This window comes from Streptomyces sp. NPDC020983, assembly GCF_044333485.1.
In the GTDB taxonomy this organism is placed as follows: domain Bacteria; phylum Actinomycetota; class Actinomycetes; order Streptomycetales; family Streptomycetaceae; genus Actinacidiphila.
The window spans coordinates 249054-306724 of sequence record NZ_JBIRRA010000003.1 but is presented as its reverse complement, the minus strand read 5'-3'; the positions used below and the strand labels follow the sequence as shown (position 1 = coordinate 306724).

Sequence of the window (57671 nt, the reverse complement as noted above, 5' to 3'; positions counted from 1 at the left end):
TGGTGTACGACAGGTAGAAGTAGTCGAAGAAGGCCGGCTCCCAGTGCTCCGGCGCCATCTCCGGCACCTGCATCTGGACGAAGAGGAAGTCCGGCACGTCCCGCTCGCCCTGCGCACGGGCGGCGGGGCCGCCGCGGTCCAGCTCCCAGTACAGCAGCCCGAAGATCACCGTGTTGATCAGCCAGATCGCGCCGCCGGTCAGCAGCAGCGGGCCCGCGGAACCGCCCTCCGTGCCCCGTACGAGGCCTGCGACCAGCCGCGCCGCCCCGTAGGCGTTCGCGCCGCCGATCGCGAGCGTGAGGGCCAGCTCCAGGGCGCGGTACGTGCGCGAGGCGCGCTCGATGCGGTGCGGGTTGCCGGCGACCAGTGCGACCAGCAGCGCCAGCTCCACGGCCGGCATCAGCCACCGCGGCTGCACCGTGAGCCGCGCGGGCAGGGCGAACTGGATCACCACCACGGCCAGCACCGTCGAGGTCGAGGCCCACCGCGGCTCGCCGCGGGTCACCCGGCGCCAGGCCGGCCGCCGGACGGCCGGTGGCCCGTCCGCGGCCGCCGCGGCCCGTGCGGCCGGGGTGGCGGGGGCGTGCGCGGGCTGCGGCTCCGGCTGCGGGCCGGGCGGGGTGTTCGTCACGTCGCACATCGTCGCGGCGCGCGGTGCCGGCGTCCAACCCGGCCCGGGGCCCCGACCCGGCCTTTACCTGCTCTTTGGCACACTTGAGCTATGACGTCGAGTTCTTCGCGCCCCGTCCGCCCGCAGCCCGGACGGCAGCAGCCGCAGCCTCAGCCGCGGCGGCGTTCGCGCGCCCGGACCGTGGTGCCGCTGACGGTCGCCGCCTGGGTGGTGCTGGAGATCTGGCTCATGACGGTGATCGCCTCGGCCACCAGCGGCCTCGTCGTGCTGCTGTGCGTCGTCGCGGGCTTCGTCCTGGGCGCCGCCGCGGTCAAGCGCGCCGGGCGCAGCGCCTGGCGGAACCTGACCGCCTCCGTCCAGGTGCCCGGGGGCGAGACCCCGGTGCCGCCGCCCGCGGGCGGCGGGCGCACGGGTCTGCACATGCTCGGCGGCCTGCTGCTGATGATCCCCGGCTTCCTCTCCGACGCCGTGGGCCTGCTGCTGCTCCTCCCGCCGACCCGCAGGCTCGCCGGGTCGCTGGCCGAACGGCTGGCCCGCCGCTCGCTGCGGCGCCACCCGGACGCCGGACCCGGCTCGATCGGCGACCTCTTCCAGCAGGCGCAGCAGGCGGGCGAGCAGGCCCGTATGCACCGCCCGGACGGCAAGGTCATCCAGGGCGAGGTCATCGACCACCGGGACCGCTGACGCGGCGCGGCCGCCCCGCGGCGGTGCCCGGGGCGGTGAGAGCCCCCGGGCGGCCTCGCGGCCCGCACGTCCGCGGGAGGCTCCGTGGGCCCTCCGCGCGCGCCCGTGCGCGGACGCACGGCCGCCCGGCCGGGGGACGCGGCATCGCGTCCCGCGCCGGGCGGGGAGTCCGGAGGCGGCGCCCCGGGTTTCCCCAGGGCATCGGATCGGTCAGGCGGTCTTGCGGTTGTCTCGCGGGTGCACCGCGATGTTCATGGCGCCGGAGCGCAGCACGGCCAGCCTTTCGGCCAGCACTTCCTCCAGCTCCTCGAGCGTGCGCCGCTCCATGAGCATGTCCCAGTGCGTGCGCGCGGGCTTGGTCGTCTTTTCTTCCGGGCCTTCGCCGTCCACCAGCAGTGCGGTCTGGCCGCAGGCACGGCACTCCCACTCCGGCGGAATCTCGGCCTCGACCGAGAACGGCATCTCGAATCGATGGCCGTTCCGGCATGCGTACTCAACGGTCTGGCGCGGGGCCAGATCGATGCCGCGGTCGGTCTCGTAGCTGGTGGCCCCGAGTCGCGTGCCGCGGAGAGCTCGCTCACTCATGAATCGTGCCTCCCGGGCTTGGTCGCCCACAGGACAGGTGTCGCTGTCGTCGTCATCCGGTCAACGTCCGGTCGGCGGTGAAGATTCCCGAAGTGGGAGATGCGTCGCCCGTCGTGTCGCCCCTGTTTCTACCCACCGATGCCCGTTTTGTCACATCCGGGACGGGATGTCACCCGGCCTTGTCATATCTTTTGTGTGCAGTAACGGTCAAGCCGGAGGGCCAACCGCGTACACTACCGGTCCGGGCGGCCGGAGGCTAAATCGTGTCCGCCATCAAGCGTTCCCGCGCGGCGGGACCGGCCGCTGCGGCGGAGGGTTCCGTACCCTGCTCCAGGCCGCCGAAAACGCGCAGGAAGAACTGTGCCAGGGGTCCTATCGCCAGCGCGTAGAGCACCGTCCCGACGCCCACGCCGCCGCCCAGGGCGAAGCCGACCGCGAGCACCGTCAGCTCTATGGCGGTCCTGATCAGCCGCAGTGAGCGGCCCGTCCTGCGGTGCAGCCCGGTCATGAGGCCGTCGCGCGGGCCGGGGCCGAAGCGGGCGGCGATGTAGAGGCCGGTCGCGGCGCCGTTGCCGGTCACCGCGGCCACCAGCAGGGGGATCCGCCCGCTCAGTGCCTCGATGTGCGGCAGCAGCGCGAGGGTCACGTCGATCGCGCCGCCGACCAGGAAGACGTTGGAGACCGTGCCGAGGCCCGGCCGCTGCCGGAGCGGCCACCACAGCAGCAGCACCAGCGCGCCGACCAGGATGGAGACGTTCCCGATGGCGATCCCGGTGTAGCGGGACAGGCCCTGGTGGAAGACGTCCCACGGGTCCAGGCCGAGGTCCGCGCGGATCAGCATCCCGTCCGTCACGCCGTAGAGCAGCAGCCCGGTGTACAGCTTGGTCAGGCGGCCCGCCGGCAGCGGGCCCCGGCCCGCCACGAGCCGCGTGAGCCGGGACGGAGGAAACAGGCGTACAGGTGACAAGGGAGCCCCCCGGGTGGTGGTCATACTGCTGTGGGTGACACTCTGTGGCTCGTAACGGAAGCTCCTCCAGGGCCAATCCGCGGAAGGTGGACTGAATTCCATGTCGCAGTGGACCGCGTCGGTGAGTGCCGCGCACCTGGCCAGGCTGATGTCGCCCGGACCGCAGGCCGCCGCGGGCAGCCGCCGCCTGCCCGCCTACCGCGCCCTCGCGGACGGCGTGCGGCTGCTCGTCCTGGAAGGCCGCGTCCCGGTCAGCGCCCGGCTGCCCGCCGAACGCGAGCTGGCCCTCGCGCTCGGCGTCAGCCGGACCACCGTCGCCGCCGCCTACGAGGCGCTGCGGGCCGAGGGCTTCGCGCGCTCCCGGCGCGGCGCCGGCAGCTGGACCGCGATCCCGGACGGGCACATGCTGCCCACCCGCAGCCTCGAACCCCTCCCGCCCGACGCCGCCGGCTCCGTCATCGACCTCGGCTGCGCCGCCCTGCCCGCGCCCGAGCCGTGGCTCACCCAGGCGATGGAGGGGGCCCTCGCCGAGCTGCCCGCCTACGCCGCCACCCACGGCGACTTCCCGGCCGGCCTGCCCGTGCTGCGCGAGGCCATCGCCGACCGCTACACCGCGCGCGGGGTGCCGACCATGCCCGAGCAGATCATGGTCACCACCGGGGCGATGGGCGCGATCGGCGCGACCGCCCGGCGCGTCGCCGGGCACGGCGAGCGGGTCGCCGTGGAGGCGCCGAGCTACGCCAACGTCCTGGAGCTCTTCCGCGAGACGGGCGCCCGGCTCGTCCCCGTGGCCCTGCGCGAGGGGCTCGCCGGCTGGGACATGGGCGCGTGGCGCCGTGTCCTGCGGGACGCCGCGCCGCGGATGGCCTACGTCATGCCCGACTACCACAACCCCACCGGCACGCTCGTCGGCGACGACGAGCGGCGCGCGCTCGTGGAGGCCGCCCGCGCCGCCGGAACGGTCGTGGTGGCCGACGAGACCATGGCCGAACTGACCCTGGACGGCGACGAGCCCGGCGTGCGCCCGATGGCCGCCTTCGACCGCGGCGGCACCGTCATGACCGTCGGCTCGGCCAGCAAGGCGGTGTGGGCGGGCCTGCGCATCGGCTGGGTCCGCTCCACCCCCGACGTCGTCCGGCGGCTGGTGTCCGCGCGCGCCTACCTCGACCTCGGCTCGCCGGTGGTCGACCAGCTCGCCGTCGCCTGGCTGCTGCGCGGGGGCGGCTGGGACCAGGCACTCGCCACCCGCCGGCTGCGCGCCCGCGAGTGCCGCGACGACCTCGCGGCGGCGCTCCGCGAGCACACGCCGGACTGGGACTTCACCGTGCCGCGCGGCGGGATGACGATGTGGGTGCGTACGGGTGACGTGTCCGGCTCCCGGCTGGCCGTCGCCGGTGAGCGGCTCGGTGTGCGCGTCCCGTCCGGGCCGCGCTTCGGCGTGGACGGGGCGTTCGAGTCGTACGTCCGCATCCCCTTCACCGTGAGCGGCCCCACCGCGCAGGAGGCCGCCGCCCGGCTCGCCGCCGCGGCCACCGTCGTCCGCTCGGGGGGCGCCCCGGACGCGGATCCCACGGGGCTGTTCGTGGCCTGACCCCACGCGCTGCCGCGCCGGGCGCCCGGAGCGCGGCGCTCCCCGGAGCTCCGCCCGGGACGCGGGCCGGGCGGAAGCGGCGCGCGGTTCCCCCGCGCGTCCCTGCGGGGCGTCCCGCGGCGGGGCCGCCCCCTACGTCAGGTCCGCGACGGTGCGGATGACGTCCTTGCGGAGGGACGCGGCCGCGGGCTGCGGGTCCGGGCAGGCCTCCGGGGCGGGGGCGCCAGGGAGGAGGGCGAGGACGGCTTCGCGGTGCGCGGCGGAGCTCTCCTCGTCGTAGGGGTCGGGTGCCGCCGGCACCTGGAGGCGCAGGACGGGCCCGGTCCCGAGCCTGGCGTACCCCCGTCCGGGCGGGACGTCGGCGGCGGGCGTGCTGTCCGGCGCCGCACCGAGCACCGCCTCGACGTGCTCCGGTGCCAGCCGCCCGAGGACGACGCGGGCGCGGGTGTGGGCGACGACGACGGGCGCGAGCCCCTCCGTCGCGTCGAGCTGGTCGGCGACGGCCACCGCGACGTTCGCGGCGCGCCCGTGCCGCAGCGGCACGTCGAGCAGCAGCTGCGGGTCCGGGCGGCCCTCGGCGAGGGCGAGCTGGCTGAGGGCGGTGGGCCGGTCGACGAGGATCCACAGCGGGCGCCGGGCGTCGTCCTCGACCGGGCGTCCCTCCTGCCGGGCGCGGTTGACGGCGACGAGCCGGCGCTCGGTCTCGTGCGCGGCCCATTCGAGGGTCGCCGAGGCGCCGAGGACGCCGTCCTCGACGGCGAGCACGCCGGGCCGCCCGGTCAGGCACGCGTACTCGCCGGCGCCGCCGCCGTCCACGATGACGACGTCGCCGCCGGCCAGCGCCTGGAGGGCGACGCAGCGCAGCAGGCCGGTGGTGCCGGTGCCGGGCTGTCCGAGGGCGAGCAGGTGCGGCTCGGTGGAGCGGGCGCCGGTGCGCCACAGCACGGGGGGCACGTCGCGCGGCCCGGGGCTGTCGCCGCCGGTGACCGGCAGCGTGCGGGCGACGGCGTCCGGGTCGGTGAAGCCGAGCACCGTCTCGCCGGGGGCGGTGACGAACCGCTGCACGGCGATGTCGGTGGCGAGCGGCGGGAGGGCGGTCAGGACGAGGCGGTTGTCCTCCTCGTTCCAGTCGAAGCGGTACTCGCGGCCCCGTCCGGCCTTGGCGTGCAGCAGCTGCTCGATGCGGGCCCGCGCCTCGGCCTCGCCGTCCGTGAAGTACGCGGGGTAGCGCAGTTCGAGCCGGACGAGCCGGCCGTCCTCGAAGTCGTAGGAGCCGAAGGCCTTCTCCCAGCCGCCGTCGTGGGTGTAGAGCGGTGCGGGGTCGGCGGGGTCGGACAGGTACGGCACCAGGGCGTCGTACAGCGCGCGCAGCCGGGCGGTCTCGGCCTCGCCGGGCCCCGCGGGGGCGCCCGCGGCCCGGTCGCGGCCCATCCAGGCGGCCGAGGCGAGCACCGCGGCCAGTGCGAGCAGCGGGCCGTACGGCATCATCACCAGGACCACGAGGCCCCCGGCGGCGAGCAGCAGCGCGGGGCCGCGCCGGTCCTTGGGGGTGCGGCCCCACCAGCCGCCGGCCCAGGCGGCCTGGCGGCGCATGCCGCGGCCGATGGTGATGACCGGGTGCAGGACGTCCGAGGCGCCGTCAGCGGCGGTGCGCGCCAGGTCGCGGCCGCGGACGAGCGCGGGACGGCTGGTCAGGATGCTGGGAAGGGGACGCCTGGGCACGGTTGCTCCATGGGTGGCGGGGATGTGCTGCGGGGCGCGGCGGGGGAGGGGCCGCGAGCGACCCGGGAGCGGGGGCGCTCCCGGGTCCCGGGGGGTGACGTGGTGCCGGCACGCCCTAGATCTTGATCCCGCCCAGCAGACTGGCCAGGCTCGCGCCGCCCGCCGTGATGCTCGGGGCGATGGCGGTGCTGGCGAGGTAGAAGCCGAAGAGAGCGCTGACGATGCCGTGCGAGGGCTTGAGCCCGTCCTTGCGGAAGAACAGGAAGACGATGATGCCGAGCAGGACGACACCGGACATGGACAGGATCATGGGCTTTCTCCTGGGTGAGGGGGACGGTCACCATGAGTTCCTCCAGGGTCACAAAAAGTCATGGATCCCGCTCGGCGGCATATGGGTGATGTGGAGAGGAATTCGCCCATCGGGGTGGGTCGGGGCCCGCCGGAGCCCGCGCGTGGCGCCGGACGGCCCGGCGGCCGTCCCGCCGATCGGGTGAGCCGGGCCTGCCCGTCCGCACCGCCGCGGGCTCCGGCAGGATGAGCACGTGCAGTTCACGCCGATCAGCCGGCCCCGGCTCGCCGCGGCCCTCGCCGAGAAGATCGCCGGGCAGGCCCCGCCCGCGGGGCCGTGGTGGAGGGTCGCCGTGGACGGGGCGCCCGCCGCGGGCACCGCGGACCTCGCCGACGACCTGGCCGCCGCGCTGCCCCCGCTCGGCCACCCGGTGCTGCGGGTGCGCGCGGCGGACTTCTGGCGGCCCGCGTCGCTGCGGCTGGAATACGGGCACGAGGACGCCGACGCGTACTACCAGCTGTGGCTGGACACCGGCGCGCTGCGCCGCGAGGTCCTCGACCCGCTCGGCCCCGGCGGCAGCGGCCGCGCCCTGCCGTCGCTGCGCGACCCGGTCACCGACCGCGCCACCCGCGCGGAGTACGTCGAACTGCCGCCCGGCGGCGTCCTGGTGCTGGACGGCCCGCTGCTGCTCGGGCAGGGCCTGCCGCTGGACCTGACGGTGCATCTGCGGCTGTCGCCGGCCGCACTCGCCCGCCGTACGGGCGAGGCCGAGCGCTGGACGCTGCCGGCCTTCGCGCGCTACGCCGACGAGGTGCTGCCGGAAGAGGCCGCCGACGTCACCGTGCGCGCCGACGACCCCCGGCACCCGGCGTGGACGGGCGGGCAGCCCGGGTGAGCGCCGTGACCAGGCTGCGCCTTGCCCTCGGCGGTCGCGCCCCGCTAGCGTCCTCGAACACCATGACTGTCGCCACCGCGCCGCTGACTCCCGAGCACATACCCCTGGCCGTACAGCGTTACGACCGCTGGTTCGCCCGCGCGCGGCGCCCGCCCTCGCAGCGGTCCTGGCTGGCCGACGGACCCGTGCGCGGCGAGGACCTGGTCGGCCGGCTGCACGCGGTGCCGGGCCTGGAGGCCTGCCGGGCGCTCGACGGCGACGGCAACATGATCGGCTACCTCGCCGCCCAGCCCGTCACGCTCGCCCCCGACGACCCGGCGGGCCTGCGCACCCACCCGCGCTCCGCGCTCGTCCCGTACGGCGGCCACGCGCTGCCCGGCGGGCGGGAGGCCGAGGTGCTGCGCTCGCTGTACGCGCGGATCGCCGAGCGGCTGGTCGCCGACCGCCGCCTGGTGCACTACGTGCAGGTGCCCGCGGGGGAGGTGGCCACCGCGCCCTGGGCCGATCTGGGCTTCGGCCGCGAGCTGGTGCACGGGCTGATGGCGGTCAAGGCCCGCGGCCGGCAGCCCCGCGGGGTCGAGGGCCTGGCCATCCGCCGCGCCGGGCCGGGCGACCTGCCGCAGATCGGGCGGATGGCCGCCGAGTCCTCCCGGCGGCAGCGCGGTACGGCGGTCTTCCAGCCGCAGCCCGAGGCCGCGCTCGCCGCGCTCCGGCTGCGCTACGCCGACGCGCTCGCCGACCCGCGCTGCGGTGCCTGGATCGCCTCCCGGCGCGGCGAGGAGATCGCCATGGTCGTCCTCGTCCCGGCGACCCCCGACCCGGTGATACCCGAGTCGTGCGTGGAGCTGGCCGAGGCGTACGTGGAGCCGGCCGCGCGCGGCGAGGGCATCAGCCGGGTGCTGCTGGCCACCGCGCTGGCCTGGGCCTACGACGAGGGGCACCGCTACATGTCGGCCCGCTGGCACTCGGCCTCGCCGCTGGCGGCGGGCCACTGGCCCGCGGTCGGCTTCCGCCCCGTCGGCTACCGGATGAGCAGGACGCTGGACGCGCGGATCGGCGGGTCGCCGGGGACATTCTGAGACCCCGTCAAGAACAAAGCTCGCAAAGGTCACATAGCCTTCTATTTCGGACATTTCATGGTGATGCCGGTCACAGCGGGCGAATTGTGTGGCCGGTGTCACCCGCCGAACACGGTGTGCCCGTGCTGGTGCACCCGCTGTCGCCGGCGCCGGCCCGATGTCGCGTTGGGTGCGCCCCCGCTCCGCGGACGGTCACCGGACCGGCTACGCGGCGGATCGCCCGGATGGCGCGCCGTGACCGCCGGTAAGGGCGGAATGGGGCGGCATGCCGGGTTTGCTTGCCCGGTGCTCGCGGGGTCGTCTAGCTTCGCCGTTACCGCGGACCGGACGTCCGCGACAGCCGCCGGGCGGAACGCCGAATCCTGCCGCCGCCCGGGCGCAGCACCATCCGAGCTGCCAGGGCAGGAGCGGGGGACCCACAGGTAGGCCGCCGTCCGGGACACCTCCCGGACGGCTCGGGGTGAAGCCGTGCCGCCGTGCCGCCGCGCACCTGAACGGAGCGCGCGCCACCCGGCCGCGGCCGGGCATCTCCAGCCCGAACCCGACAGCTCACCTCGCAGGCGCAGGAGAGGAATCCCCATGCCCGCACAGGGTCAGCACCGCAAGCCCCGCTCGCTCAGCCGCCTCACCCGCGCCTGCGTCGTCGCCGGCGTGGGCGCCGCCGCGGTGGCGGTCCCGCTCGTCGGCGTCGCCCAGTCCGCGTCCGCCGCCGAGCCCGCCAAGGCCCCCGCCGCGGCGACCGCCAAGGCGCAGGACTACACCGTGGTCCGCGGCGACACGCTCGCCAAGATCGCCGCCGCGCACCACGTCAAGGGCGGCTGGAAGGCGCTCTACGACGCCAACAGGAAGGTCGTCGGCGCCGACCCGGGCATCATCCACCCCGGTCAGCACCTCACGCTGAACACCGCGCCGAAGGCCGTGAAGGCCCCCGCCCCGGCGAAGAAGGCCGCCCCGGCCGCCGTCAGGAAGGCCGACACCGGCTGGACCAGGCCGGTCGGCGACGCCGGCATCGGCACCGGCTACAAGTCCAGCGGCTCGCTGTGGTCCTCCGGTCACCACACCGGCGTGGACTTCCTGGTCTGGAGCGGCACCCCGGTCCACTCCGTGGCCGCCGGCACCGTCGTCCAGGCCGGTGCGGACGGCGCCTACGGCAACGACGTGATCATCAAGCACGCCGACGGCAAATACACCCTCTACGGGCACCTGACGCGCCCGGTGGTCTCGGTCGGCCAGACCGTCACCGAGGGCCAGGAGATCGGCATCTCCGGCGCCACCGGCAACGTCACCGGCCCGCACCTGCACTTCGAGGTGCGCACCACGCCGTCCTACGGCTCCGACATCGACCCGGTCGCCTACCTGGCGTCCCACGGCGTCACCGTCTGAGCGGCACGGCCCCCGGGTGCCCGTCCGGTCCGCGTGACCGGGCGGGCGCCCGCCGTCCCTACCCGAAGAGCGCGGCCAGCTCGCCGCGGGAGGCCACACCGAGCTTCGGGTAGGCCTTGTACAGGTGGTAGCCGACCGTCCGCGGGCTCAGGAACAGCCGGGCGGCGATGTCCTTGTTCGACAGGCCCTCCGCCGCCAGCCGGACGATCTGCGACTCCTGCGGCGTCAGGCCCGCCTCCGCGTCCACCGGCGCCGCCTCCCGGCCGGCCTCCGGCAGCGTTCCGCCCGCCGCGCCCAGCTCGCCGCGCGCCCGCTCCGCCCACGGGGCCGCGCCGAGCCGCTCGAAGACGTCCAGCGCGGTGCGCAGCCGTACCCGTGCCTCGTTCTTGCGGCGCGCCCGGCGCAGCCACTCCCCGTACAGCAGGCTGGTGCGGGCCGAGTCCATCGCCCGCCGGTGCGGGTCGTGCGCGTCGAGCGCGGCCAGGTAGTACGCCTCCGCGTCCGCCTCCGGCGCGCGCAGCGCCCGGCAGCGTGCCACCAGCGCCGCCGCCCAGCCCTGCCCGGACCGCTCCGCCCACGCCTCGAACCGGGCGAAGGACGCGTCCGCGCGCTCCGGCACACCCAGCCGTACCGCCGCCTCCACCAGGTCGGGGACGCTGCGGGTGGCCGATATGTGGTGCCGCACCGACTCCTCGCCGAGCAGCGCCAGCTGCTCCAGCGCCGCCTGCGCCCGGCCGAGGCCCAGCTCCAGCAGGCCCTGCGACCAGTACGCCCACGGCGCGCCCGGCGCCATCGCCGTGCCCGAGCCGCCCGCGAGCGCCGCGTCCACCAGCCGGCGGCACTCGTCACTGTCGCCGCGCACCGCCGCGACGTACGCGAGCGCGCTGCTGAGCTGGCTCACCCACTGCCGCTGGCCGGTGTCCGCCGCGATCCGCAGCGCTCCCCGGGCGGTCGCCGCCGCGTCGTCGAAGCGCGCGTCGAAGATCTCCGCCTCGGCGCGGAAGAACAGGATCGTCGTCAGCCGCCCGACCCCGCCGCTCTCCCGGCCCTCCGCCGCGAGCGCCGTGGACAGCTCGTGCGCCTGCACGTCCTGACCCAGTGTCAGGCCCACCCCGCACAGCATCAGCAGATGCCCCGGGTCGGCCCGCCCGCCGTGCGCCGCCCGCGCCGCCGCCGCTGCCGTGCCGAGGTCCGGCGGTACGCGCCCGGCCGAGCCCGGGCCCAGCGCGGCGACCAGGAAGTCGGCGACCGGCCGTACGGGCGCCTCCGGCGGCAGCCGCAGCGCGTCCAGCCGCGCCAGGGTGTCGGCGACCTCGTCGCCGCCGAGGTACCAGGCGGTGTGCGAGGCCTGCACCAGCATGCGGGCCGCGCGCGGCGGATCGGCCTCGGCGGCGAGCGCCGCCCCCTCGATCAGCAGCCGGTGGGCGCCGGGGAAGTCCCCCTCCAGGAAGTCCGCGAGCCCGCGCACGTGCAGCGTCCGCGCCACGGCCAGCCGTCCGTCCGTGCCGTCGGCGCCGCCGGGCACCGCGGCCGGCCGGGCGGCCAGCCGGGCGGCCTCGTCGGCGAAGGTGCGGGCGCGGGGTATCTCGCCGGCCTCCGAGGCGGATTCCGCGGCGAGCAGCAGGCGGCGCAGGCGGGCCGGCGGGTCGGTGCTCAGCCGGGCCGCGCGGTCGTACGCGGCCGCGGCCGCGGTGTGGCCGCTGCGCTCGCGGGCGCGGCCCGCGGTGCGTTCCAGCGCGGCCGCCGCCGCCTCGTCGGGGCCGGTCGCGGCGGCCGCGAGGTGCCAGGCGCGGTGGTCGGGGTCGCGCTCGGGGTCCGCCGCGGCGGCCAGGGCGCGGTGCGCGGCGAGCCGCTCGGGAAGGGCTGCCCGCTGGTGGATCGCGGCCCGTACGAGCGGGTGCCGGAAGCGCAGCAGCGTGTCGTCCACGGTGACGAGCCCGGCCTCCTGCGCCGGCGGCAGATCGCTCAGGCCCGCGCCCAGCTCGCCCGCCGCGCGCAGCACCGTGCCCAGCTCGCCGGTGTGGTCCGCGGCGGCCACCAGCAGCAGCGTCTGGGTGGCCCGCGGCAGATGGCTGACGCGCCCGTGGAAGGCCAGCTGGAGCCGGCTCGTCAGGGGCAGTGCGCCGGGCCCTCCCACCGCGCCGCCCGCGTCCCGCAGCGCCGCGGGCAGCTCCAGCAGCGCCAGCGGGTTGCCCCGCGCCTCGGCGAGCACCCGGTGGCGCAGCACGTCCGCCATCGGCTCCTGCCGCCCGGAGCGCTCGGCGAGCAGCGCCAGCGCCGCCTCGTCGTCCAGCGGGGCCGGCCGCAGCTCCGGCAGGCCCGGTGCGGGGAAGGCGCCCTCGCCGTCGCGCGCCGCGAAGAGCATCGCGACGCCCTCGGCGTCGAGCCGCCGTGCCGCGAAGAGCAGCGCGTCCGCGGACGCCCGGTCCAGCCACTGGGCGTCGTCCACGACGCACAGCAGCGGGCCCTCGCCCGCGTGCTCCGACAGCAGCGACAGCACCGCGAGGCCGACGAACATCGGCTCGGCCGTGCCGCCCTCCGCCCCGCCGAGCCCGAACGCCGCCCGCAGGGCCCGGCGTTGCGGCTCCGGCAGCGCGCCGTCCGCGCCCATCGCCGTCCGCAGCAGCAACTGCAGGCCCGCGTAGGGGAGTTCCGCCTCGAATTCGACTCCCGAGCCGCGTACCACCGTCATGTCCGCGGCCTGGCCGACCGCGTGCTCCAGCAGCGCGGTCTTGCCGATACCCGCTTCGCCGCGCAGCACCAGCACCCCGCTGCGCCCGCTCCGTGCCCCGTCCAGCAGGCCGCGCAGTGCCGCGGCCTCCCCGTCCCGTCCGTACAGCATGGCCCTGACGCTAGCCGACGTCCGCGGTTCCCAGCGCGCGGCGTATCGCCGTCTCCACCGGTGAATACACCCCGTCCGCCCGCTCCAGCTCCAGCGGCACCGCGCAGTACAGCGGCGGCTGGGCCAGGAACCGGGGCGCCGCGCCGTGGTTCGGCTGCGCGGCGTGCACGAGGAACGGGTGGCAGAGGAAGACGTCGCCCGCCCGTCCGGTGGCGAGCGCCACCGGACGGTGGCCGGAGGCGGCGACCATCGCCGGGGCGGCCCGCAGCGTCGAGGCCCCCGCCTCGCCGTAGGGGGCGAGTACGCGCGGGACGTCGAGGTGGGAGCCGACCCGGATCCGGGTCGGCGCGTTGTCCTCGGTGACGTCGGTGAAGAGGAAGAGCATCAGCAGCGCCCGGTCCCGCGAGCGGACGTTCACGAAAGGCCACGACTCGCCCTCGGGCAGATAGCTGCCGTCGATGTGCCAGCCCGCGTCGTCCGGCTCCTCCTCGTGCGGGAAGCGCAGCGGGAAGGCGCCCAGCGAGTCGCGGCGCGCCCACCTTCCGGGCCCCACCAGGAGGTCGAACGCGGCATGCAGGACGGGGGCGTTGGCCGCGGCGGCGAAGGGCGGCTGCGCCATCCCGCCCACCCAGTGCACCGGCTTCGTCCACGTCGCGGGATCGGCCGGGTCGCAGCCCGTCTCCTGCCACAGCAGGTCGGCGCACGCCCGGACGACGGGCCCCTCGACGGCGCCCTCGATCTTCACGAAACCGTCCCGCAGGAAGGCCTCCACCAGCGCCGTACCCCCGGCCACGGGGCCACTCGTGTCCATGCTCCCGATCATCACGGAGGCCTGCCGCGCGGTCCAGCGGATTTCGCCCCGGCCGCGCGGGACCGCCGTCAGGCCTGGCGCGGGACGGTGCCCTGCACCTGCCGCAGGAAGGACGCGTTGTCGGGCGTGTGCCGCATGCGCTCCAGCAGCACGTCCAGCGCGGAGTGCGGGTCGCGCCCCTGGAGTGCCTGCCGCAGACCGTGCACGACCGGCAACTCCCGTGGAGGCAGCAGGAGTTCCTCACGCCGGGTGCCGGACGCCAGGACGTCGACGGCGGGGAAGACCCGCCGCTCGGCGAGGGAGCGGTCAAGACACAGCTCCATGTTGCCCGTGCCCTTCAACTCCTCGTAGAAGAAGGTGTCCGCCCGCGAACCGGTCTCCACCAGCGCGGTGGCGAGGATCGTCAGCGACCCGGCCTCCTCGGTCCGCCGCGCGGCGCCGAAGAGCCGCTTCGGCCCGTGCAGCGCGGCCGCGTCCACCCCGCCGCTCAGCGTACGGCCGCTGTGCGCGGCGGCGTTGTTGTGCGCCCGGCACAGCCGGGTCAGCGAATCGAGCAGGATCACCACGTCCTGCCCCAGTTCCACCAGCCGCTTGGCCCGCTCCACCGCCAGCTCGGCGAGTGCGATGTGCTCCTTCGGCGGCCGGTCGAAGGTGGACGACAGCACCTCGCCGCGCACCCCGCGCCGCATGTCGGTGACCTCCTCGGGCCGCTCGTCCAGCAGCACCACCATCAGGGTGCACTCGGGGTGGTTGGCGGCGATCGCGGCCGCGACGCTCTGCAGCAGGACGGTCTTGCCCGCCTTCGGCTGCGCCACGATCAGCCCGCGCTGGCCCTTGCCGACCGGCGCGAAAAGGTCCATGAGCCGCCCGGACAGCGCTCCCGAGCCGCGCAGCAACGGGCTCTCCAGGCGCAGCCGTTCGTGCGGGTGCAGGGGTGTCAGCTCGGCGAAGTGCGGCCGCGGCGCGCCCGCGGGGCGTCCGTTGACGAGCAGGACGTCGGCGAGGGCGCCCGGCCGGCCGGGCAACCCCGTCACTAGGTCGCCGCGGCGCAGTCCGGCCGCGCGGATGCGGTCGGCGGGGACGTGGAGGTCGCCGGGAGCGGGGTGCAGCCCGGGGGAGCGGAGGCGGCCCTGGCCGCCCTGGATGTCGAGGACGCCCGTCACGGGGGCGGCCACCTCGGGCCGGACGTCCGGCCGTTCGAGAGTTCGGGTCATGTACGTCGTCCTTTCGCGGACGGAGGCGGGAAGCGGGGAGGTGCGGCGCGAGCGGGGTCGTCACGCTCCGCGGACCGCGGAGATCACCCGGTGGCCCGTGCCGGTGCCTGTGGCCGGGCGTCGAGGGGCGAACCGGGGCGGACGCGTCCTGCGCGACCGCGGAAGGGGGACCACCGGACCGGACGGACTGACCGCCGGACGGGATCGGAAAACGGAACCAGCACCGGCGCCGCGAAGAGGGCGGCGCAGAAAAGTGCTGTCTGCACAATAGCACACGGGTCAGCGGCCGGGCGCCGCCGCGGCGCCCGGGCTGTGCGGTCCCCGCCTACGGGGCGTCACCGGCCGCGTCCGCCGCCCGCCTTGCGGCGCAGCAGCAGGACGGAGCCGGCCGCCAGCACGGCCAGGCCGCCGCCGACGTACCAGGCCCGCGTGGAGGTGTTGCCGTGCGCGGAGGAAGGGTGCCCGGCCGGAGCGGGGCGGGGCGCCTGCCGGGCCGGCACCGGGGCCTGCGCCGCCACGCTCTTGAGGTGGTAGGCGGTCGGCGCGGCGTTGAGGGTGCCGACCGAGGCCGCGTGCCCGGCCGCGGCGAAGCCCCAGTCCAGCAGCTTGCCGGCCTCGGTGTAGACCGCCTGCGGCAGGCCCGACTGCGGGTTCATGACGGTCACGATGAGTGTGCGGCCGCCCCGCCTGGCCGCGGCGACGAGCGTGTTGCCCGCGTTGGTGGTGTAGCCGTTCTTCACACCGATCAGCCCGGGATAGGGATGCACCCCCTGGGCGCCGGTCAGCAGGCGGTTGGTGTTCTGGATCCCGAACGACCTGACGTACGCGCCCTGCGCGTCGTGGCCGCCGGGGAACTCCGCGGTCGCCGTCGAGGCGTAGGACGCGAAGTCGTGGTTCGCCAGCCCCGCGCGGGCGAAGAGCGCCAGGTCGTAGGCGGAGGAGACCTGGCCCGGGTTGTCGTAGCCGTCCGGCGAGACGACGTGCGTGTCGTCCGCGCCCAGCATCCGGGCCTTGGCCTGCATCTGGGCGACCGTCCGCGACACGGAGCCGTTCATGTGCGCCAGGACGTGCACGGCGTCGTTGCCCGACGCGAGGAAGACCCCGCGCCACAGGTCGGCCACGGTGTACGTCTGCCCCGGCTGCACCCCCACCAGGCTGCTGCCCTCGCCGATGCCCAGCAGGTCGTCGTCGGTGACCTTGTGCCTCTCGGTCGCCGGGAAGCGGGGGAGCACCGTCAGCGCGAACAGCGTCTTCAGCGTCGAGGCCGGGGGCAGCTCACGGTGCGCGTCCTTGGCCGCGAGCACCTGGCCGGTACGGGCGTCGGAGACCGTCCACGACAGCGCGGAGATGCCGTCCGGCAGCTCCGGGGCGCCGTCCTGGAGGTCCACGTGCACACCGGGCTCGGCCAGCAGCGGGCCGCCCACCAGCTGGCTCGGGCTGCCGTCGCCCGTCCCGCCGGCCGCGGCGCCGGCGGGGGCGGCGGGGGCCGCGAACACGGCGAGGCAGCAGCCCGCGCCGAGCGCGGCGGCGACGCGGTGGGGGATACGGGAGGCTGCGCGGCGGTTGCTCATACGTTCACCGTATGAACGCCAATGCCCTCGCCGTGCGATGACCAGGCCCGAACCCCACCCCGAGGGGTGGCCTCCCTACGCCACCCGGCCCACCGCCCCACGGGACGCACCCCGCACCCCGCGCCCTGCCCCGGCGCCGCTGGGCGCGGGCCAGGAGGGCTAGGAGGAGAGGAGCGCGGCGAGGGCGCGGTGGGACTCCGCGAGCCGGCGGCGGTCGTAGGTGCTGGTCGTCACGAGGTACTCGTCGGCCGCCGAGCGCGTGAGGAGGCGGGTGAGGGCGGCGGCCACCTCGTCCGGAGGCCCGGCGACGTGGCCGGTGAGGGCGGCCTCGAAACGGTCCCGCTCGGCGGGGGTCATCGCGCGGGACTCCACCGCCTCCGGCGGCGGGAGCGGGGGGAAGACGCCGTGCGTGCGGGAGTAGGCGGTGGACCAGGCCTCGGGGAGGAGGAGGCGGCGGGCCTCCTCCGGGGTGGGGGCGACCACGACCGTGCCGGAGAGCGTGACGTGCGGGGCGGCGGCCCAGCGCGACGGCCGGAAGGCGGCGCGGTAGCGGTCGACCGCCCGCAGCATCGTGTCCTCGCCGCGTATCCCGCCGATGACCAGCGGCAGCCCGAGCCGGGCGGCGAGGTCCGCGCCGCTCCCGGTGGCCAGGACGAAGGGTGCCGGCCGCAGGCCCTCGGCGGGCCACGCGTGCACACCCGGGTGGGCGGTCTGCTCGCCGGTGAACCATCCGAGCAGCTCGGCGACCTGCCCGTCGAAGTCCTCCGCCGCGTCCCTGCCGTGCCCCAGCGCCTTGCGCACGCCACCGGTGAAGCCCACGGAGCGGCCGAGCCCCATGTCGATCCGCCCGGGGAAGAGGGCTTCGAGCACCCCGAACTGCTCGGCGACGACCAGCGGCCGGTGGTTGGGCAGCATCACGCCGCCCGTGCCGACCCGGATCCGCGAGGTCGCGGCGGCGACGGCCGCGGCCAGCACGGTGGGCGCCGAGCCCGCGACGCCCGGCACGGAATGGTGCTCGGAGACCCAGAAGCGGTGGTAGCCCAGCGCCTCGGCCTCCCGGGCCAGCGCCACCGTGTCCCGCAGCGCCCGCGGGCCGTCCTCGCCCTCCCGGACCCGGGAGCGGTCCAGTATCGAGAAGGGGGTGTCACGCAGTACGGAGCTCACCCTCGTTCCAACGCCCACGTCCCCCGGTCATTCCCGCGCTCCTGCGGGCGGGGGCGCGCACGCCCCCGCGCGTCATGCGCCCTTGTGGCGCGCCCGGGGCGGGCCTACTCTGTGCCCGCCCGGCAATTCGGGCGTATGGCAGCCCGGCGTCACGGCGGCGGGCCGGTCCGGAGAGGACGCCTTCCATGGCCTTACGCGGGCGCCACCGCCGTTACCGTCCGAGCCGGGTCTCGCAGGCCTCGCTGACCGTCACCGCGGGCGGTGCCGGTCTGGCGCTGCCGCTCATCGGCCTGAGCACGGCCCACGCCGAGTCCACCGGGGTGTGGGACAAGGTGGCCAACTGCGAGTCGTCGGGGAACTGGCACGTCAACACCGGGAACGGCTACTACGGCGGGCTCCAGTTCACGTCCTCCACCTGGAAGTCCTTCGGCGGCACCGCGTACGCCCCGCGCGCCGACCTGGCCACCAGGAACGAGCAGATCGCGGTCGCCGAGCGGGTGCTGCGCAGCCAGGGCCCCGGCGCCTGGCCGGTGTGCTCCCGGCACGCCGGGCTCACCCGCGAGGTGGCCACCGCGTCGCACACCGTGCGCGTACCGGCGGCGAAGACCCGCCCGGCGGCCGCGCACACCACGGCGAAGACGGCGGCCGAGCACACCACGGCGAAGACGGCGGCCGAGCCGCCGGCGAAGGCGCAGCCACGGTCCACCGCGAGGAAGCCGGCGGGGCAGGAGCACTACACGGTCGTCCGGGGCGACACCCTCTCCGGGATCGCCGCCGAGCAGCACGTCGCGGGCGGCTGGCCGCGTCTCTACGCCGGCAACCGCGCGGTCGTCGGCGACGACCCCGACCTGATCCTCCCCGGCCAGCGGCTCGCCCTGGACGCCCCGCCCGCGAAGGCGAAGCCCGGGCCGAAGCCGCAGGCCGGACCCGGGGCGAAGCCCGCCGTGAAACCGGCCGCGAAGCCCGCGGTGAAACCGGCCGTGAAACCCGCCGCGAAGCCCGCGGCGAAACCGGCCGCCAAGCCCGCCGCGAAGCCCGCGCGGAAGAAGACCGCCGCATCCGCCCCGGTCGAGCACACCGCGCACTACACCCTGCCGGTGCACGCCGCGCTCGGCACGGGCTACCGCACCTCCGGCAGCCACTGGGCCAGCGGCCACCACACCGGCCAGGACTTCCTGGTCCCGACCGGCACCGCCGTGCACGCGGTGGCCGCGGGCAAGGTCGTCACCGCCGGGTGGGGCGGCTCGTACGGCTACCAGGTCGTCATCCGGCACGCGGACGGGCACTACAGCCAGTACGGCCACCTGTCGCAGATATCCGTCAAGGTCGGCCAGCAGGTCGCCGAGGGCCAGCGCATCGCCCGCTCGGGCTCGACGGGCAACGCGACCGGCCCGCACCTGCACTTCGAGATACGCACCGGCCCGTCGTACGGCGACGACCTCGACCCGCTGCACTTCCTGCGCGCCCACGGTGTGAAGGTCTGACCGGCGCCCTCCGGGCCCCCGTGGGGCCCGGAGCGACGTACCGTGCGGGCCCCGGGAGGTCAGGGCCGCTTCGTGGGAACGTTCTCGTGCACCTTGAGCGGGTCGGTCTCCGCGACCGGCGCGAGGATCGACTCGATCCGCTCCATCACCTCGGCGTCCAGGCGCACGCCCGCCGCCTTCGCGTTCTCGCCCACCTGCTCGGGGCGCGACGCGCCCACGATCGCGGCGGAAACGTTCTCGTTCTGCAGCACCCACGCGACCGCGAGCTGCGCGAGGCTGAGGCCCGCCTCCGCCGCGACGGGCTTCAGCTCCTGGACCCGGGCGAGCACGTCGTCCCGCATCCAGCGGCTGATCATGTTCGCGCCGCCCTTGTCGTCGGTCGCGCGCGAGCCGGCCGGGGGCTGCTCGCCGGGCAGGTACTTGCCCGTCAGGACGCCCTGGGCGATGGGGGAGAAGACGACCTGGCCGATGCCCAGCTCCTGCGACGTCGGTACGACCTCGCCCTCGATGACACGCCACAGCGCCGAGTACTGCGGCTGGTTGCTCACCAGCGGGATCCGCAGCTCGCGCGCCAGCGCGTGGGCGCGGCGGATCTGGTCGGCGGTCCACTCCGACACGCCGATGTAGTGCGCCTTTCCGGAGTGCACGACGTCGGCGAAAGCCTCCATCGTCTCCTCCAGCGGGGTGAAGCGGTCGTAGCGGTGCGCCTGGTAGAGGTCGACGTAGTCCGTCTGCAGGCGGCGCAGGGAGTTGTCGACGGACTCCATGATGTGCTTGCGGGACAGGCCGCGGTCGTTGTGGCCGGGGCCGGTGGGCCAGAAGACCTTGGTGAAGATCTCCAGGCCCTCGCGCCGCTCGCCCTTCAGCGCGCGGCCGAGCACGGACTCGGCGCGGGTGCCCGCGTAGACGTCCGCGGTGTCGAAGGTGGTGATGCCGACGTCCAGGGCCGCGCGCACGCACGCGGTGGCGGCGTCCTCCTCCACCTGGGAGCCGTGGGTGAGCCAGTTGCCGTAGGCGATCTCGCTGATGATCAGGCCGCTGCGGCCGAGGTGACGGTATTCCATGGTCAACGACCTTAATCCGGGTCCCCGCCGCCGGTGAAGGCGGCCGGGCGGGGAGGTGCGGGAGGGCCGGCCCGGCTCAGCGGGCGCGGCTGGGGGAGACCAGCAGGAAGGGCTCGCCCTCGCGCGTGCGGTGCTCGGTGCACTGCCAGCCGTACCGTCCGAGCAGTTCCGCGCAGCGGGCGAGCGCCCGTATCGCCGCCGTCCCGTCCGGGGCGCCGCGCCAGCCGATCCGCGGCTCGCCCTCGCGCTCCCCGGCGGCCGTCACCGTGTAGCCGGGGGAGCCGGGCCGGGCAGCCGGGCAGCCCGCGGCTTCGAGGGCCAGCGCGACGGCGTGCACGGGGCGGTCCCGCTCCCAGGGCGCGGGTGCGCCGGTGGCCCCGTCGAGCAGCAGGGACCTGATGCGCAGCAGGCCCTCCCACGCGGTCGCCACCTCGGCGGCGCGCCGCGGGCCGCCGGGCGGTGCCGTCCCCGTGCCGTCGTCGGCGGCGAAGGTGTCGGCCGCGGGCGCCGGGCGGCCGGGCGGCGGGACGTCGGGCCGGGCCGCCGTCAGGTCGGCGCGCAGCCGCAGGCCCTCGGGCGTGAGGTAGTAGCCGTGGTGCCCGCTGCGCCCGTGGCGTACGGCGAGCCCGTGGGCGGCGAGCGCCGCGCACACGTCGGCGCGCGCGGCGAGCCGTCCGGTCACCGGATCCGAGCCGGTGACGGCGCGCCGCTGCGCCGCGGTCAGCGTGCCCTTCATGCGCCTTTCCTCCCGCCTCGTCACATCCTTTCCCGCACCGTACCGCGGGGCACCGACAGCGCCCGCCGGCGGCCGGTCCCGACGCCGCCGGCACGCCCGCGCCGCCGGCACGCCCGCGCCGCCGGCACGCCCGCGCCGCCGGCACGCCCGCGCCGCCGGCACGCCCGCGCCGCCGGTTCGTGCGCGGCCGGCGGCAGACGCGCCGTGCGGGGAGTCCGGCCGCCCCTCCGGCCGGACACGCGCGTCGGCCGCATCCGTACCCGTACCCGTCCCGGGGGAACGGGATCGCCGCGTGGGGAGCGAACGGCCGGAAGCGGCACGGTGCGCCGGGCAGCGCGGCACCCTCGCGGGCCGCCGTGCCCCCGCCCCGCCGCGGACGGCCACCGCCAGTCTGCCTGCCTGCCTGCCTGCCTGCCATGGCCTGCCCCGGCCTGCCACGTCCAGTCCCGGCCCGGAGCGGCGACGGCCCGGCCGGCCCGTCCGGCCCGGAGCGGCGACGGCCCGGCTGGCCCGGCCTGTCCTGGCCCGGCCCGGCCTGTCCCGGCCGGGGCGGTCGCGGACACCGCGTGGCGGGAGGCCCACCTTGTGAAATGCCGGGGAAAGCCGCGCCCCGTCCACGGCCTGCGCATCCTCCCCGCCTAGGATCGTGGGATGGATCTCCGATGGCCGCGGCGCAGGCGGTGGTTGGCCGGCGCGGGGGCGCTCGCGGTGCTCGTGGCGGGCGGTGCGGTGGTCGGTACCGCCGCCGCGGCCGGCGGCGGCCCCGCGGTGCACCGCTCCGACGCGATGCTCACCGGCGCGGGCGGCGTACGCCTGGACACCTCCTACTTCACCGCGGGCGGCGGCGGCCGCAGGCCCGCGGTGCTGCTCGGCCACGGCTTCGGCGGCAGCAAGGACGAGGTGCGCGGCCAGGCCGAGTCGCTGGCCCGGCACGGCTACGCGGTTCTGACGTGGTCGGCGCGCGGCTTCGGCGCGTCCGGCGGGCAGATCGGGCTCAACGCGCCGGACGCCGAGGTCGCCGACGTCAGCCGGCTCGTCGACTGGCTCGCCGCCCGGCCCGAGGTCCGGCTCGACGCGCCGGGCGACCCGCGGGTCGGGGTCACGGGCGTGTCGTACGGCGGCGCCGTCTCGCTGCTGGCCGCCGGGTACGACCACCGCGTCGACGCGATCGCGCCCCGCGAGACGTACTGGAACCTCGCGGACGCGCTTTTCCCGGACGGCGTCTACAAGAAACTCTGGGCCGGCATCTTCTTCTCCTCCGGCGCCGCCGAACCGATCACCGCCGCGGACCGGGGCAGGGCCCCGACCGCGGCGCAGGCCAGGGCGCTGGCGGCCGCGGCGGCGGCGAGCGACCCGGTGTGCGGCCGCTTCACGCCGGCGATCTGCGCCCTCTACCAGCGGGTCGCGCAGGCCGGCCGCCCCGACGCCGCCGCCACCGCGCAGCTCGCGGCGCTGAGCCCCTCCGCCGTCGCCTCCCGGATCAAGGTGCCCGCGCTGATCGTGCAGGGGCAGACCGACTCGCTCTTCACGCTCGCGCAGTCCGACGCGGCGGCCGCCGCTCTGCGGGCCAACGGCGCTCCGGTGGCCGTCGACTGGATCGCCGGCGGGCACGACGGCGGCGACACCGAGGACGCCCGGATCGACCGCCGGGTCACCGCGTGGTTCGACCGCTACCTCAAGGGCGACAAGGGGACGGACACCGGCCCGGCCTTCCGCGTCACCCGCACCGGCGGCCTCGACTCCACCGACGGCAGTGTCGTGCTGCGCGGCGCCACGGCCTCCTCCTACCCGGGCCTGGAGGGCACCTCCGCCCGCCGGTTCACGCTGAACGGCGGCGCGCAGCGCGTCCTCAGCCCCGCCGGCGGCTCCCCGCCGGCGATCTCCGCGGTGCCCGGCGCCGGCTCGCTCAGCGCCCTGTCGTCACTCGGGGCGAGCCTGTCCACGGACATGCCCGGGCAGTTCGCGCACTTCGACTCGGCGCCGCTCGCCGCCCACACCCATCTGACCGGCGCGTCCACCGTGACCCTGCGGGTGGCCACGAAGGCCGCCGACGTGGTGCTCTTCGGCAAGCTCTACGACGTCACCCCCGGCGGCAAGGAGACGCTGCCCGCCGGGCTCGCGACGCCGGTGCGCGTCGCCGGTTCGCCCGGTGGCACCCTCGTGACGCTGCAACTGCCCGCCGTGGACCACGACTTCGCCGCCGGGCACCGGCTGCGGCTGGTGCTGGCCACGACCGACCTGGGCTACGCCTCGCCCGCGGCCGCCGCGTCGGTGACGGTGTCGCTGGCCGGGCCGCAGCTGACCGTGCCGGTCGTCACCGACCTCTCCGACGCCGCCGGGCCGCTGCCGTGGTGGACGTGGGCGCTGCCGCCCGCCGCGCTGCTGGCCGCCGCGGCCCTGCTGCTGACCGGACGGCGCCGGGTGCGGCCGCGTCCCGCCGACCCGGCACTCGCCGCGGTGCCGCTGCAGATCACCGGGCTGAGCAAGCGCTACGCGAAATCCGCCGACCGCTACGCCGTGCGCGACCTGTCCTTCCGCGTGGAGCCCGGCCAGGTGCTGGGCCTGCTCGGGCCCAACGGTGCGGGCAAGACCACCACGCTGCGGATGCTGATGGGGCTGATCCACCCGGACGAGGGCGAGATCCGGGTCTTCGGCGAGGCGGTGCGGCCCGGCGCGCCGGTGCTGTCGCGGCTCGGCGCCTTCGTCGAGGGCGCCGGCTTCCTGCCGCACCTGACCGGCCGCGCCAACCTGGAGCTGTACTGGCAGGCCACCGGCCGCCCGCCGGGTGACGCGCACATGGCCGAGGCACTGGAGATCGCGGGCCTCGGCGACGCGCTGGAGCGCGCGGTGCGCACGTACTCGCAGGGCATGCGGCAGCGCCTCGCGATCGCCCAGGCGATGCTGGGCCTGCCGGACCTGCTGATCCTCGACGAGCCGACCAACGGCCTGGACCCGCCGCAAATCCGCGAGATGCGCGAGGTGATGATCCGCTACGCGGCGGGCGGGCGCACCGTCATCGTCTCCAGCCACCTGCTGGCCGAGGTCGAGCAGAGCTGCACGCACCTGGTGGTCATGGACCGCGGCCGGCTGGTGACCGCGGGGCCCGTCGCGGAGATCGTCGGCTCGGCGGACACCGTACTGGTCGGCGTGGACGGCGAGATGCCGGCGGACGTCGTCGACAAGGTCGCCGGGCTGCCCGGGGTGGCCACCGCCGTACGTGCCGAGGACGGCCTGCTGGCGGTGCTGGACGGGCTGTCGCAGGCGCAGTTCGTGGCCGAACTCGTCCGCCTCGACGTGCCGGTGGCCCGTGTCGGGCCGCACCGCCGGCTGGAGGACGCCTTCCTGACCCTGATCGGAGGCTCGGCATGAGCGCCGTCCCGCACGCACCCGTACCCGCCCCCGCGCCGCCGCCCGCCGCGGCGGCGCGCCGGGAGACCGCGGAGGGCTACCGGCCCGGCCGTACGCTGCGGCTGCGTGTCGAGGCCCGGCGGCAGCTGCGGCGGCGGCGCACGACGGTGGTGTTCGGGCTGCTGGCCGCGCTGCCCTTCGTCCTGATCGTCGCCTTCGCGATCGGCGGCACCCCCAAGGAGGGCCGCAACGGCCCGACGCTGATCGACACCGCGACCGCCTCGGGCGGCAACTTCGCGGCGACGTGCCTGTTCGTGTCGGCCGGCTTCGTGCTGGTGGTGCCGGTCGCGCTGTTCTGCGGTGACACCGTCGCCTCGGAGGCGGGCTGGTCGAGCCTGCGCTACCTGCTCGCCGCGCCCGTGCCGCGGACCCGGCTGCTGGGCGTGAAGTTCGCGGTGGCGCTCGGCTTCAGCGCGGCGGCCGTCGTGCTGCTGCCGGCGGTGGCGCTCGCGGCGGGCACGGTCGCGTACGGCTGGGGCGATCTCGAACTGCCCACCGGCGGGGCGCTCCCGGCGGGCGACGCGCTGCCGAGGGCGGCGATCGCGGTGGCGTACATCTTCGTGAGCGAACTGGTCACCGCGGCGCTGGCGTTCTGGCTCTCGACGAGGACCGACGCGCCGCTCGGCGCGGTCGGCGGCGCGGTCGGGCTCACGATCGTCGGCAACGTGCTGGACGCGGTGACCGCGCTCGGCTCGTGGCGGGACGTGCTGCCCGCGCACTGGCAGTTCTCCTGGGCGGACGCGCTCCAGCCGGACCTGGAGTGGGGCAGCATGCTGCAGGGCATGTCGGTGTCGGTGTCGTACGCCGTGGTGCTGGTCGCGCTCGCTTTCCGGGGCTTCCGCACGAAGGACGTCGTGTCCTGACGGCACGCCGGCCGGCCGCTCCGTCCGGCGGTCCGTCATGCCGAGGTCAAGGGGCGGCAAAAGGAGGGCCATCCGGGTAAAGCGAGCTGCCGGAATCCCCGGGACACTCTTGTCCTGGGCATGATCTCTCCGATGTGATCAGTCATCCGTCTCGTGCGGTCGTCCTCCACCCAGGGAGAGTCCATGCGCAGATTCCGCCCGCGCTCCGCAGCGGTCGCCGCGGCCGGGGCCACCGCCCTCACCGCCGCCGTGCTGACAGCCGTTCCGGCCGGCGGTGCCACCGCCGCCCCGGCGCCGCACGCGCCCGCCGCCAGGGCGGTGCCCGCGGTCGCCGGCCACCGGCTGGTGCACGGCGTCAGCAGCCCGCTGACCCTCGCGCAGTGCCAGGCGAAGTGGGGCATCAACTGCTACACCCCGCTGCAGTACCGGCAGGCGTACGACCTGAACCCGCTCTACCGCGCGGGCGTCACGGGCAAGGGCCGCACGATCGTCGTCGTCGACTCCTTCGGCTCGCCGACGATCCAGCACGACCTGGACGTCTACAGTGCCCAGTTCGGCATCAGGAGCAGCAAGGTGGAGGTCGTCAAGTGGGGCGACGTGCCGCCCTTCGACCCGGCCAACCCCGACCACACCGGCTGGGCCGGCGAGTCCACGCTCGACGTGGAGATGGCGCACGCCGTCGCGCCCGACGCGAAGATCGTGCTGGTCGAGACCGGTGTCGCCGAGACCGAGGGCGTCGTCGGCCTGCCGGAGATGATGGACGCCGAGAAGTACCTCATCGACCACAACGTGGGCGATGTCATCACCCAGAGCTTCGGGGCGACCGAGAACACCTTCCCCGGCTTCGACAAGGGGGACTTCTCCAGCATCCAGGGCCTGCGCTACGCCTTCCAGGACGCCGCCCGGCACGGCGTGACCGTCCTGGCGTCCTCGGGTGACGGCGGCGCCACCGACGCGGTGGAGGACGGCTCGTCCAACTACCCGTACCCGGTGAACTCCTGGCCCTCCGCCGACCCGCTGGTCACCTCCGTCGGCGGCACCCAGCTGCACCTGGACGCGGCGGGCAACCGCACGGCGCCGGACAGCGTGTACAACGACTACGGGGCGGGCGGCGGCGGCCAGTCGCACGTCTTCGCCCGGCCGTCGTACCAGAACGGCGTGAAGAAGACCGTGGGCACGCGGCGCGGCACCCCGGACATCTCGATGGCGGCGGCGGTCGACGGCGGAGCCTGGGTCTACTCCAGCTACGACCCCACCGCCACGGGGTGGGACGTCTACGGCGGCACGAGCGAGGCCAGCCCGCTGTTCTCGGGCATCGTCGCGCTGGCCGACCAGTTCGGCGGCCACCGGGTGGGCGACATCCACCAGGCGCTGTACACGCTCGCCAAGGGCAGCCCGAAGTTCAGCGGCGTCGTGGACGTCGCGGACGGGACGAACAACAGCTACGACGGCGTGACCGGCTACACCGCGGTGGAGGGCTACGACATGGCCACCGGTGTCGGCACGGTCGACGCGCTGCGGTTCGTGCCCGCGCTGGCGCTCACCAGCTGGGGGCGCTGAACCCCCGCACCGCACGGCACGACCGGTCACCGCCGCGCCCGGCACCCGGGCGCGGCGGTGACCGCTGTCCGGGGGGCGCCGGAAAGGCCGCGAACGCCGGAATCGCGCAACCGGGTGGTTCAACTCGTTTATCTGTTAGGACTCTTGACAGTTGAGTGGTCTGGACCAACAGTATTGGTCCAGACCAGCAGGCTGCCGTCTGCTGATCCCCCCACCTGGAAGGAGCGCGGTCCATGACCGGACCCGTCCGCAGAGGACGAGTACGCGCACTGCTCACCGGACTCGCCACCGCGGCCGCCGCCGCAGGGCTGACCCTGGCCGGCGGCGGCGCCGCACACGCGGCCACCCCCCTGCCCCAGCACCTCTCGGCTCCGTACTTCGAGGCCTGGAACGGCGACAGCCTCTCCGGCCTGGCCGCCGCCTCGGGCAACAAGTACCTGACGATGGCCTTCATCCAGACCGCGTCGGCCGGCTCCTGCACGCCGTACTGGAACGGCGACAGCTCGATGCCGATCGGCCAGGCCCAGTTCGGCGCCGACATCGACACCGTCCAGGCCGGCGGCGGCGACGTCATCCCGTCCTTCGGCGGCTACACGGCCGACAACACCGGCACCGAGATCGCCGACAGCTGCACCGACGTCGCGTCGATCGCCGCCGCCTACGAGAAGGTCGTCAGCACCTACGACGTCAGCCGGCTCGACATGGACATCGAGGACAACTCGCTGACCAAGGCCGCCGGTATCGACCGCCGCAACAAGGCGCTCAAGCTGACGCAGGACTGGGCCGCCGCCAACGGGCGCACCCTGCAGATCTCCTACACCCTGCCGACCACCACCCACGGTCCGACCACCGGGAGCGCCGGTGACGGCTCGGGCCTGCCGGTGATCCAGAACGCCATCTCCAACGGCGTGAAGGTCGACGTCGTGAACCTCATGACGTTCGACTACTACGACAACGCCGCCCACCAGATGGCGAACGACACCCAGACGGCCACCCAGGGCCTCCACGACCAGCTGGCCAGGCTCTACCCGTCGAAGACCGACGCGCAGGTCTGGAACATGGTCGGCATCATCGAGATGCCCGGCATCGACGACTTCGGCCCCGCCGAGACGTTCACCACCGCCGACGCCACCCAGGTCTACAACTGGGCGGTGAGCAAGGGCGTCAACACGCTGTCCTTCTGGGCGCTGCAGCGCGACAACGGCGGCTGCCCCGGTCAGGGCGGCTCCGACAGCTGCTCCGGCATCGCGCAGGACACCTGGCAGTTCAGCCACACCTTCGAGGCGTTCAACAGCGGCGGCACCACCCCGCCGCCCGCCAACGACTTCTCGGTGTCGCTGACCCCGGCCTCCGCCACCGTCGCGGCCGGCGGCTCCACCACCTCCAGCGTGCACACCGCCGTCACCGCGGGCAGCGCGCAGCCGGTCAGCCTGAGCGTGAGCGGCGCGCCCGCCGGCGTCACCGCCACCGTCAGCCCCGCCTCGGTCACCGCCGGCGGCAACGCGACGCTGAGCGTCTCCACGACCTCCGCCGCCGTCTCCGGCACCTACACCCTTACCGTCACGGGCACCGCGTCCGGCGCCGCGCACAACGCGGCGTTCACGCTGACGGTCACCGGTGGCACGACCGCCTGCACCGCGGCCCCGTGGAGCAGGTCGGCGGTCTACGTGGGCGGCAACACCGTCTCGTACAAGGGCCACACCTGGAAGGCCAAGTGGTGGACGACGGGTGAGGAGCCCGGCACCACCGGCGAGTGGGGTGTGTGGCAGGACCTCGGCGCCTGCTGACGAAGGGCCCCGACCTGCCCCGCACGCGGCGGCCGGACCTCCCCGGGTTCGGGGTCCGGCCGCCGATCCTCTAGAGTCGCCACCGGACGTCTACGCATGTGTAGTCGTCACCAGCGGGCCGGCTGATCACCGGCGGACCAGGGGACAGGACCACCACCCACATGAGTGCCATCGGCGTCGGCCAGGCCGTCATTCTCGGAGTCGTGGAAGGAGTGACCGAGTTCCTGCCGGTCTCCTCCACCGGGCATCTGAAGATGGCCGAGGGTCTGATGAACATCAAGGTCGACGACAAGGCCGTCGTCGCCTTCACCGCGGTGATCCAGGTCGGCGCCATCGCCGCGGTGTTCGTGTACTTCTTCAAGGACATCATGCGGTTCGTCTCCGCCTGGCTGCGCGGGCTGGCGCACAAGAGCGAGCGGGACAACCACGACTACAAGTTCACCTGGTGGGTCATCTACTCCACGATCCCGATCGTGGTCGTGGGGCTGGCGGCCAAGTCGCTCATCGACGGTCCGCTGGGGTCGCTGTGGGTCGTCGCCCTGTCGCTGATCATCGGCAGCGTGGTGATGTGGGCCGCCGAGCAGATGGCCCGGTTCAAGCGCGGTGAGGACGAGGTCACCGTGAAGGACGCGATGTACGTCGGTACGTCGCAGATCCTGGCGCTGCTCTTCCCCGGCTTCTCCCGCTCCGGCGCGACCATCTCCACCGCGCTGATCCGGGACCTGGACCGGATGGCGGCCACCCGGCTGTCGTTCTTCCTCGGCCTGCCCGCGCTCACCGGCGCCGGGCTCTACGAGCTGAAGGACGCCACCGGCGGCGGGGTGAGCGCGAGCGCGCTCGCCGTCGGCACGCTGGTGTCGTTCGTCGTCGCCTACGCCTCCATCGCCTGGCTGCTGCGGTTCGTGGCGCGGCACTCCTTCAACTCGTTCGTGGTCTACCGGATCGTGATCGGCTTCGTGCTCATCGGGCTGCTCGCGACCGGCACCCTCGACAGCTGACCGCAGCAGGAGGCCCGGCCGGCCCCTCCCCCCACGGAAGGGCCGGCCGGGCGCGCGGTGGCGTGCCGCTGTGTCAGGACAGCGTGGCCGCCACCGGGTCCCAGTCGTCCGGCAGGACGGGTACGGCCGGGGCCGACGACTCCAGCGGGAGGACGGCGTGCTGCTCCGCGGCCGCGGTGACCGCCGCCATCAGCTCCAGCACGTGCTGGGCCAGCTCGCCCGACGCGCGGTGCTGCTCGCCGCCGCGGATGGCGCGGGCCATGTCCAGTACGCCCATGCCGCGGCCCGCCGCCGACCCCGTCACCGGCAGGTCGGTCCACTCCTGCGCGCCGAAGGCCTGCACCCGCAGCGGGCCCTCGAAGGTGTTCGGGTCGGGCAGGGACAGGGTGCCCTCGGTGCCGGTGATCTCGATCGTCCGGCGCGCCACGGCGGAGTCGAAGCTGAAGGTGGCCGAAGCGCTCGGACCGCTCGCGAAGTCCAGCAGCGCGTGCACGTGCGTCGGCACCTCGACGGCGAAGCGCGTGCCCGCCCGGGGACCCGACCCGATGACCCGCTCCGCGCGCGCCTGCCGCGCCGTCGCCGACACCCGGCTCACCGGGCCGAACAGCGCCACCAGCGCCGTCAGGTAGTAGGGGCCGATGTCGAACAGCGGCCCGGCGCCGTACTGGAAGAGGAATTCCGGGCTCGGGTGCCAGCTCTCCGGACCCGGGCCCTGGGTGACCGCCGTGACGCTCACCGGCTCGCCGATCACGCCCGCGCTCACCGCGCGCGCCGCCGACTGGAGCCCCGCGCCGAGGAAGGTGTCCGGCGCGCTGCCCACCCGCAGCCCGGCGGCCCGCGCCTCGGCGAGGATCTTCGCCCCGTCGGCGGGCGCAAGGGCGAGCGGCTTCTCGCCGTAGACGTGCTTGCCCGCGCCGATCGCGGCGCTCGCGACCTCGGCGTGCGCCGCCGGGACCGTGAGGTTGACGGCTATCTCGACCTCGGGGATCGCCAGCACCGAGGCGACGTCCCCGGCGAAGGGCACCGCGTGGGTCTCCGCCGCCGCACGGGCGCGCGCGACGTCGAGGTCGGCGACACCCAGCACGCGGACGTCCGGGAATCCGGACAGGGCCGTCAGGTACTGGGTGCTGATGACGCCCGCGCCGATGAGCGCCACCCCCACCGGGCCGCGGCTCACGACCGCCCCTCCAGACCCGTGAGGTACGCGTGGCTCTCGGCGACGGCCTCGAAGACGTCGCCCGCGCACGAGTCCAGCTCCACGATCCGGACCGCCTGCGGCGCCGCGGCCAGGATCGGCGGCACGTCGATCGTGCCCCGGCCGACCGCCGTGTGCGGCTGCTCCTTGACGCCCGGACCGTCCTTGACGTGCAGCGAGAACACCCGGTCGCCCAGGGCGCGCAGCAGCTCCGGCACGTCCGCGCCGCCCACGGCCGCCCAGTAGGTGTCGACCTCCAGGAAGACCTCGGGCGCCAGCAGCCCGGCCAGCACCTCCAGCGCGGTACGCCCGTCGAAGCGCGGCTCGATCTCCCACCAGTGGTTGTGGTAGCCGATGAGCGCGCCGTGTTCGGCGGCCTTGGCGGCGAAGCCGTTGAGCCGGTCGGCGACCTGCTGGAGGCCGTCGTGAGTGGTGAAGAGCTCGTGGTCGATGCCGCCGGGGACGATCGCCCGGTCCGTGCCGGTCGTGCGCACGGCGTCGAAGACCTCGCCGGCGTCCTGGCTGAACAGCGCGTAGGCGTGGGTGCTCGGCACGGTGAGGCCGAGGTCGTCGGCGAGCTTGCGGAAACCGGCCGGGTCGGCGGTCGGGTCGTAGGGCTCCACCGAGCGGTAGCCGATCTCGGCGAGCCGGGTCAGTGTGCCGTCGCGGTCGGCGGCCATCTGGTCCCGGAGGGTGTAGAGCTGGATGCTCAGCGGCTCTGGCATGGAAACGGATCCTCCTGGAAGTGCGGCACTGGTGGCAGTGCGGCAAGGCAAGGCGGTGCGGCGGGGTGCGGGGTGCTGCGCGGCGGGGCGGGCCGCCGTCAGCCGACGATGAGCGGGCGCAGCGTACGGTGGGCGATCTCCAGGCCCCGGGTGACGCGGGCGGTGTCCCCGCTCCACACCGGGTCCTCGTGCTCGACGGACAGCACACCGGTGAAACCGCCCTCGTAGAGCGTGTCCACGATCCGCCGCCAGTCGACGTCACCGAGGCCGGGAACGCGGTAGCGCCACCAGCCGCTGTCCCACCCGTCGGCGCGCTCGACCGTACGGCCGAAGAAGCCGTGGCGGTTCCTGGCCCGCCGGTCGAGCTGGGCGTCCTTGGCCTGGGCGTGCGGGATGCGGTCGACGTACGGCTTCAGCGCCGCCACCGGGTCGATGCCCAGCCACATCAGGTGCGAGGGGTCGTAGTTGAGGTAGAGGCCCAGCCCGAACATCCACTCCCACAGCTCGGGGGAGTAGGCGAGGTTGCCCGGGTAGCCGTCCGGGTGCCAGCCCTCCATCACGCAGTTCTCGATGATGATCTTCACACCGCGCTCGCCCGCGTACTCCACCAGCGGCGGCAGTTCGCGTTCGGCGAGCGCGATGTTCTCCTTCACCGAGAGGCCCGGATGGCGGCCGACGAAGGTGCCCACGTACTCCACGCCGAGCAGCGCCGCCGCGTCCACGTTCGCCCGCACGTGGGCGGCGATCCCGGCTCTGCGGGACTCGTCCGGGTGCAGGTTGTTCTCGTAGTACGCGAGCGCCGACAACTCCAGGGAGTGCCGCTCGAACAGTGCGCGCACCTCGTCCGCCTGCCGCTCGCCGAAGGCGGTCACGTCGATGTGGCCGGCCTCGAAGTCCCGGGAGCCGGTCGACGGCCAGGCGGCCACCTCCAGCGCCTGGTAGTCGTGTGCCGCCGCCCACGCCGCGATCTCGTCCAGCGGCAGCTGCGGGAGGCAGGCGGTCAGGAAACCCAGCTTCATCTCAGGAGACCTCTTTCCAGGACCGGTCGGCCGCCGACGCGAGCACGGCCTCGGTGAGGCGCACCATGCGGGCGGCGTCGTCGAAGGTGGGGAAGGGCCCCCCGGTGCCGTCCGCGCGGACGGCGGCGTGCACGTCGCGGACGAAGGCTGCGAAACAGTCGAGATAGCCCATCGGGTGGCCGCCGGGCACCACCGACAGCCGCGCCGCTTCCGGTGCGAGCACCGCCGGGTCGCGCTGCACCGCGGCGTTCTCCCCGCGGCTGCCGACGAACAGCGTCTCCGGATTCTCCTGGTCGAAGGCGAGCGACGTGACGCTGCCGTCCACCTCGAACCACAGCCGGTTCTTCCGGCCGGGGGAGACCTGCGAGACCGTCAGCGCGCCCGTGGCGCCCCGGTCGGTGCGGAAAAGCATCTGCACCGCGTCCTCCGTCGCGGGCAGCCCGCCCGCCCTGGGCAGCGTCTGGCTCGCCGCCGTCACCTCGGCGATACGGTGGCCCGTCACCCACTCGACCAGGTCGCACCAGTGCGAGCCGATGTCGGCGAAGGCCCGGGACGGGCCGCCCGCGACCGCGTCCACCCGCCAGTTGGTGTCCGCCGGCTGCGACAGCCAGTCCTGCAGGTAGTGCCCGTGCAGCAGCCGTACGTCGCCGGCCCGGCCGTCGCGCACCCGGGCCCGCGCCTCGGCCGCCATCGGGTGGTAGCGGTAGACGAACGGCACCGCGGCGACCCGTCCCGACTCCGCGGCCAGCGCGGCCAGTTCGGCGGCCGTCGCCGCCGACGTCGTCAGCGGCTTCTCGCACACCACGTGCTTGCCCGCGCGCAGCGCGAGCGCGGCCAGTGCGGCGTGCGCGCCGTTGGGCGTGCAGATGTGGACCACGTCCACGTCGTCACTGGTGACCAGCTCCTCCGAGCTGTCGAAGGCGCGCTCCACGCCCAGGGCGGCGGCGGCCTCCTTGGCGCGCGCCGGTGCCGAGGCGCTGACACCGACCACCGGCGCGCCCGTACGGCGCACCGCGTCCAGATGCACGCGCCCGATCATCCCCACGCCGGCGATCGCCGTACGCAGCGAGGAACCGGGCGCGGATGCTGCGTTCCCGCCCACAAAAGCCCTCCCATTCCGCTTGCTTGAAACGCTAGCCACGAGGGTTTCGGTTGACAATGGCAGGAATTCCGCTAACTTCTGTCATAAATCTGGCTCGTGCAGCTCACCCGGGAGCCGATCCGGGAACACTCCCGACGAAAGGCGACGCCTTGGTGACCGCAGCAAGCGACCGGCAACTGGCCGCGCTCAGCGAACTCGCCGGCCTGGTCGCCGCCGGGACCACCCGGCGCAGCCAGCTCGCCACCGCCACCGGCCTGTCCCGGGCAGCCGTCGCCCAGCGCGTCGACCTGCTCATCGCCAAAGGCGTCCTGGTGGAGACCGGCACCGTCGCCACCGACCGCGGCCGCCCGCCGCTCACCCTGCAACTGGCCTCCGCCGGCGCCGTGGTGTGCGCCGTCGACCTCGGGGCCACGCACAGCACCGTCGCCGTCGCCGAACTCGGCGGCAGGGTGCTCGTCGAGGCCACCGACGAGCTGGACATCAACGACGGGCCCGAAGCCGTCCTCAGCGGGCTGCACCGGCAGCTCGGCCGGCTCCTCGCCGCCGCCGGCCACCCCGCCGCGCACGTCCGCGCGATCAGCATCGGCGTGCCCGGACCCGTCGAGGCCAGCACCGGCACGGTCGTCCGGCCGCCGATCATGCGCGGCTGGGACGGCACCCGCGTCCCCGACTTCTTCGCCGGACGCTACCGCGCGCCCGTCCTCGTCGACAACGACGTCAACATGATGGCCCTGGGGGAGTACGGCCACCGGCCCACCGCCGACCACCTCCTCTACGTCAAGGTCGGCACCGGCATCGGCTGCGGCATCGTCTCCGGGGGAGTCGTCCACCGCGGCGCGACGGGCGCGGCGGGCGACATCGGGCACATCCGGGTGCCCGGCCAGGACGACGTCCTGTGCCACTGCGGCAACACCGGCTGCGTGGAGGCCGTCGCCTCCGGCGCCGCCATCGCCGCCGCCCTGCGCGAGGCGGGCCTGCCCGCCGAGCACGCCGCCGACGTCGTCCGCCTCGTCGCCGAGGGCGACCCGCTGGCCCGCCGGCACGTCCGGCTCGCCGCACAGCGGCTCGGTGACGTCATCGCGTCCCTGGTCAGCTTCTACAACCCCGACACGATCGTGCTCGGAGGCAGCATCGCGAGCCTCCACGACGACCTCCTCGCCGACATCCGCGCGGCCGTCTACCGCCGCGCGCTGCCGCTCGCGACCCGCACGGTCGCGATCGAGACCACCCTCCTCGGCCGGAGGGCCGGCATCGAGGGCGCCCGCCGCCTCGCCGTCGCCCACCTCCTCTCGCCCGAGGGCATCGCCCACATGCTCGACGGTGGCTCCGGGTGAGCCGGATCCGCGCCGTGGCGCGCTGAGGTCCTGGTGCGGGGCGGCGACGCGCCGGGCGGTGGGGGTGTTGTGGGGTCCCGGGCCGTGGGGTGTCGCGGGTGCGCGGTGGGGTGCGGGCTGGTGCCCGCGGCGTCTGGTGCGGGGCGGCGATGCGCCGGGCGGTGGGGGTGTTGTGGGGTCCCGGGCCGTGGGGTGTCGCGGGTGCGCGGTGGGGTGCGGGGCGTTGTCCGGGTGGGGCCGCGCCGGGTCGGGCGGTACCTCGTGCGACCTTCCGCGGGTGGGGGCCGCCCGCGCCCGTGCGGCGGTGGACGCAGCTCGCGCCGGTTGCCCTCCGGGGTGCCGCGTACTGCCGTCGCGGGACGCCTCCTTCGTCGTGGCCGGGCGCGCAGTTCCCCGCGCCCCCGGTGTGCCCGGCGGGGCATCGCGCACCTGGTGCGGGGCGGGGTCGGGGGCCACTCCGGGGGTACCTCCTCGGAATGCGCGTCCGGCGTCATGACGTGTCCGGTGCCGGAGTGGGTGCGCATTCCTGCGGGGGCACCCCCGGATCGTCCCCCTCCGGCCGGAGGGGCGGCTGCCTGCCGGCGGAGGGTTGCTGCGGCGTCGGAATGCGCGTCCCACGTCGTGATGCGTCCGGCGCCGGAGCGGGCGGCTGCCTGCCGGCGGAGGGTTGCTGCGGCGGGGGAACTGCGGCGCGCAGCCGCGGTGGTGGGGGCGCCGACGGCCCGGTCCGAGTCACCCCGGCCGCGGGGGCGGGTGTCAGGGGAGCGGCCGCCGCAGGTGGTAGGCGTAGGTGCGCCAGGGGCGCCATGCGGGGGAGTCCGGGGCGGGGACGGGGAGGACGTCGGGGTCGCCGAGGGCGCGCATGCGGATGAGGGCGGCGCGCTCCGGCGGCATGCCCGGCAGGGCCAGCAGGGCGCGTTCGGCCTCGTCGCGGTCGGCGCCGGGGTCGAGCCGCAGCGCTCCGGACGCCAGCGCGGCGGCGAGGGCGCGCACCGGTGCCCGTACGCCGGGCGGGACTTCGGCCAGCTCCGCGGCGGCCAGGTCCGCGGGCCGCGGGAAGTGGTGGGTGAGCGCCCCGCGCGGGTGCGCGAGCCGCTCCCCGTACGCGGCGACGGCCGCGGCCGCGCTCTCGCCCAGGACGGTCCGCAGGGCGAGCTCCTCCGGGTCCGCGGTGCCGGGCGCCCGCACCCCCGGCCGGGCGGCGACCCGCTCGGCCAGCGCCGGGTCCGCGCCGAGCCGTTCGGCCACCGCGTAGGGGTCGGCGTCGAGGTCGAAGAGCCGCCGCATCCGCTGCGTCGCGGTCGTGAGGTCGCGCAGGTCGTCGAGGTGCAGCCGGCAGTCGAGCCAGCCGCCGCGGCCCGGCCGTTCGCGGACCTCGGCGACGCCCGCGCCGTGCGGCAGCCGCAGCGTCCGGCGGTAGGTCCGTGTGCCGGGCTCGCCGGTGACCTTCTCCACGCCGGGGAGGGCCTGCGCCGCGAGGTAACCGAAGACGTACGCCTCGTCGTAGGGCCCGCGGTACGCCAGCCGCAGCGGCACGCCGGTGGCCGCCGCGCGGGCCTCCCGCGCGTGCGCGGGGCGGGCGGCCCGCAACTCGGTCGGCGTGGCCGCGTAGATCTCCCGGATCGTCTCGTTGAACTGCCGGACGCTCGCGAACCCCGCGGCGAAGGCGACGTCGGCGGCCTGCATGGCGGTGGTCTGCAGCAACACCCGCGCGGTGTGCCCGCGCTGGGCCCGGGCGAGGGCGATGGGACCGGCGCCCAGTTCCGCGTTGAGCTGCCGCTGCACCTGGCGCGCGCTGTAGCCGAGCCGGCTGGCGAGGCCGGCGACACCCTCGCGGTCGACGACGCCGTCGCCGATGAGCCGCACCGCGCGGCCGACGACGTCGGCGCGCGCGTTCCAGTCAGCGGACCCCGGCACCGCGTCGGGGCGGCAGCGCCGGCAGGCCCGGAAGCCGGCGCCCTGCGCGGCGGCCGCGGTGGGGTAGAAGGAGACGTTCGCCCGCTTCGGGGTGATCGCGGGGCAGCTCGGGCGGCAGTAGATGCCGGTGCTGGACACGCCGAAGAAGAAGACCCCGTCGAAGCGGGCATCCCGGCTGCGCACCGCTTCGTACCTGCTGTCCTCGATCGTCATGCGTCCCAGTATCGCCGCGCACCGGGTCCGGGGCTGGCGGATTTCGGACGCCGGCATCCTATGCGGGGCGGACGGCTCGCGGGCCCACGCAGCGGGCGCCCACCTCCTCGGCGCGCACCCGCAGCCCGCGGTCGGCGGTGACCACCAGGCACGGGCGGCCCGCGGTCTCCGCCGCGAGCCGGGCGATCAGGTCGTCCCCGCTGCCCGGGGCCTCCACGACCTCGACCCCGGGTACGGACGCCACCCCGCGTGCCTGCCCCTCGGTGACCAGCACGACGTCGAGCGGCTTCCCCACCGCCCACTCCGGGGCCCCGCTCCCGGGCCCGAGCCCGTGCGCGGCGACCGCGACGAGCCGGTCCCGCAGCTTCTCCGCCGCCCCGCGCCGGTCCCGCCACCACCCGTCCGGCACCGACCCCACGACATTCGCCCCGTCCACCACCAGCACACCCTTTTCGCCCATCCCCGCAGTGTGCCCCGCCGGCCTGCCCCGGCGGGGCACACTGGCCGCACCGTTCCCCGCGCCCCCGAAAAACGCCCGCCCGGCGGGAGCGTGAAGACCAGCGCGCGCACCCCACCAGCCGCCGGTGACGACGGGCTCGGCGCCCTCCGCCGGCCGCCCGTTGAGAGCAGTGATCACACCGCGGGGGAGGGCGCCCCGCAGGGCCCGGCTACCCGCGCAGTCCACCAGCGCCGGTGGCGGCGCCTTCGGTGCGGTTCCGCCGGCCGCGTGTTGAGAGCGGCGCTCAGGTCGCGGAGGCGGAGGGGCCTGGAGACCTGCACGCACTCCATCAGCGGCCGGGATGACGGGCTCGGCGCCCTCCGCCGGCCGCGCGTTGAGAGCAGTGATCACACCGCGGGGGAGGGCGCCCCGCAGGGGCGCGGGGAACTGCGCGACCAGCCCCCGCGGGCGGGTGGTCCGATGGCGGCGGCAACTACCCTCCGGGGCGGTGTCGCCCTCCGGCGGGCGGGTGGTCCGGCGGCGGCATCTTCCCCCTCCGGGACGTCCCCGCGGGCGGGTGGACCGGCCAACGGCAACTACCCCACCGGGACGGTGGTCGTCGGGCGCGCCCCGGGAAGGGGCTCAGCACGGGTCCCGCCATGCGTCGAGCGCCAAGCGCTTCCGCATGGAGCTGAAGCCGAGCTTCCGGGTCGCGGGGCAGAACTGGTCGGTCCGCAGGTCGTATTCGACGTGGAAGACGGCTTTCCCGGCGTCGACGAAGGGTGTCAGCCGCTCGCACTCGCCGTACTGGGCGCACTGCTCGTCGACGGAGAAGTCGAAGTCGGCGAGCAGCGCGGGCACCTGGGCGAGGTCGTTCTTCAGGGCCACGGCAAGGCCGCGGTCGTGGGCGAGGCCGGCGATCATGCGGTTGTAGGCGAGCTGGTCGTCCGCGGTGAGGGGGAAGCCGGTGGTGTTGGCGTAGCCGTCGAGGAGGTCGGGCTCGACGGCGTCGAAGCCCTTTTTGCGGCACATGTCGAGGCGGGCGGCCATGAGAGGGCGGAGCCGGCCGAGGGCGCGGATGTCGAGCCAGCGTTCGCCGTCCCAGCCGTCGCCGCGACCGAGGAGGTCGGTGGGGAAGTCGTCGGCGTCGGGCCGGAAGGATTCCCACGCGCCCGCGTTGACGTAGCAGACGACGTGCCGCCCGGCGGCGTGCAGCCGGGTGACGGCGGCGGTGTCGTTCTCGAAGCCGTCGATGTCGTAGATGGGTACGTCGACGCTCTCGTCGAGCGTGCCGCTGAGCTGCCACTGCCAGGCGATCCCGGGCCGCGGCTGCCAGCGCCCCGCCGGGGCCCGGTCGTCGTGCCCGTCGGTGCCGCCGCCCGCCGTGCACGCGGTGAGGAGGGCCGCCGCGGCGGCGAGCCATGCCCACGCCCGCCGGGTCATGCCGCTTCCGGGAGGGCGGGGGTGTGCTGCCAGGGGTTGGGCGGGGCGCCGGGCACCGCGCAGTGGACGCCGGCGCCGCGGCGGGCGGCGGTGCGGGCCACGTCACGGGCGGCGGCGTCGCCGGGGACCTCGTAGACGAGGTGGCAGAAGCGGGCCGGGGGGTGGGCGGCGGTCCAGCCGGGGACGGCGGCGGCCGCGTAGTCCGTCCAGTTGCCCTCGTAGGTGACGAGCAGGTCGGCGACGCCGGTGTACGCGGGGTCGGGGTGCACCCCGGGGTTGAGGACGACCGTGCGGGCGCCGCCGAGCCGGGCGGCCCGGGCGAGGCGCCGGTAGTAGGGGAGGCGGTCGCGCCCGGCGGCGGCGCGGTCGAGGAAGACGCCGCCGACGCCGTACCAGTCCCGGTGCCGCCGCACGTCACGGGCGGCGTCCTGCGCGGGCCGGGTGGCGTAGCCGGTGTCGACGTAGCCGAACAGCCGGATCCCGGCCGCCCGCAGCCGGCGGGCCGCGGCGGCGAAGGCGGTGTCCGGCACGCCGTGGCCGGGGCCGTCGGCGACGTTGAGCACCACTCCGTAGAGGCGCCCGGCCGCCCGTTCCAGCGCGCGCCAGGCGTCCGGGTCGACGGCGGGGTGGACGTACAGCGGCACCAGCAGCGTGCCCGGCGGCGTCACGGCCGCGCTCCCGCGGGGGCGGCGGCCCGGCAGAGGGCCGCGAGGGAGTCGTGGAGGGTGCGGGCGGGGCGCCAGCCCAGGGCGGTGGCGGCCAGCGAGATGTCCGCCTGGACCCAGGAGACGGCGGCCGAGCGTTCTGAGCCCGTTCCGGTCTCGTCGACGCGGCCGGTGAAGCCGCACCGCGCGGCCAGCTCCGCGACCATGTCGCGCACCTGGGTGGCGACGCCGGAGCCGATGTTCAGCACCGGGGGGAGCGGGCCGGGCACGGTGGCGGCGAGGGCCACCGCCTCCGCAACGTCCGCCACGTCCACGAAGTCACGGTACGCCCCCAGGTCGCCGGTGCGCACGGCGCCGCCGGGCGGCGCCGTGCGGAAGGCGGTGGCGAGCCGTCCGGGCAGGCCGGACGCGGGCGCCCCGGCTCCGACGGGGTTGAACACCCGCAGGGCCACGGCGTCCAGGCCGGAGCCGGTCACCGCGAGGGTGCCGGCCAGTTTCGTCGCCCCGTACACCCCCGCGGGGCGGGCGGGGGACGTCTCGGCGAGCGGCTCGCCGGGCCGCCCGGGCCCGTACTCGCCCGCCGAGCCCAGGTGCACGAGGCGGGCCTCCGGTACGGCCGCCGCCACGGCCTCGGCGAGCGCCGCCGCGCCCCGCGCGTTGACGGCGGCCAGGGCGCTGGCCGGACCCGCGGCCAGGCCCGCGCAGTTGACCACCGCGTCGGGGCGCAGCCCGGCGAGCGCGGCGGCGAGCAGGTCGACCGGCACGGAGCCGAGGTCGACGCCGAGGTCGGGCCCGGCCGTCTCGCCGGGGGCCCCGCGGCGGCTGCCGTGCAGCACGGTCACGTCCGGTTCCGCCGCGAGGCGGGCGGCCACCGGTCCGCCGAGGAAGCCGCGGGCGCCGAGCACCAGGATCCTGCGCACCCCCTCACGCCCCCTTCAGCAGCAGCGGGCGCAGGCTGCTGAATTCGGCGTTGGCCCGGTCGTAGTCGTCGGGGCGCCCGATGTCGAGCCAGTAGCCGTCGAAGTCGTGGGCGCGGGGCGGCTGCTGCGCGCCGAGCAGGTCGAGGACGACCTCGTCGAAGCCGAGCGGCAGGCCCGGGGTGTAGCGGGCGAGGGTGCTCCGGGAGACCCCGTAGACCCCCATCGACACCCGGTAGTTCATGCTCGGCTTCTCCGTGAAGCCGACCACCTGCCCCTCGTCCGTGGTGAGCACGCCGAAGTCGATCGTGACGCTGCGCCGGTAGGTGGCGATCGTCAGCGGCGCACCGGAGCCGCGGTGGCCGTGCAGCAGCTGCCCGAAGTCGAGGTCGGTGAGGATGTCGCCGTTCATCACCAGGAAGTGCTCGGGCAGGCTGTCGCGCATGGTCAGCAGCGGGCCCATCGTGCCGAGCGGGCTGTCCTCGGTGGCGTAGCCGACGTCGAGCCCCCACTGCGACCCGTCGCCGACGTAGGCGCGGATGATGTTGCCGAGGTGGCCGATGGCGATCGTGCAGCTCCGGAAGCCGGCGCCGGCCAGTTGCCGGAGCACGATCTCCAGGATGGCGTGGCTGTCGCCGATCGGCACGAGCGGTTTGGGCAGCGCGGTGGTGTACGGCCGCAGCCGTACGCCCTTGCCGCCGGCGAGGATGACAGCGTGCATGGTGGGTCCCCCAAGGGGTGGTTCGCGAACGGGAAGATGGCGGGGCGTCAGACGTTGTAGGCGGCGGTCCGGTAGCGCGCGAGGTGTGCCGGGTCGCGGAAGAAGCCGACGGTGCGGGCGAGGCCCTCGTCGAGGCGGTGGGCGGGCGCCCAGCCGGTCGCCTCGCGCAGCCGGGTCGCGTCGCACACCAGCCGCATCACCTCGGAGCCGGCCGGGCGCAGCCGCTGCGGGTCCTCCAGCACGGCCAGGTCGGCGTCCATCAGGGTGCCGATGAGCGTGACGAGTTCGCCGACGGAGATCTCACCGCCCGTACCGGCGTTGAAGGTCCGGCCGACGACGCGCTCGGCCGGCGCGGTGCCGACCGCGAGGAAGGCGGCGGCGGTGTCCTCGACGAACAGGAAGTCCCGCGTGGGCCGCAGGTCACCCAGTGTCACCGTCCGCTCCCCCGCGGCCACCTGGCCGATGACCGTGGGGATCACCGCCCGCATCGACTGCCGCGGCCCGTAGGTGTTGAAGGGCCGCAGCGTCACCACGGGGGTGCCGAAACTGGCGTGGTAGCTGTCCACCAGCCGGTCGGCGGCGGCCTTGGACGCGGCGTACGGGGACTGGGTGCGGATGGGGTGGTCCTCGGTGATGGGCACCGTCTGCGCGGTGCCGTACGTCTCGCTCGTCGAGGTGTGCACGAGCCGTCCGGCGCCCGACTCCCGCACCGCTTCGAGGACGTTGAGGGTGCCGGTGACGTTGGTGTCGACGTAGCTGCGGGGCGCGCGGTAGGAGTACGGGATGGCGATGAGCGCGGCCAGGTGGTAGACGGTGTCGCAGCCCGCGACCAGCTCGCGTACCGACCCCGGGTCGCGGACGTCGCCCATCACCACCTCGACGCGGTCCCGCACGCCGGCCGGCAGCTCGTCCAGCCAGCCGTGCGACGAGAAGGAGTTGTACTGCACCATCGCCCGCACCGGGTGGCCGGCGGCGACGAGCGCCTCGACCAGGTGCGAGCCGATGAAGCCCTCGGCGCCGGTGACGGCGGCGGGAGTTGCGGTGGACACGGTGGATCTCCTCGGTGGTGTGCAGGGGGAGGGGCGCGGGAGGTGTGCGGGTCAGCGGTGGGTGGTCACACGCGCGGTGACGGTCGTGGCGGCCGCGAGCAGCGCGGCCGCGGCGCCCGCGCTCGCCAGGCCGAGCACCGCGCCCGGCGGGCCGGCGTGCGCGGCCAGCAGCGGCAGCGCGGTCGCGGCGGCCGCGGACAGGACGGCGGCGGAGGTCCACGGCCGCCCGCAGGACTGGAGCAGCAGGGCCAGCCACAGCGCGCAGCCGAGCGCCAGCAGGACGCCCAGGTGCGGCGCGCTCCACGCGGCCGCCCCCGGCAGCGCCGCGGACTCCACGGCCGCGAGCACGGTGAGTGTGGCCGCGTAGGCGCCCAGGCAGCGCGCCAGCACCCGCCACGACCGGGCGAGCAGCCGCTCGGCGACCCCGGTCGCCCGCAGCGCGGACAGGCAGCGGCTGCGGAAGCGGAAGAGCAGCCACTCGGCCACTCCCATGCTCACGGTGAGCGCCCCGACCAGTTCCCCGGCGAGCGCGGCCGCGATCACGAGCACCCCGGCGGCCAGGCCCCCGAGTCCGAGCGGCACCGACCGCAGCAGCGGCACGGGAGCCCCGCCCCGGCCGGCCGGCGGCGCTTCGCCCGCGCGCAGCCCCGCCCGTACGGCGGCGGCCAGCGCGGCCCCCACCGTGGCGGCGAGCAGCGCGGCGGCCGCCGGGGCGGGCAGGACCTCCGCGCCGGGGACGGCGGCCACGACGAGCGGGGCCAGGACGTACAGCAGGAGGCGTTCGCGGCCCAGGACCAGCAGCACGGTGGCCGCTGCCGTGTACAGCGCCTGGCCGAGCGCGAACAGCGGCGCGGCCGGGCGGGCGGTGCCGGTCAGCGCGAGCGCGGCGGCCCCGGCCGGGAGGACGCCGAGGGCCCCGCCCAGGAGCAGGCACCAGGCCGCGTCCCGCGGGCGGTTGGCGAGCAGCAGCAGCCCGGCGCGGTGCGCGAGGGCCTGGTTCCAGCCCCAGCTGACCAGCGCCGCCGCGGCCCATCCCGCGACCGCCGCGGTCACCCCGAAGGGGCCCCGGGGACCGTCCGCCCACCGGGCGCCGAGCAGGTAGCCGAGGCCGGGCAGCGCGAAGGTGAGGCCGCGCAGCACGCAGCGCGGCAGGCCGGTGCGCCAGGGGTCGGGCGCGGGCTCCGGCTCGGGGTAGGCGCGCGGCACCCGCGCGAAGAGCGCCTCGGCGAGGGAGAAGAGGTCGCGGTGCCGGTAGCGGCCGGTGATCTGCTCGTCCGTCAGCCCCTCGGATTCCAGCAGCGCGGCGATCTCCTCGGCGTGCGCGGCGCCCGCGCAGTCGTCGCCGAGGCGCTCGGCGAGGTCCGCGAGCGCGGCGTCCGGGTCGCCCGCCGCCCACCCGGGAGGGGTGGCCGGCCGCGCCGCCGCGCCCGGGTGGGCGGCCGCGCCCAAGGGGACGGCGCCGCTCATGCCGTGCCCTCCGCGGCGGGTGCGGTCGCGGGGGACGGCACGGACGGGTGCCACAGGCGCGGCAGCCAGGTCACCCCGGCACAACTGCGGGACGGGAGCGGTCCGGCGGCGGAGAGGCCGGCGTAGATGGCGCGGAAGGACTCGATCGTGCGGCGCAGCGTGAACTGGTCGATGACCCGGTTCCGTGCGGCCTCGCCGAGCGCGGCGCGGCGGGCCGGGTCCCGCAGCAGGGCGAGGGCGGCGAGCGCCATCGCGGCGGGGTCGCGCGGGGGCACGACCAGGCCGGTGTCGCCGACCGCCTCGCGGACCCCGCCGACGTCCGTGGAGACGGTGCAGCGCCCGCAGGACATCGCCTCGATGAGCGTGAAGGGGAAGCCCTCGCTGATGCTGGAGAGCATCACCACCTGCCCTGCGGCGTAGGCGGTGCGGATGTCGTCGACGCGGCCCTCGAAGCTCACCGCGCCGCCCGCCCCCAGCTCCCGGGCCAGCGCCTCGCAGCGCGCGCGGTAGTCCTCGCCGCCGCGCGGCGTGCCGCCGAAGACGCGCAGCCGCGCCTCGGGTATCTCCTCGCGGACCAGCGCGAAGGCGCGGATCAGCGTCTCCAGGTCCTTGATCGGGTCGATCCGCCCGGCCCAGCTGAGCGTCGGCACCTCCGGCTCCGGCCCGGCGACGGGGAAGGCCGCGGGATCGACGCCGTTGTAGACGGTCCGGACACGGTCCGGGGCCGCACCGCCGTGCTCCTCCCAGCGCCGGTTGTAGCGGTTGCCCGGGGTGACGAGCGCGCTGTGCCGGTAGGCCTCGCGGGCGAGCAGCCGGAAGAAGTGCAGCATGAGCGACTTGACCGGCCACCGGTAGGGGGCGGTGCGGTGGCCCAGGTAGCGCTCGCGCTGGTAGACGCCGTGCTCGGTGAGCAGCAGCGGCACGCCCTCGCGGTGCCGGGCGAGCAGTCCGGGCAGCGTGGCGAGACCGCCGCTGACCGCGTGCGCCACGCCGGTGGGCGGGGCGGCGGCGAGGGGGCGCAGCGCGTGCTCCAGCAGGTCGGTGCCGGTCAGCGCGTCGTACTGGCTGGGCCGGGCCGCCGCGGCGTCCGTCCCGGGCCGCCGCCACAGCCGGGCCAGGGCGCGTACCGCCGCCTCGGAGCGCAGCCCCGCCGACAGCGTGCCCGCCTGCGCCCAGCCGCCCAGCTCGTACAGCGCCGGCCCGAACAGCTCGTCGTCGCCGCCGCCTTCGGCGAGCAGCGCGGTCAGCAGCCGCTCCCACGCGTCGAGCAGCGCGCGCCGGTCCCGGCCGCGCGGCTCGCGTCCGGCGGGGGTGGCGCCCCACACCGGCAGCTCGTCCAGCGCCGTGACGTTGCGGGGCAGGTCCCAGGCGGGCGGCTCGCCGCCGGTGGCCGTGACGGCGACGACGCGGAAGTCGACGTCGGGCATCGCGCGGACCAGTTGGTCGCACCAGACGCTCACCCCGCCCGCGCTGTGCGGGTACGTTCCCTCGGTCAGCAGCGTCACGTGCGCGAGACGCGCCGCGGGCAGGCCGGAAGTTGCGTGCATGACGTGGTGTCCCCCTGGACGGGTCGGTACGGGCCGGGCGCGAGGGCGGTGGGACGTAGCGGCGTTGCGGTGGAAGGGGCCGCGGGGGCCCGGGCGGACGGGGCGCCCGGCGGCGGGCGCGCCCGGGGTGCGGCTCCGGGCGCCCCGCCGCTCAGCCGCGGGCGCTGTCGCCCGGGCCTGCCGGCACGGCGTCCGTGACGCCGCGCGGCACCGGCAGCCGCCCGGCCGGCGCGGCGAGCCGTACCGCGGTGCGCGGGGCGGGCGCCGGAGCGGCGGCGGGCACGGCGGCGGAGGGCAGCACCAGCGTCACGGCGGCCTGGAGCAGACCGGGCTGGGCCCAGCCGGAGCTGCGGCCCGCGTAGGCGGTGCCGAAGGCGGTGGAGCCCAGCAGCTGGGTCTGCCGGGTGCCGGCCGGCACGGTCGCGTCGACCTGCACGCCGGAGGGCGCGCTCACGGTGACGGTGCCGCCGATCCGGTAGGCGGTGACCCTGCCGCCCTTCCACGCCGCGCTCCATGCGGCCCTGCGCTGCAGCTCGGTGGCGATGTCCGCGGTGCGCAGGTTCACCGCCGGGGTGTTCGCGGCGAAGAGGCCCGCGTAGTCGCCGAGGACGCGCTCCAGCACCGGGTAGGCGATGCGGTCCTCGGCGAGGTTCGACTGGTGGATGAAGTGCGGGCGGGGGTTGTTGCCCAGTACGTGGCCGAGGTCGATGCGCGCCTCCAGCGGCACGATGAAGGAGGCGTAGCCGGTCGCGGGGTCCAGCGGCGCGGGCAGGCACGTGGAGTTGCCGGACGTGGTGCACGCGCCGCTGCCGCCCTCGGCGGCCGCGGTGTAGATCCAGTTGTACTCGTCCGTCTCCTCCTGCGCGGTGCCCGCGTTGTAGAAGACGTTCATCGGGAAGCGCGGCACGGTGACCGCGGGGCCCACCGTCCGCTGGTCCGGCTCGCGGGAATTGTCGCTCGCGAGGTACTTCACGCCGAGCGAGCTGAGCGCCGGGGCGAGGTTCGGGTTGTCGGCGGGCTGCTGCGGCAGCACCTTCAGGCCGGAGTGCTCGCCGGTGACCAGCTCGGAGCCGTCCAGGGACAGCCCGTGGGAGGCGGCCCAGGAGCGGTTGTCCTTGACGGCGGCGGTGATGTCGGCCCTGCTGACCCACCGCGTGGCGCCGTCCGCCGTGGTCGCGCAGCGCCACGGCACCACGGTCACGTCCTGGACGCAGCCCAGGAAGGGGTGCAGATAGGTGTGGTTGACCCAGCGGTAGCTGCCCGCGTCGGCCAGCAGCCGGGTGGCGAGCGGGTCGGTGCTCGCGCCGTGGTCGGACTTCCAGTCCTCGCTGCCGCCGCCGTTGAAGACGAAGTCGAAGGTGAAGCCGTGTGCGGCCGACCACTGCTTCGCGTAGGCGGCGTCGTCCGCGGTCATCCGGATCGGGTCGCCGTCCGCGCCGGTGCCGACGGGGCAGTCGACGTCGCCCGGCGTGCAGTCGAGCGTGGCGTTCCACCGGTCGTCGGCGAGGAAGACGTCGTCGACCTGGACCTCGAAGTAGTTCCGGTCGGCGCCGAGGTGGACGCCCTGCGTCATCCACTCCACGATGCCGCGGGCCAGCAGCCGGAACTGCTGCTGGTACCGGTTGTAGACGAAGGGGAGCACCAGCTCGCTGCGCCCGTCGTGGGTGTACTGGCCGACGAGCACGCCGCGCCGCGTGCTGCCCGGGACGGGCGCGTCCACCAGCGTCGTGAAGGACGCGCCCGCGGCCTGGTCGGCGAGCGGCGACGCCAGGTAGCCGTAACTCTCCGCCTGGGAGGGGTCGTTGTCCTCGAACGGCACGGCCCCCCGCAGGTAGCCGAAGTCACCTGCCGCACCCTGCGCCGTCACCTGCCCCCGGACGCCGTCGAGCCGGCCGATGTAGCCGCCGTTCTGCGCGTAGTCCAGCCCGACCGCGGGCGACGCGTAGGTGTAGGCGTCGACCTGCCGGACGCCGTACGACGCCTCGTACGCGGCCAGCGCCGCCGTTTCGGCCGAGCCGGCGCCGAACGGGTTCTCGTTCGGCAGCACCACGGCCTGGAACTTCGCCCGGGGCCGCCCCGCGACGGTGTCGCTCAGGAAGCCCGCGGTGATCACCGGCCGCCCCGCGGCCGCCAGGTCCACCGTGGTGTACGGGGTCCCCGCGCCGTCCAGCTCCGCGGTGACCGCCGCGGTGGCCGGCCCTCCGTCGTCGACCACCAGCACCCGCAGGTCGACCCGCGGGGTGAGGACCGCGGCCCTCGCCGCGGACGGCACGGCCACCAGGCCGACCAGTGCCGCGGCGGTCGCCACGGCCGCGGCACGCACACTTGCGCCCATGAATTTCTCCCCCGGCAGCAGCCGATTCCCCATCGGCGTGCTCCCACTCGCAACGGCGCTTTTGCTGCCGTGTTCCGGGGACCCATGGTGGATCATCCCGCGGAGGAATTGTGACCGTCCTGCGGAGACGGCCGGCGGGGCCGCGCAAGGGCCGCGGGGGTCCTGCGTCATGCGGCGCGCTCACCTGCGGTGTTATGAGATGTCATGCTCGCGATACATGCGGATTATCGACCTGAATGATGAATGGTCGAGCGCATTTTCGAAACACACCCGAACGAGTGGTGCGTTCGATTGCAGATACGACACGCACGCATGCCGCGGGGCTTTCCGGAAATCCCGGAAAGCCCCGCGGTGCCCTCAGTCGATCGGCGGCGGCCCCGGCTGGGGGGTCGGCTCGGGCCTCGGCGGCACGGGCGCCGGAGGTGTCGGTGACGGCGGCGTCGGCACCGGTCCCGGGACCGGATGGGGCTCGGGTGTCGGTGTCGGGTCCGGACCCGGCACCGGCTCCTCGGGCGGCACCGGCACCGGCGGATAGGTGTCGGGGAACGGTGTGGTCATCACTGGCTCCCTGGGTCGCGTTCCGGTCGCCCTTCGCGTACCCGCCCCCCGCGCGCCCATGCAGCCCGCGCCCCCGTCCGGCATACTGCGCGCCCTCCCGCGCACCCCGCGCGCGCTCCCGTGGGGGTGAAACCGGCCGGCGGCTGCAACTGGGTCCCGGCCCCCCGCGGTCCCTCCCGGCGGAACGACCCCGGGGAGAGGAGCGGAAGGGTGCGGGAGGACTGGGAACGCCTGCGGGAGCCCGGCGTGGTGCAGGTCGTGGTCACGGCACGTGACGCCGCGAGCGCGTACCGCGTCTTCGACGAGCTGGTCGACCGCTTCCCCGGGGCCGGGGCCCCCGTCCCGCTCGGCGCCCCGCCGGGCCTGGTCTCCCTCGCCTTCCTCGCGCCCACGGGCCCGCGGCGCCCGGAATCCCCCGGCCCCCGGTGACTGCCGCCCCCGGTGACTGCGGCCCGCCGCTCGGCCCCGCCCGTCCGGTCCGCGGGAGGCGCCCTCGTAGTGAATCCGTCATTCGGGGCATAATGGACAACCAGGCGCACCGCAGTCACCAGCCCCCCGGAGAGTGAGTGAGCGCGAGCAAGCCGCCGGCCCGCAGCGGGTACGACCCGCGGGTCGGGCCCGTAGTGGAGGCGGACCGGCCCCCGGAGCCGGAGATCGGCCTCGGGGAGCGGCTGGCCCTGAACGGCATGGGCAGCTTCGACTGGGACCTGGACCGCGGCCGCTTCGAGCTGGACGACGCGGGTCTGGAGGTCTTCGACTTCCGGCCGGGCGAGTTCGACATGCGCCCCGAGTCGCTGGTGCTGCGCGTCGCGCCCGAGGAGGGCTCCCGGGTGGACTACGCGCTGCGCCGGGCCCTGCAGTCGGGCATGCGCAGCTACGGCGGCTACTTCCAGATCACCCGGCGGGACGGCGCCAGGCAGTGGACGCACACCCAGGGCACGATCCTGCGGGACACCCGCGGGAACGCCTACCGCATCGTCGGCATCGTCCGGGACGCCACCGACGAGCTGGCGCAGACCCCCGACGTGCAGGCGACGGAGATGCCCGCGAGCCGGGTGGCGGACGGTGCGCGGGGGAACCTCGCCCCGGTGGTGCGGCTGACCACCGAGGCGCTGTCCCGCGCGGTGACGGTCGAGGACGTCACCGCCGTGGTCACCGGCGCGGGCGGACTGGAGCGGTTCGGCGCCGACGCGATGCTGCTGGCCCTCGTCGAGGGCGGCAACCTGCGGGTCCTCGGGAGCACCGGCGCCCCGCACCCGTGGACCGGCGAGCTGGCCGTACGGCGTTCGGACGGGTCGCTGCCGCTGGACGACGTGGTGACGACGATGCGGTCGCGCTTCGCCTCCTCCCTGGACAAGCTGGCCGAGCGCTTTCCGGCCGCGCGCGCGTACTTCGCGGCATCGGGCATGGCCTCCGCGGCCTTCCTGCCGCTCATCGCGCAGGGCCGCTCCATCGGGGCGCTCGGGCTGTTCTACCGGGAGGAGCGGGAGTTCGGGCACGACGACCGTGAGCTGTACGCGTCGCTCGCCGCGATCGTGGCGCAGTCCCTCCAGCGCGCGATGCTCTTCGACCGCGAGCGGGAGTTCGCCACCGGGCTGCAGTCCGCGATGCTGCCGCGCGACATCCCGCGCTTCGACGGCGTCGGCATCGCGGTGCGCTACCACGCGGCCTCCCGCGGCCGGGAGGTGGGCGGTGACTGGTACGACGTGGTGGCCCTGCCGCAGAACCGTGTCGGCCTGGTCGTCGGCGACGTCCAGGGCCACGACACGCACGCGGCGGCCGTCATGGGCCAGCTGCGGATCGCCCTGCGCGCCTACGCCGCAGAGGGCCACGCCCCCGCGACGGTGCTGGCCCGCGCCTCCCGCTTCCTCGCGGAGCTGGACACCGAGCGCTTCGCGACGTGCAGCTACGCCGAGCTGGACCTCGCCACGGGCGCGGTGCGCGCGGTGCGCGCCGGGCACCTGGGCCCGCTGATCCGGCACACGGACGGCCGCACCGGCTGGCCCCACGTGCGCGGCGGTCTGCCGCTGGGCGTGGCCACCGCCGTGGACATGCACGAGTTTCCCGAGACCCGGCTCGACCTGGTCCCCGGCGAGACCCTGGTCTTCTGCACCGACGGGCTGGTCGAGGAGCGCGGCGAGGAGATCACGGTCGGCATGGACACGCTGGCCGAGGCGGTGCGGCAGGGCCCGCAGGACGCGGACGGGCTCGCCGACCACCTCGCAGGCAACCTGTGGGAGCGCTGGGGCTCGCAGGACGACGTGGCGCTGCTGGTGGTGCGCCGCGACCCCGATCCGGGCACGGGCCGGGCACCGCGTATGCACTCCTACGTCCACCAGGCCGATCCCGAGGGGCTCGCCGAGGCGCGGGTGGCGCTGCGGCAGACGCTCGCCGGGTGGCGGATGGCCGAGCTGGCCGACGACGTCGAGCTGGCGGCCGGCGAGCTGCTGGTGAACGTCCTGCTGCACACCGAGGGCGGCGCCGTGCTCACGCTGGAGGTGCTGCCGGAGCCGGTCCGCCGCATCAGGCTGACGGTCCAGGACCGCTCCAGCGCGTGGCCGCGCCGCCGCTCGCCGGGCGAGGCGGCGACGTCCGGGCGCGGGCTGCTGATGATCGACGCGCTGTCCGTCCGCTGGGGCGTCGAGCCGCGTGGCGACGGCAAGGCGGTGTGGTGCGAGTTCGGCCCGGCGGACCACGGGGACGGCCGGGACGGCGGGGACGGCGGGGACGGCGGGGAGGGGCAGGAGCCGGCCGCCGGCGGCCCCCGCCCGGACGGCGTCTGACACCGTCCGGGCGGGGCCGCGCTCAGCTCACGGTGAGCGCCGTGTCGTCGATGACGAAGGACGTCTGGAGCTTGGAGCCCTCGGTCCCGGTGAACTTCACCGTCACGGTCTGGCCCGCGTAGCCGCTGAGGTCGAAGGAGCGCTGCGTGAAGCCGGTGGCGGCGTCGGCGTTGGTGTACGTCGCGAGCGTGCTCAGCACGGTGCCCGAGGAGTTGAGCACCTGCGCCTTGAGCGTGTCGTAGGCGGTGCTGCCGGTCTCGTCGGTGTCGATGTGCAGGTAGAAGCTGAGCTGCGCGGAGCAGCCGGCGGGGACGGCGACCGACTGGGAGAGCGTGTCGGTGGTCGCGGTGCCGTAGCCGTCGAGCCAGGCCTTGTACGAGCCGCTGTGCGCCGCCTCGCCGCTGTCGTTGTTGATCACGCCGCTGCTCGCCGACCAGGAGGAGCCGCCCGACTCGAAGCCGGGGTCGGAGAGCAGCTGGCGGGCGGTGCAGGTGCCGCCGGAGGGCGGGGGAGTGGTCGGCGGGGTGGTCGCCGTGCCGCCGGAGCCGGCCAGCCACGCCGTGGCGTTGAGCGCGAGCGCCGCGTCCGTGCCGGCCGGGTCGTTCCAGCCGTCGTAGAGGGTGTTGCCGGACTGGCCGGTGCCGTCGTCGGCGGGGGAGCTGTCGCCCCAGATCGCCACCCGGCCGCTGCCGAAGGTGCTGGTGGCGAAGAAGGCGCCGGTGTTGCCGGAGTAGCCGGTCCGGTAGAGCAGGCCCTTGACGGCGGAGTTGTCGGACGGGTTGAGCGTGAAGGTGGTGCCGTCGCGCAGGATGCTGCCGGTCACCGTGCCGAACGGGCCGTGCAGCACCGGGTTGGCGGAGTCGCTCACGGCCCGCGGGTTGTCGGTGCCGATGTCGAGCTTGTCGACGGTGAAGCCGAAGGGGTCGGTGTTGTCGACGCCGTTGTTCGTCAGCAGGTCGCTGATCACGCACGGCGAGTCGCAGCCGTCGTTGTTGCGGTCGCTGTTGTTGTGGTCGGAGATCAGGAACAGCCCGCCGCCGTTCCTGACGAAGGTCATCACGGCGCTCTTCTCCGCGGCGGTGAGCTTCACGTTGGGCTCGGGCAGCACGAAGGTGTCGAAGTTGCTCAGGTCCTGTGCGTTGGAGCTGTTGCCGTAGGTGATGGTGCGGCCGGACGGCAGGGTCGCGAGGCTGTAGCCGCCGGCCTTCTGCAGCGCCACGCCCCAGGACGAGAGCGCGCCGGTCCAGTCGGTCTCCTTGCTGGGAGAGCCGTTCTGGGCGAGCGGGTCGGGCTGGCTGGTGCTGATGATCCAGTCGGCGTTGCCGGCCGTCTCGGCCTTGGTGTTGTCGAACAGGACCCGGTGCGCCGCCGTCGCGGCGGGAGCGGCGGCGGCCGGTGCGGGTGCGGCGTGCGCGCTGCCGGTCGCGACACCGGCCGCGGCCAGGGCGGCGGCGCCCAGGAGCGCGGTCGCGGCGAGCGCGGCCCTGCGGCGCGGGTGCGGGTTACGTGTGCCGGGCATCCGTCAACCTCCAGGTGGGGGGCGGTGGGTGGGGGTGCGGGAGAGATTCTGCGCGCGTAGAAACGGTGGCTGATGTGGCGCGCGTTACCAGGGAATGAACGCTGCCGGTCGGCTCCCCGTCGCCGCCGGGAGACGGCGTGCGGTTCACCCGCACGGGCGACCGGGACCCCGCGCCGTTGCGCCGGGCGGGTGCCGCCCGGGCCCGGCCGGGAGTGGCGGGCGGCGCCGGCGGGAAGGATGCCGGCACCGCCGCATGGACCGCCCCCGCGCGGGTACCCGCGCCAGGTGGGCGCCGGCTCGCCGCGCCCGCCCGGTCAGGCCCGCGGCAGGAGGAGGAGCAGCATGGCGATCGCCACCGTGAACCCCGCGACCGGGGAGACGGTCCGTACCTTCGACGCTCTCGACGCGGCCGGGGTCGAGCGGCGGATCGCCGCCGCGCACGACACCTTCCGGGAGTGGCGGACGACCGGTTTCGCCCACCGGGCCGGGCTGATGCGCGCGGCGGCTGACCTGCTCGACAAGGAGCAGGACGAGATCGCGCGCACCATGACGCTGGAGATGGGCAAGACGCTCGCCGCGGCCCGCGCCGAGGCGGCCAAGTGCGCCAAGGCGATGCGCTGGTACGCCGGGCACGCCGAGGCGCTGCTCGCCGACGAGCACCCGGACTCCGCCGACGTGGCCGACAGCGGCGGCAGCCGCGCGTACGTCCGCTACCGGCCGATGGGCGTCGTGCTCGCGGTGATGCCGTGGAATTTCCCGCTGTGGCAGGTGGTGAGGTTCGCCGCGCCCGCGCTCATGGCGGGCAACACCGGGCTGCTCAAGCACGCCTCCAACGTCCCGCAGACCGCCCTCTACCTGGGTGACCTCTTCCACCGCGCGGGCTTCCCGGCCGGCTGCTTCCAGACGCTGCTCATCGGCTCGGGCGCCATCGAGGACGTGCTGCGCGACCCGCGGGTGGCCGCCGCGACCCTCACCGGCAGCGAGGGCGCCGGGCGCGCGGTCGCCTCGGTGGCGGGCGACGAGGTCAAGAAGACGGTGCTGGAGCTGGGCGGCAGCGACCCCTTCGTGGTCATGCCGTCGGCGGACGTGGACCGCGCCGTCGAGGTCGCCGTCACCGCGCGGGTGCAGAACAACGGGCAGTCCTGCATCGCGGCCAAGCGCTTCATCGTCCACGCGGACGTCCACGACCGCTTCGCCGAGCGCTTCACCCGCGCCATGAGCGCGCTGCGCGTCGGGGATCCGACGAGCCTGTCCACCGACGTCGGCCCGCTGGCCACCGAGCAGGGCCGGACGGATCTGGAGGAGCTGGTCGCCGACGCGCTGGACCAGGGCGCCGAGGCGCTGTGCGGGGCCCGCCGGCCCGAGGCCCAGCCGGACGGGTGGTTCTACGAGCCGACGGTGCTGTCCGGGGTGACGGACCGGATGCGCATCCACCGCGAGGAGGCCTTCGGGCCGGTCGCGACGCTCTACCGGGTGCCCGACCTGGACGCGGCCGTGGCGCTGGCCAACGACACGCCCTTCGGGCTCAGCTCCAACGTCTGGACGCGTGACGAGGACGAGCAGCGCCGCTTCGTGCGCGACCTGGAGGCCGGCGGGGTCTTCTTCAACGGCATGACGGCCTCGCACCCGGCCTTCCCGTTCGGCGGCGTCAAGCGCTCCGGCTACGGGCGCGAGCTGTCCGGGCACGGCATCCGCGAGTTCTGCAACGTCACGACCGTGTGGTTCGGCCGCTGAGCCCGCCCGGCTCCGTGTTGTCATGTACATCTGCCTCCCCATGGGGCGCCGGTTTCACCCCTGGGGAGGCAGAATCCCGTGGCACGTACGCCGGATCTTCACAACCGGCCGGGGCCCGGCGCCGGGCCCCGGCCCGCATCACCCGTTCAGGTGACCGTCCAGACGAAGGTCGCGGTGTCCGCCGCGCCCCTGCCGTCCGAGGCCGTCACGCTCACCGTGCTGGTGCCCTTCGCGGTCGGCGTCCCGGAGATCACACCGTCCGTGCCGATCGACAGTCCGGCCGGCAGGCCCGCGGCGCTGAAGGCCGGAGCCGCACCCGTGGAGGACACCGCCGTGACCGGCAGCCGTACCGCGGTGCCCTTCGGGCTGCTCATGCCCGCCGGGTTGGCCACGGTGACCGACGCCCCGGCGGTCGCCGTCGCGCCGACCGTCCGGGCGCTCGCCGCCGTCGCGACGTTCAGCGTGCCGGTCAGCGGCAGGTTCCGCGACGAGTCGCCGACCATGACCTGGTACGCGCCCGCCGCCGTCGTCCAGGACGACGACGAGGTGTTCCAGTACGCCAGGTCGTGCGCGCTCACCGTGAACGTCACCTTCGCGCCGGCCCCCGGCTGGAGGTCCACCCGCTGGAAGCCCTTGAGCTGCTTGGCGGGCTCACCCGTCGAGGCCGGGTCGCCGACGTAGAGCTGGGCGATCTCGGCACCCGCCCTGCTGCCGGTGTTGGTGACGGTCGCGCTGACCGTCGTGTTGCCGTTGCCGTCCGGAGCGCCCACCTGGAGCCCGGAGAAGGAGAACGACGTGTAGGACAGCCCGAAGCCGAACGGGAAGAGCGGGGTGATGTTCTGCGCGTCGTACCACCGGTAGCCGACCTTCAGGCCCTCGCTGTACTGCACGTTGCCCTGGCCCGGCCACTGCGCCGCGGTGTGCGCCGGCACGTCGTCCAGCGAGGCGGGGAAGGTCACCGGCAGCTTGCCGGACGGGTTGACGTCGCCGAACAGCAGCGCCGCCAGCGAGTTGCCGACCTCCTGGCCCGCGTACCACTCCTCGACCACCCCCTTGACCTGGCCGAGCCACGGCATGGTCACCGCGGAGCCGGTGTTGAGGACCACGATCGTGTTCGGGTTGGCCGCGGCGACCTGCTGCACCAGCGCGTTCTGGTTGTTCGGCAGGTCGATGCCCGCCTGGTCGGTGCCCTCGTTCTCGCCGTAGCCGACGCACACGACCGCCACGCTCGCCGCCCGCGCCGCGTTCACGGCCGCGGTGACGTCCGTGCCGTCGCTGTACGTCACCGAGGCGCCCGTGCCGGCCCGCTTCCTGATCGCGTCGATCGGCGCGACCGTGCCCGAGCTGGTCGAGGTGGCGCTGCCACCGCCGACGCTGCGCACGCCCGCGCCGCCGTCCGGGCCGATCACCGCGATCGACGTGGCGTTCGCGCCCGAGAGCGGCAGCACGTTGCCGGCGTTCTTCAGCAGCACCGAGCCCTGTTCGGCGACCTGACGGGCGGTGGCCTGGTGCGCGGCCGTGGTCACGACCGAGTCGCGGTTGCCGGTCTTGTGCTTCTCGAAGACGCCGAAGGCGAACATCTGCGTCAGCACCCGCGTCACCATCGTGTCCAGCGTCGCCTGGCTGACCTGCCCGTTCGCCACCGCCTGCGCGAGGAAGTCGGCGTAGAAGTAGCCGCCGGGCATCTCCACCGTCATGCCGTTGTTGGCCGCGTCCACGGTGGAGTGCGCGCCGCCCCAGTCGCTGGTGACGAAGCCGTTGAAGCCCGCCTCCTGGTAGAGGCCCTTCTTCAGCAGGTCGGCGTTCTGGCACGCGTACACGCCGTTGACGGTCGAGTAGGCGCACATCACCGACGCCGACGCCCCCTTGCTCACCGCCGCCTGGAAGGCCGGGAGGTAGATCTCGTGCAGCGTGCGCTGGTCGACGATCGCGTTGTCGGCCGGCCCGTTGCGGTTGGTCTCCTGGTTGTAGACCGCGACGTGCTTGGCCTGTGCCATCACGCCCTGGCTCTGGATGCCCTGGATGCCCGCGGTCGCCATCTGGGCGCTCAGGTACGGGTCCTCGCTGTAGGTCTCGAAGGCCCGGCCCCAGCGCGGGTCGCGCACGATGTTCATCGTCGGGCCGAGCGCCACGTCCACGCCCTTGCCCGCGAACTCGCTGCCGGCCACCGTGCCGTACTGCTTCTGCAGCGCGGTGTCCCAGGTCGCCGCCGACGACACGGCCGAGGGCAGCTGCGTCACCCCGCCGAAGCCGTCGCCGACCCCGCTCGGGCCGTCGTGGTAGCCCAGCGCCGGGATGCACAGCGGCGCGATCGCGTCGGTGTTGCCGATGTAGGGGTACGCCTGCCCGTTGCCGTGCAGCAACGTCAGCTTCTGCGCCTGCGTCATGTGCGACAGCACCTGCGCCACCCGGTCGGCGACCGGCGCCGTCGACCCCACCCAGGGGCAGACGCCGTTGCCGCCGTCACCGCCCGTGCCGCCGCCCGGCGGCTCGGTCTCCCCGCCGCCCGGCGAGAGGACCTGCACCTCCCACAGGGAGTAGCCCCACTGCGTGGCGCGCTGCGTGCCGTACACCCGCACGTAGCGGGTGTGCGCGGTGAAGTCGTGCGTCTCCACGCCGCCCTTGCCCGCGGTGGTGGAGTAGGCGGTGCTCCAGCCGGTGCCGTCGGCGGACGTCTGGATCTGGTAGGCCGTGCCGTACGCCGTCTCCCAGTTGAGCGTCACCCCGCAGACGTCCTGCGCCGAGCCCAGGTCGACCTGGATCCACTGCGGGTCGGACGCCGCCGAGGACCAGCGGGTGCCGGTGTTCCCGTCGAAGGCGGCCGAGGCCGGGAAGGTGCCGGTGTCCTGCGTGGACGAGGCGGTGGCCGGCTTGCCGGTGGCCGCGCCGGAGTTGCCGCACGTGCCCGGCGTGCCGCCCCCGCCGGTGGTGCCGCCGGTGCCGCCGCCCGAGGTGCCGCCGTAGACGCGGAACTCCCACAGCGAGTAGCCGTAACCGGTGGCGCGCAGGGTGCCGTACACCCGGACGTAGCGGCCGGTGCCGGTCACGTCGAGCGACTGGCTGCCGCCGGTCGCGGTGGTGGTGGAGTAGATGCCGGTCCAGTTGGTGCCGTCGGCCGAGGTCTGGATCTGGAAGGCCTTCGCATAGGCCGCCTCCCAGTGCAGGTCGACCCGGCTGACGGCCTGGCTGGAGCCGAGGTCGACCTGGATCCACTGCGGGTCGGCGAAGCCGCTGGACCAGCGCGTGCCGTCGTCGCCGTCGACGGCCGCCGAGGCGGGGGTGCCGGCGTTCTCGGTGGAGGACGCGGTCGCCGGCTTGCCCTGCGAGAGCAGGACGGGATCGGCGGCGTGCGCCGTCCGCGGCGCCGCCACCAGCGCCAGCGCCATGACCAGGACGAAACCGACGAGGGCGGCCAGCCGGGCCTGCGCCGCGGACGGCCGCCTCCTGGCGGGTGGGGGAGTGCTGTACGGGGTGTGCAGCATGGGGGAAGCCTCTCTCGCGCGGCGTGGGGGCCGTCGGAGGTGGGGGTGGGGGCGGGGCGCCCCGGCCCCCCCGGGGGGGGGGGGCCCCGCGGGCGGGGGGGGGGCGCCGAAAGGCCGAAACCCCCCGAGAACACCACGAAAAAAATAGGGGAGAAACGGGCGGGCGGCGGGGGCGCCCC

Annotated in this window: 43 protein-coding genes (1 of these 43 only partly in view); 15 read left to right on the top strand and 28 right to left on the bottom strand. The window is 75.4% G+C overall.

Going from position 1 to position 57671, the window contains the following annotated elements; all coding sequences use genetic code 11:
- A protein-coding gene (locus ACH4SE_RS07670; RefSeq protein ID WP_398542392.1) for a hypothetical protein crosses the window boundary here: on the bottom strand, positions 1–631 show its 5' portion. It extends 134 nt beyond the left edge of the window; 631 of the gene's 765 nt are visible here — the first part of the coding sequence; the start codon lies at positions 629–631; its stop codon lies off the left edge, out of view.
- Positions 632–721: 90 nt separating this feature from the next.
- Between ACH4SE_RS07670 and fxsA the strand changes: the two genes are divergently transcribed.
- Positions 722–1315 carry an FxsA family membrane protein gene (gene fxsA, locus ACH4SE_RS07665; RefSeq protein WP_398542391.1) on the top strand — a complete coding sequence of 198 codons (594 nt, stop codon included), beginning with the start codon at positions 722–724 and terminating at the stop codon, positions 1313–1315.
- Positions 1316–1525: 210 nt separating this feature from the next.
- Here fxsA and ACH4SE_RS07660 read toward each other — a convergent pair whose 3' ends face one another.
- Positions 1526–1900: an RNA polymerase-binding protein RbpA gene (locus ACH4SE_RS07660; protein WP_031517570.1), complete on the bottom strand. Its 375-nt coding sequence runs from the start codon at positions 1898–1900 to the stop codon at positions 1526–1528.
- Between the two features lie 256 nt (positions 1901–2156).
- Positions 2157–2891: a YitT family protein gene (locus ACH4SE_RS07655; protein ID WP_398542390.1), complete on the bottom strand. Its 735-nt coding sequence runs from the start codon at positions 2889–2891 to the stop codon at positions 2157–2159.
- Positions 2892–2967: 76 nt separating this feature from the next.
- Between ACH4SE_RS07655 and ACH4SE_RS07650 the strand changes: the two genes are divergently transcribed.
- A complete protein-coding gene (locus ACH4SE_RS07650) occupies positions 2968–4458 on the top strand; it encodes a PLP-dependent aminotransferase family protein (protein WP_398542389.1) in 1491 nt (496 codons plus the stop codon).
- A gap of 132 nt (positions 4459–4590) precedes the next feature.
- Here ACH4SE_RS07650 and ACH4SE_RS07645 read toward each other — a convergent pair whose 3' ends face one another.
- Positions 4591–6180 (bottom strand): hypothetical protein, encoded by a 1590-nt coding sequence (locus ACH4SE_RS07645; protein WP_398542388.1) that lies wholly within the window; start codon positions 6178–6180, stop codon positions 4591–4593.
- A gap of 115 nt (positions 6181–6295) precedes the next feature.
- The gene (locus ACH4SE_RS07640; protein WP_398542387.1) at positions 6296–6490 is read right to left on the bottom strand and encodes a hypothetical protein; all 195 of its coding nucleotides are present in this window, start codon (positions 6488–6490) and stop codon (positions 6296–6298) included.
- A gap of 232 nt (positions 6491–6722) precedes the next feature.
- Here ACH4SE_RS07640 and ACH4SE_RS07635 point away from each other — a divergent pair, with 232 nt between their 5' ends.
- The 3 genes from ACH4SE_RS07635 (at position 6723) to ACH4SE_RS07625 (ending at position 9826) form a co-directional block, all read left to right on the top strand.
- Positions 6723–7364 (top strand): uridine kinase, encoded by a 642-nt coding sequence (locus ACH4SE_RS07635; RefSeq protein ID WP_398542386.1) that lies wholly within the window; start codon positions 6723–6725, stop codon positions 7362–7364.
- 62 nt (positions 7365–7426) lie between these two features.
- Positions 7427–8443, top strand: coding sequence for a GNAT family N-acetyltransferase (locus ACH4SE_RS07630; RefSeq protein WP_398542385.1), 1017 nt, complete (start codon positions 7427–7429; stop codon positions 8441–8443).
- Positions 8444–9022: 579 nt separating this feature from the next.
- The gene (locus ACH4SE_RS07625; protein WP_398542384.1) at positions 9023–9826 is read left to right on the top strand and encodes a peptidoglycan DD-metalloendopeptidase family protein; all 804 of its coding nucleotides are present in this window, start codon (positions 9023–9025) and stop codon (positions 9824–9826) included.
- A 58-nt stretch (positions 9827–9884) separates the two neighbouring features.
- Here ACH4SE_RS07625 and ACH4SE_RS07620 read toward each other — a convergent pair whose 3' ends face one another.
- From ACH4SE_RS07620 to ACH4SE_RS07600, 5 genes are all read right to left on the bottom strand, one after another.
- Positions 9885–12668 (bottom strand): AAA family ATPase, encoded by a 2784-nt coding sequence (locus ACH4SE_RS07620; RefSeq protein WP_398542383.1) that lies wholly within the window; start codon positions 12666–12668, stop codon positions 9885–9887.
- Between the two features lie 10 nt (positions 12669–12678).
- Entirely contained in the window at positions 12679–13479 is an 801-nt protein-coding gene (locus tag ACH4SE_RS07615) for a phytanoyl-CoA dioxygenase family protein (RefSeq protein WP_398542382.1), read from the bottom strand.
- Between the two features lie 68 nt (positions 13480–13547).
- Positions 13548–14693 (bottom strand): transcription termination factor Rho, encoded by a 1146-nt coding sequence (gene rho, locus ACH4SE_RS07610; RefSeq protein WP_398542381.1) that lies wholly within the window; start codon positions 14691–14693, stop codon positions 13548–13550.
- Between the two features lie 335 nt (positions 14694–15028).
- Positions 15029–16264 carry a D-alanyl-D-alanine carboxypeptidase family protein gene (locus ACH4SE_RS07605; RefSeq protein ID WP_398542380.1) on the bottom strand — a complete coding sequence of 412 codons (1236 nt, stop codon included), beginning with the start codon at positions 16262–16264 and terminating at the stop codon, positions 15029–15031.
- A 159-nt stretch (positions 16265–16423) separates the two neighbouring features.
- Positions 16424–17428, bottom strand: a complete 1005-nt coding sequence (locus tag ACH4SE_RS07600) for an LLM class flavin-dependent oxidoreductase (RefSeq protein ID WP_398542379.1) — start codon at positions 17426–17428, stop codon at positions 16424–16426.
- A 185-nt stretch (positions 17429–17613) separates the two neighbouring features.
- On the opposite strand from ACH4SE_RS07600, the gene ACH4SE_RS07595 reads away from it, so the two are divergent.
- Entirely contained in the window at positions 17614–18912 is a 1299-nt protein-coding gene (locus ACH4SE_RS07595; protein WP_398542378.1) for a transglycosylase family protein, read from the top strand.
- A 59-nt stretch (positions 18913–18971) separates the two neighbouring features.
- Here ACH4SE_RS07595 and ACH4SE_RS07590 read toward each other — a convergent pair whose 3' ends face one another.
- Both ACH4SE_RS07590 and ACH4SE_RS07585 read right to left on the bottom strand, forming a co-directional pair.
- Positions 18972–19976 (bottom strand): aldo/keto reductase family protein, encoded by a 1005-nt coding sequence (locus ACH4SE_RS07590; protein ID WP_398542377.1) that lies wholly within the window; start codon positions 19974–19976, stop codon positions 18972–18974.
- Positions 19977–20052: 76 nt separating this feature from the next.
- Positions 20053–20712, bottom strand: coding sequence for a hypothetical protein (locus ACH4SE_RS07585; protein ID WP_398542376.1), 660 nt, complete (start codon positions 20710–20712; stop codon positions 20053–20055).
- Between the two features lie 651 nt (positions 20713–21363).
- Here ACH4SE_RS07585 and ACH4SE_RS07580 point away from each other — a divergent pair.
- The 5 genes from ACH4SE_RS07580 to ACH4SE_RS07560 all read left to right on the top strand — a co-directional run bounded on the left by ACH4SE_RS07580 (position 21364) and on the right by ACH4SE_RS07560 (position 29328).
- Positions 21364–24081: a CocE/NonD family hydrolase gene (locus ACH4SE_RS07580; RefSeq protein ID WP_398542375.1), complete on the top strand. Its 2718-nt coding sequence runs from the start codon at positions 21364–21366 to the stop codon at positions 24079–24081.
- On the top strand, positions 24078–24983 hold the full coding sequence (locus ACH4SE_RS07575) for an ABC transporter permease (RefSeq protein ID WP_398542374.1): 906 nt from the start codon (positions 24078–24080) through the stop codon (positions 24981–24983). The genes ACH4SE_RS07580 and ACH4SE_RS07575 overlap by 4 nt, the downstream gene beginning before the upstream one ends.
- 183 nt (positions 24984–25166) lie before the next feature.
- The gene (locus ACH4SE_RS07570; protein ID WP_398542373.1) at positions 25167–26543 is read left to right on the top strand and encodes a S8 family serine peptidase; all 1377 of its coding nucleotides are present in this window, start codon (positions 25167–25169) and stop codon (positions 26541–26543) included.
- A 233-nt stretch (positions 26544–26776) separates the two neighbouring features.
- A complete protein-coding gene (locus tag ACH4SE_RS07565; RefSeq protein ID WP_398542372.1) occupies positions 26777–28330 on the top strand; it encodes a glycosyl hydrolase family 18 protein in 1554 nt (517 codons plus the stop codon).
- A 161-nt stretch (positions 28331–28491) separates the two neighbouring features.
- A complete protein-coding gene (locus ACH4SE_RS07560) occupies positions 28492–29328 on the top strand; it encodes an undecaprenyl-diphosphate phosphatase (RefSeq protein WP_398542371.1) in 837 nt (278 codons plus the stop codon).
- 73 nt (positions 29329–29401) lie between these two features.
- Here the strand turns inward: ACH4SE_RS07560 and ACH4SE_RS07555 are convergent, their stop codons facing one another.
- The 4 genes from ACH4SE_RS07555 to ACH4SE_RS07540 form a co-directional block, all read right to left on the bottom strand.
- Positions 29402–30505, bottom strand: a complete 1104-nt coding sequence (locus ACH4SE_RS07555) for a Gfo/Idh/MocA family protein (RefSeq protein WP_398542370.1) — start codon at positions 30503–30505, stop codon at positions 29402–29404.
- A complete protein-coding gene (locus ACH4SE_RS07550; protein ID WP_398542369.1) occupies positions 30502–31248 on the bottom strand; it encodes a sugar phosphate isomerase/epimerase family protein in 747 nt (248 codons plus the stop codon). Before ACH4SE_RS07550 ends, ACH4SE_RS07555 begins: the two co-directional genes overlap by 4 nt.
- 98 nt (positions 31249–31346) lie before the next feature.
- A complete protein-coding gene (locus tag ACH4SE_RS07545) occupies positions 31347–32267 on the bottom strand; it encodes a sugar phosphate isomerase/epimerase family protein (RefSeq protein WP_398542368.1) in 921 nt (306 codons plus the stop codon).
- A 1-nt stretch (position 32268) separates the two neighbouring features.
- Positions 32269–33369, bottom strand: coding sequence for a Gfo/Idh/MocA family protein (locus tag ACH4SE_RS07540; protein WP_398542367.1), 1101 nt, complete (start codon positions 33367–33369; stop codon positions 32269–32271).
- A gap of 152 nt (positions 33370–33521) precedes the next feature.
- Between ACH4SE_RS07540 and ACH4SE_RS07535 the strand changes: the two genes are divergently transcribed.
- Entirely contained in the window at positions 33522–34703 is a 1182-nt protein-coding gene (locus tag ACH4SE_RS07535) for an ROK family protein (protein WP_398542366.1), read from the top strand.
- A 756-nt stretch (positions 34704–35459) separates the two neighbouring features.
- Here ACH4SE_RS07535 and ACH4SE_RS07530 read toward each other — a convergent pair.
- From ACH4SE_RS07530 to ACH4SE_RS07485, 10 genes are all read right to left on the bottom strand, one after another.
- Entirely contained in the window at positions 35460–36833 is a 1374-nt protein-coding gene (locus ACH4SE_RS07530; RefSeq protein WP_398542365.1) for an AlkA N-terminal domain-containing protein, read from the bottom strand.
- Positions 36834–36891: 58 nt separating this feature from the next.
- Positions 36892–37293, bottom strand: coding sequence for an NTP pyrophosphohydrolase (locus ACH4SE_RS07525; protein WP_398542364.1), 402 nt, complete (start codon positions 37291–37293; stop codon positions 36892–36894).
- A 621-nt stretch (positions 37294–37914) separates the two neighbouring features.
- Positions 37915–38715, bottom strand: a complete 801-nt coding sequence (locus ACH4SE_RS07520; RefSeq protein ID WP_398542363.1) for an endo alpha-1,4 polygalactosaminidase — start codon at positions 38713–38715, stop codon at positions 37915–37917.
- The gene (locus ACH4SE_RS07515) at positions 38712–39383 is read right to left on the bottom strand and encodes a spherulation-specific family 4 protein (RefSeq protein ID WP_398542362.1); all 672 of its coding nucleotides are present in this window, start codon (positions 39381–39383) and stop codon (positions 38712–38714) included. The genes ACH4SE_RS07520 and ACH4SE_RS07515 overlap by 4 nt, the downstream gene beginning before the upstream one ends.
- Entirely contained in the window at positions 39380–40300 is a 921-nt protein-coding gene (locus tag ACH4SE_RS07510) for an NAD-dependent epimerase/dehydratase family protein (RefSeq protein WP_398542361.1), read from the bottom strand. The genes ACH4SE_RS07515 and ACH4SE_RS07510 overlap by 4 nt, the downstream gene beginning before the upstream one ends.
- Positions 40301–40304: 4 nt before the next feature.
- A complete protein-coding gene (locus tag ACH4SE_RS07505; protein WP_398542360.1) occupies positions 40305–41018 on the bottom strand; it encodes a nucleotidyltransferase family protein in 714 nt (237 codons plus the stop codon).
- 47 nt (positions 41019–41065) lie between these two features.
- The gene (locus ACH4SE_RS07500; protein ID WP_398542359.1) at positions 41066–42067 is read right to left on the bottom strand and encodes an SDR family NAD(P)-dependent oxidoreductase; all 1002 of its coding nucleotides are present in this window, start codon (positions 42065–42067) and stop codon (positions 41066–41068) included.
- 51 nt (positions 42068–42118) lie between these two features.
- Positions 42119–43534, bottom strand: a complete 1416-nt coding sequence (locus ACH4SE_RS07495) for a hypothetical protein (RefSeq protein ID WP_398542358.1) — start codon at positions 43532–43534, stop codon at positions 42119–42121.
- Complete coding sequence (pelF, locus tag ACH4SE_RS07490) at positions 43531–45081, bottom strand: GT4 family glycosyltransferase PelF (RefSeq protein ID WP_398542357.1); 1551 nt, start codon at positions 45079–45081, stop codon at positions 43531–43533. Before pelF ends, ACH4SE_RS07495 begins: the two co-directional genes overlap by 4 nt.
- Before the next feature lie 151 nt (positions 45082–45232).
- A complete protein-coding gene (locus tag ACH4SE_RS07485; protein WP_398542356.1) occupies positions 45233–47416 on the bottom strand; it encodes a hypothetical protein in 2184 nt (727 codons plus the stop codon).
- A 768-nt stretch (positions 47417–48184) separates the two neighbouring features.
- Between ACH4SE_RS07485 and ACH4SE_RS07480 the strand changes: the two genes are divergently transcribed.
- Both ACH4SE_RS07480 and ACH4SE_RS07475 read left to right on the top strand, forming a co-directional pair.
- Positions 48185–48403: a hypothetical protein gene (locus ACH4SE_RS07480; RefSeq protein WP_398542355.1), complete on the top strand. Its 219-nt coding sequence runs from the start codon at positions 48185–48187 to the stop codon at positions 48401–48403.
- Between the two features lie 194 nt (positions 48404–48597).
- Positions 48598–50757, top strand: a complete 2160-nt coding sequence (locus tag ACH4SE_RS07475) for a SpoIIE family protein phosphatase (RefSeq protein WP_398542678.1) — start codon at positions 48598–48600, stop codon at positions 50755–50757.
- A gap of 22 nt (positions 50758–50779) precedes the next feature.
- Here the strand turns inward: ACH4SE_RS07475 and ACH4SE_RS07470 are convergent, their stop codons facing one another.
- A complete protein-coding gene (locus ACH4SE_RS07470) occupies positions 50780–52276 on the bottom strand; it encodes a hydrolase (protein WP_398542354.1) in 1497 nt (498 codons plus the stop codon).
- A 342-nt stretch (positions 52277–52618) separates the two neighbouring features.
- On the opposite strand from ACH4SE_RS07470, the gene ACH4SE_RS07465 reads away from it, so the two are divergent.
- Positions 52619–54010 carry an NADP-dependent succinic semialdehyde dehydrogenase gene (locus tag ACH4SE_RS07465; protein ID WP_398542353.1) on the top strand — a complete coding sequence of 464 codons (1392 nt, stop codon included), beginning with the start codon at positions 52619–52621 and terminating at the stop codon, positions 54008–54010.
- Between the two features lie 146 nt (positions 54011–54156).
- On the opposite strand, the gene ACH4SE_RS07460 is transcribed toward ACH4SE_RS07465, so the two are convergent.
- Positions 54157–57492, bottom strand: a complete 3336-nt coding sequence (locus ACH4SE_RS07460; RefSeq protein WP_398542352.1) for a glycoside hydrolase family 3 C-terminal domain-containing protein — start codon at positions 57490–57492, stop codon at positions 54157–54159.
- Between the last annotated feature and the right edge of the window lie 179 nt (positions 57493–57671).

Coding starts and splice junctions, on each gene's coding strand:
- fxsA (WP_398542391.1), top strand. CDS start 722: ATGACGTCGAGTTCTTCGCGCCCCGTCCGCCCGCAGCCCGGACGGCAG.
- ACH4SE_RS07660 (WP_031517570.1), bottom strand. CDS start 1,900: ATGAGTGAGCGAGCTCTCCGCGGCACGCGACTCGGGGCCACCAGCTAC.
- ACH4SE_RS07655 (WP_398542390.1), bottom strand. CDS start 2,891: ATGACCACCACCCGGGGGGCTCCCTTGTCACCTGTACGCCTGTTTCCT.
- ACH4SE_RS07650 (WP_398542389.1), top strand. CDS start 2,968: ATGTCGCAGTGGACCGCGTCGGTGAGTGCCGCGCACCTGGCCAGGCTG.
- ACH4SE_RS07640 (WP_398542387.1), bottom strand. CDS start 6,490: ATGATCCTGTCCATGTCCGGTGTCGTCCTGCTCGGCATCATCGTCTTC.
- ACH4SE_RS07630 (WP_398542385.1), top strand. CDS start 7,427: ATGACTGTCGCCACCGCGCCGCTGACTCCCGAGCACATACCCCTGGCC.
- ACH4SE_RS07625 (WP_398542384.1), top strand. CDS start 9,023: ATGCCCGCACAGGGTCAGCACCGCAAGCCCCGCTCGCTCAGCCGCCTC.
- ACH4SE_RS07620 (WP_398542383.1), bottom strand. CDS start 12,668: ATGCTGTACGGACGGGACGGGGAGGCCGCGGCACTGCGCGGCCTGCTG.
- ACH4SE_RS07615 (WP_398542382.1), bottom strand. CDS start 13,479: ATGGACACGAGTGGCCCCGTGGCCGGGGGTACGGCGCTGGTGGAGGCC.
- rho (WP_398542381.1), bottom strand. CDS start 14,693: ATGACCCGAACTCTCGAACGGCCGGACGTCCGGCCCGAGGTGGCCGCC.
- ACH4SE_RS07605 (WP_398542380.1), bottom strand. CDS start 16,264: ATGAGCAACCGCCGCGCAGCCTCCCGTATCCCCCACCGCGTCGCCGCC.
- ACH4SE_RS07595 (WP_398542378.1), top strand. CDS start 17,614: ATGGCCTTACGCGGGCGCCACCGCCGTTACCGTCCGAGCCGGGTCTCG.
- ACH4SE_RS07590 (WP_398542377.1), bottom strand. CDS start 19,976: ATGGAATACCGTCACCTCGGCCGCAGCGGCCTGATCATCAGCGAGATC.
- ACH4SE_RS07585 (WP_398542376.1), bottom strand. CDS start 20,712: ATGAAGGGCACGCTGACCGCGGCGCAGCGGCGCGCCGTCACCGGCTCG.
- ACH4SE_RS07580 (WP_398542375.1), top strand. CDS start 21,364: ATGGATCTCCGATGGCCGCGGCGCAGGCGGTGGTTGGCCGGCGCGGGG.
- ACH4SE_RS07575 (WP_398542374.1), top strand. CDS start 24,078: ATGAGCGCCGTCCCGCACGCACCCGTACCCGCCCCCGCGCCGCCGCCC.
- ACH4SE_RS07570 (WP_398542373.1), top strand. CDS start 25,167: ATGCGCAGATTCCGCCCGCGCTCCGCAGCGGTCGCCGCGGCCGGGGCC.
- ACH4SE_RS07565 (WP_398542372.1), top strand. CDS start 26,777: ATGACCGGACCCGTCCGCAGAGGACGAGTACGCGCACTGCTCACCGGA.
- ACH4SE_RS07560 (WP_398542371.1), top strand. CDS start 28,492: ATGAGTGCCATCGGCGTCGGCCAGGCCGTCATTCTCGGAGTCGTGGAA.
- ACH4SE_RS07550 (WP_398542369.1), bottom strand. CDS start 31,248: ATGCCAGAGCCGCTGAGCATCCAGCTCTACACCCTCCGGGACCAGATG.
- ACH4SE_RS07545 (WP_398542368.1), bottom strand. CDS start 32,267: ATGAAGCTGGGTTTCCTGACCGCCTGCCTCCCGCAGCTGCCGCTGGAC.
- ACH4SE_RS07530 (WP_398542365.1), bottom strand. CDS start 36,833: ATGACGATCGAGGACAGCAGGTACGAAGCGGTGCGCAGCCGGGATGCC.
- ACH4SE_RS07525 (WP_398542364.1), bottom strand. CDS start 37,293: ATGGGCGAAAAGGGTGTGCTGGTGGTGGACGGGGCGAATGTCGTGGGG.
- ACH4SE_RS07520 (WP_398542363.1), bottom strand. CDS start 38,715: ATGACCCGGCGGGCGTGGGCATGGCTCGCCGCCGCGGCGGCCCTCCTC.
- ACH4SE_RS07505 (WP_398542360.1), bottom strand. CDS start 41,018: ATGCACGCTGTCATCCTCGCCGGCGGCAAGGGCGTACGGCTGCGGCCG.
- ACH4SE_RS07495 (WP_398542358.1), bottom strand. CDS start 43,534: ATGAGCGGCGCCGTCCCCTTGGGCGCGGCCGCCCACCCGGGCGCGGCG.
- pelF (WP_398542357.1), bottom strand. CDS start 45,081: ATGCACGCAACTTCCGGCCTGCCCGCGGCGCGTCTCGCGCACGTGACG.
- ACH4SE_RS07485 (WP_398542356.1), bottom strand. CDS start 47,416: ATGGGCGCAAGTGTGCGTGCCGCGGCCGTGGCGACCGCCGCGGCACTG.
- ACH4SE_RS07470 (WP_398542354.1), bottom strand. CDS start 52,276: ATGCCCGGCACACGTAACCCGCACCCGCGCCGCAGGGCCGCGCTCGCC.
- ACH4SE_RS07465 (WP_398542353.1), top strand. CDS start 52,619: ATGGCGATCGCCACCGTGAACCCCGCGACCGGGGAGACGGTCCGTACC.
- ACH4SE_RS07460 (WP_398542352.1), bottom strand. CDS start 57,492: ATGCTGCACACCCCGTACAGCACTCCCCCACCCGCCAGGAGGCGGCCG.